The organism is Pseudomonas sp. RIT357, assembly GCF_000632245.1.
In the GTDB taxonomy this organism is placed as follows: domain Bacteria; phylum Pseudomonadota; class Gammaproteobacteria; order Pseudomonadales; family Pseudomonadaceae; genus Aquipseudomonas; species Aquipseudomonas sivasensis.
The window spans coordinates 1-57,671 of the sequence record NZ_JFYX01000047.1 but is presented as its reverse complement, the minus strand read 5'-3'; the positions used below and the strand labels follow the sequence as shown (position 1 = coordinate 57,671).

Here is a 57,671-nt window from a genome sequence, read left to right as displayed (position 1 = left end):
CGTCAACCGCACTCAGATGATCAGCGGCATCGCCTGGACCTGTGTGGAATGGGTTGCCGCCATCGCTACCGCGCCTTTTCCAGTGCTGAGCCTGAGCATCGGTCTGGCGCTGGCGTTCAAGGACGCCATGCTGGCTCTGCACGCTTACCACCAGGGCGACAACGCCCAGGCCCTGGAACACTTGATGGGTTACCTGCTCAACAGCGCCGGCGGGCTGTTCACCGACCTGCGCCCGGCCCTCGGCACCTTGCAACAGTTCGCCGTGCGCCAGGCCCCAAGGCGCCTCGTACAGAGCCCGACACTGCAGTTGATCAGCGCCGTGGAACCGGCGCCACTCAAGCCTGCGGGGATGCAATCGGTGCTGTTCAATGACGAATATCTCTGGGCTCATCAGACTCCGGACCCGATCGGACGCTATTTGCTCTATCGCCTCGACCCGGTCACCGGCAAGCTGGTCTCCACCACCCGCCTCGCCGCACCGGATGCCCAAGGTGTATGGCGCCGTACCGGTGTGACTGGCGGCGCGCCGAAGTATCAAAAAGTCCCGCAGGCCCCCGATGCGCTCAAGCACTACGAGATGCCCGCCCAGTACGCGGACAAACTGGAGCAGGTGCTCAACCCCGACCTCACGGCGCAACTGCGCCAACAGGGTGACTGGGTGTACCAAAACCCGCACGTCACCGTCGCTGCGGCGTCCCGGGAATTGCAGCCGGTGCGCGATGTGTATCAGCAACAAGTCAGCCAATTGACCCGCGACGCCGAGGACTTTTTCCGCCAGCAGCCGCCCGTCGCGCCCCGTGCCGAGGTACCTACCGTAACGCGGGAGACATCGTTGGCCACGCTCACCGATAACCCCGCATTTAGCCGCGCACCGAACCTGATCATTGGCGCCATCCCCGGCAGCGGTGTCGGCCAGCAGGTGCTTATCGAGAACATCGACGCGCTGCTCAACAAAGGCTTCAAGCGCCTGTACATCGAATACCTGCCCGGTGATGTGTTTCGCCTGAAACTGGACAAGCTCAACAGCGGCAAATCCTGGAAGCACATCGAGCGGCATCTGAAGCTCGTCGACAAGGCAATGGGCTTTGCCGACAACGCCGAATTCTCCTATGTGGCGCTGGTACGCAAGGCTTCGGCCAAAGGCATCAAGATCAAGGCACTGGACGCCTCGACCTGCTACGACCTGGATGATGCCCTCAACCTAGGCGACACCCCACCCACCACAACGCGCAGCACCGCGTTGCGCAACTTCTACTCGCACAAAGTCCTGCAAGGCGACAGCGACGCCCTGCCCGATGAGCGCTGGGTTGCCCTATTGGACCCCGCGCGCATGCGCGCGGCCGATCAAGTCCCGGGCCTGGCCGATCTGCACAAGGCGGTTGCTGTGCGCGTGGAGAATGTCGGCGCTGACCACGCCGTGGGTTTGCGCATCGACGCCAGCGACGCTTCCGCCGATTACACCCTGGCCGTGCGCGGGCCTGAACGAACCGTAGAATCCCCTGCCCCGTCGAGTGGTGCGGCAACGGTCACGCATTACAGCGACTACGATATCGCTGCCGACCTGCGCGAAAGCATCCAGACCCAGTCATACCAGTCCCACGGCCTGGACAGTCATTTCCTGCCGGCCCCCGAGCACCGCAAGGCGTTTTCGGTGTTCAAGAAAACGCGGGAGCGTCTGACCCAAGATGCACAGCAGTACTTCAGCCAGCACACCCTGCCGGCTCGCCCGGAACTGTCGCGACTCAGCGGGCAGACGCAGCCGGAACCGTTTCTGCGCGCTGTCAGCGAAAGCCGGCTGGCGGGGCTGGTCATCGGCGAGGCCCACAGCGCGCAGACGAGCAAGGCGTTCCTGATCAAACACATGAAGCAACTCAAGGCGCTCAAGTTCGACACGCTGTACGTCGAACATTTGCTCACCGACCTGCACCAGGCCGAGCTGGATGCCTTCCGCCAATCCAAACGCCTTTCGCCCGCGCTCAAGGACTACCTCAAACGCCAGGATGCCGGGCACATGCCGCTCTACAGTGGCGCCAACACCTACTTCGAAGTGATCCAGCAAGCCAACAAATATGGGTTGCGTGTACGCGCACTCGACTGCACCGCCAGTTACCACGTCAAGGGCGCCAACACAGAGGCGCGCAACCAGATGTTCAGCTACTTCGCGTCACGGGTGATCGACGCTGACCAGGCGGCGCACGGCCCACACAAATGGGTGGCGTTCATCGGCAGCGCCCACACCAACACCCACTTGCAAGTGCCCGGCCTGGCCGAGCTGCAAGGCGCCGCCAGCCTGCATATCCGCGACGCTGCGCCCAGCCTGGCGTCCCCCATCCACCCCGGCCGCTGGGAGACAGGTCTGGAAACCCGCTGGACGGCACTGCGCAGCGACTTCACGCTAAAGGTCGGCGTGGCTGGCATGCGTGAGCCTGCCGCATTCGTACCGCTGGACCGCACCCGGCTGAAAGTGTCCGGCCACTTCCTGGTCGAACACCCGTCAATGGCCGAAAGCAACCTGCTGCACAAATCCCGCAGCGGCGAAATCGTCTCGACCCCGATCCAGGTCGATGACCAGGGCCTGTTCTACATCGATCGCTGGGGCATGGCGCAGCAGCGCTTCCTCTACCAAACCACCTTGATCGACGCCGTACGCGCCCAGGTACAACTGACGCCCGCGCCGTAATCCAGGCAACAAAAAACCCGCTGACCAAACTGGCCCAGCGGGTTTCTTGTTTATGCCGTCAACGAATCAAAAATCCGCCAACAGCCATACCTCGTACGCCGGTGTCTCGTAGGGGTGGCTCAGCTTCAACGCAGCCACAACAGCCACGATCAGCGCATCCGCCACTACCAACTCGACCTTCCATTCTTCGACGACTTCGACCTGGCCAACCTGGCCGATAAACGGCTGACTGCCGTCCAACGCGCGGAATTGGCCCTGGCCCAGCACTTGCCAGGCGCAGTTGTCGTAGTCGCCAATGCGCCCGCCGCCGGCTGCAAAGACGGCGGTTTTCACCGTCTCCACATGGCTGTCGGGCACAAAGAAGGCAAGCTTGTACACGACCTTAGTTCACCCAAACGCGAGCGTTACGGAACATGCGCAGCCACGCACCGTCTTCGTTCCACTCTTCCGGGCGCCACGAGTTCTGCACAGCGCGGAATACACGCTCCGGGTGCGGCATCATGATGGTCACACGGCCGTCGCGGCTGGTGAGGCCGGTGATCCCGCGCGGCGAGCCGTTCGGGTTGGCAGGGTAGTTTTCGGTGACTTTGCCGTGGTTGTCGACGAAGCGCATGGCCACACAACCGGACAGGTCGGCTTCGAGCAAGGCTTCTTCGCTCGCGAACTCCGCATGGCCTTCGCCGTGGGCGATGGCGATCGGCATGCGCGAACCGGCCATGCCTTGCAGGAAGATCGAGTTGGATTCCTGCACCTGCACCATGGCCACACGGGCTTCGAACTGCTCGGAACGGTTACGCACAAAGTGCGGCCAGAACTCGCTGCCCGGGATCAGTTCGCTGAGGTTGGACATCATCTGGCAACCGTTGCACACACCCAGGGTGAAGCTGTCGTTGCGCTCGAAGAAGCCTTGGAACGCATCGCGGGCACGGCTGTTGAACAGGGCCGACTTGGCCCAGCCTTCACCGGCACCCAGCACGTCGCCGTAGGAGAAACCGCCGCAAGCGACCAGGCCTTTGAACTCGTTGAGGTCAACGCGACCGGCGAGGATATCGCTCATGTGCACGTCAATCGCATTGAAGCCGGCACGGTCGAACGCCGCCGCCATTTCCACCTGGCCGTTGACGCCCTGCTCACGCAGCACAGCAACTTGTGGGCGAATGCCTTTCTTGATGTAAGGCGCGGTGATGTCCTGGTTGACGTCGAAGCTGAGCTTGGTGCTCAGGCCCGGGTTGTCTTCTTCCAGGATCACGTCGAATTCCTGCTCGGCGCAATCGGCGTTGTCACGCAGGCGTTGGATCTGGTAGCTGGTCTCGGACCACTGGCGTTGCAGCAGACGGCGTTGACCGGCAAACACTGTATCGCCATTGAACGAGATATTGATTTCACCGTTGTTGATCGGCTGGCCAATCACCGCCACGCAGTCGTCCAGGCCAGCGGCGCTGAATTGAGCGAGTACGTCCGGGGTTGCGTCCTGGCGAACCTGGATCACGGCGCCCAACTCTTCGTTGAACAGGATGCCGTTGATCTCAGATGCATCCTCGGCAACGCTGTCGAGCACGATGTTCAGGCCGCAGTGACCGGCAAACGCCATCTCGACAACGCTGGTCAGCAGGCCGCCGTCGGAACGGTCGTGGTAAGCCAGCAGATGGCCGTCGGCGTTCAGGCCCTGGATCACGGCGAAGAAGGCTTTGAGGTCTTCAGCGTCGTCAACATCCGGCGCCACTTTGCCGAGCTTGCCGTGGGTTTGCGCGAGGATCGAGGCGCCCATGCGGTTCTGGCCACGGCCCAGGTCGATCAGGATCAGATCGGTGGTGCCTTTGTCCATGCGCAGTTGCGGGGTCAGGGTCTGGCGAACATCGGTAACCGGTGCAAAGCCGGTCACGATCAACGACAGCGGCGAGGTCACGCTCTTGTCGGTGCCGTCTTCGTTCCAACGGGTGGCCATGGACATCGAGTCCTTGCCCACTGGAATGGTGATGCCCAGTTCCGGGCACAGCTCCATGCCGACCGCTTTTACGGTGTCATACAGACGCGCATCTTCACCCGGGTGACCGGCAGCGGACATCCAGTTGGCCGACAGTTTGATATCAGACAGTTTGCCGATACGCGACGCAGCGATGTTGGTGAGGGTTTCACCAATGGCCATGCGGCCCGACGCCGGGGCGTCCAGCAGGGCCAGCGGCGTACGCTCGCCCATGGCCATGGCTTCACCGGTGTAGACGTCGAAGCTGGTGGCGGTGACGGCAACGTCGGCCACCGGCACCTGCCATGGGCCGACCATTTGGTCACGGGCTACGAGGCCGGTGATGCTGCGGTCGCCGATGGTGATCAGGAAGCTTTTGCTCGCCACGGCCGGGTGATGCAGCACGCGTTCGATGCTGTCGGCCAGTTCGAGTGTGCTTGGGTCGAAATCATCGCCCAGCTCGGCTTCACGCACCGCTGAACGGTGCATGCGCGGGGCTTTGCCCAGCAGCACTTCGAGGGGCATGTCCACCGGGCTGTTGCCGAAGTGGCTGTCAGTGACCGTCAGTTGCGGCTCGGCAGTGGCTTCGCCGACCACGGCAAACGGGCAGCGCTCGCGTTCGCAGATGGCCTGGAAGCGCGCGAAGTCTTCAGGGCCGACGGCCAGCACGTAACGCTCTTGGGATTCGTTGCTCCAGATTTCGTGCGGGGCCATGCCCGGCTCGTCGTTTGGAATGTTGCGCAGTTCGAAACGGCCACCACGGTCGCCATCGTTGACCAGTTCCGGGAAGGCGTTGGACAAACCACCAGCACCGACGTCATGGATGAAGCTGATCGGGTTCTTGTCACCCAACTGCCAGCAACGGTCGATGACTTCCTGGCAGCGACGCTCCATTTCCGGGTTTTCACGCTGTACGGAAGCAAAATCCAGATCAGCCGAGCTGGTGCCGGTTGCCATAGAGGAAGCAGCACCGCCGCCCAGGCCAATCAGCATCGCCGGGCCACCCAGCACGATCAGCTTGGAGCCGACCAGAATCTCGCCTTTCTTGACGTGTTCTTCACGGATGTTGCCCATGCCGCCGGCCAACATGATCGGCTTGTGGTAACCGCGCACTTCATCACCATGGGGCGTGGTGATGGACTGTTCGAAGGTACGGAAGTAGCCAGTCAGAGCCGGGCGACCGAACTCGTTGTTGAACGCGGCGCCGCCGAGCGGGCCTTCGATCATGATGTCGAGGGCGGTAACGATGCGCTCAGGCTTGCCGTACGGCAATTCCCACGGCTGTTCAAAGCCAGGGATCTGCAGGTTGGACACGGTGAAACCGGTCAGGCCGGCCTTTGGCTTGGCGCCACGTCCGGTAGCACCTTCGTCACGGATTTCACCGCCGGAACCGGTGGCTGCGCCAGGGAACGGGGCAATCGCGGTCGGGTGGTTGTGGGTTTCGACTTTCATCAGGATGTGCACCGGTTCCTGAACCGCGCCGTACTGGCGGGTCTCTGGATCCGGGAAGAAACGGCCGGCGACGGAGCCGACGATCACCGAGGCGTTGTCCTTATACGCCGACAGAACGCCTTCGCTGTGCATCACGTAGGTGTTCTTGATCATGCCGAACAGGCTTTTTTCCTGGCTCTGGCCGTCGATGTCCCAACTGGCGTTGAAAATCTTGTGACGGCAATGCTCGGAGTTGGCCTGGGCGAACATCATCAGTTCGATGTCGTGCGGGTTGCGCTTCAAGCCGTTGAAGGCGTTGACCAGGTAGTCGATCTCGTCTTCGGCCAGGGCCAGGCCCAGTTCGGTGTTGGCCTTCTCCAGGGCGGCGCGGCCACCGCCAAGCACGTCAATCGCGGTCAGCGGCTTGGGCTCGGCGTGGCTGAACAGACCGGCAGCCTGTTCGAGCTGGCTGACGATGATCTGGGTCATGCGGTCGTGCAGGCTGCTGGCGATCAGCTCGGCCTCGGCATCGCTGAACTGGCCGGCGACGTAGAAGGCGATACCGCGCTCCAGGCGCTGGATTTTTTCCAGGCCGCAGTTGCGGGCGATGTCGCTGGCCTTGCTCGACCAGGGCGAGATGGTGCCGAACCGTGGCAGAACCAGGAACAAGCGGCCGGTCGGCTCTTGAACGGGAACGCTTGGGCCGTACTTCAGAAGGCGTGCGAGCACTTGCTGTTCGTCGGCGGTCAATACGCCGGTAACGTCGGCGAAGTGAGCAAATTCAGCATACAGGCCTGTAACCGCTGGAACCTTCTGGCTCAGTTGTTCAAGGAGTTTGCTGTGGCGAAAGGCAGAAAGGGCAGGAGCGCCGCGCAGGATCAACATCTTCGGGACAGCCTCGGGAAGGGGTGTGCTTTGAGGCCGTGCATTCTAGCGTAAACCATCGCCAACGGCACCCGAAACGGCATCGCTGGCTGCTGCCGGACGTCAGTTGGCACGGTTTGCACACTATCGGGGCGTTATCCAAGGCATTGCGCGTAGTTATTTTAACCGTCACATTTGCCCGCCAAGCCACGTTTCTGCGGGCTGCAGCACAGTTTTGGCGGCGCTAGCAGACAAGTCCCCCGCTGTCGAGATATGGCGCCGTGGGCCGTTTGCGTATACTGCGCAGATGTTCTCACCAACTGCTTTGCGCCCGCGATGCGCCAAATGGCTCATCGCCACCGGACTCTTCCTGATGCTCAGCGCCTGTGTTGATAAACCCAGCACGCTTGAGCGAATCAAGGAGGATGGCGTATTGCGGGTCATTACCCGGAACAGCCCGGCCACGTATTTCCAGGACCGCAACGGTGAAACCGGTTTCGAATATGAACTGGTCAAGCGCTTTGCCGACGACCTGGGCGTGAAGCTGGAGATCGAGACCGCCGACAACCTCGACGACCTGTTCGGCCAACTGGGCAAGACCAATGGCCCGGTGCTCGCCGCCGCCGGCCTGGTCAGCAGCGAGCAGCGCCAGCAACAGGTGCGTTTCTCCCATCCTTACCTTGAAGTCACTCCGCAGGTCATCTACCGCAACGGCCAGTCACGGCCGACGAACGCGGCGGACTTAGTGGGCAAGAAGATCATGGTGCTCAAGGGCAGTACCCACGCCGAGCAATTGGCCGAGCTGAAAAAGCAAAACCCTGCAATCGAGTACGAAGAATCCGACGCGGTTGAGGTGGTCGACCTGCTGCGCATGGTGGACGAGGGGCAAATCGACCTGACCCTGGTGGACTCCAACGAAGTCGCGATGAACCAGGTGTACTTCCCCAACGTACGCGTGGCCTTCGACCTGGGCAACGCCAGCAACCAGAGCTGGGCCGTGGCCGCCGGCGAAGACAACAGCCTGCTCAACGAGATCAACAGCTACCTGGACAAGGTGGAAAAGAACGGCACCCTGCAACGTCTCAAAGACCGCTATTACGGGCACGTCGATGTGCTCGGTTATGTCGGCGCCTACACCTTCGCCCAGCATCTGCAGCAGCGCCTACCCAAATACGAGAAACACTTCCGGGCCTATGCCAAGGAAGAAAAGGTCGACTGGCGCCTGTTAGCGGCCATCGGCTACCAGGAATCACTGTGGCAACCGGCGGTCACCTCCAAGACCGGCGTGCGCGGCCTGATGATGCTGACACAGAACACCGCACAGGCCATGGGCGTGTCCAATCGCCTGGATCCCAAGCAGAGCATCATGGGCGGCGCCAAGTACCTGGCCAAAATCAAGGATGAGTTGGACGACAGCATCGCCGAGCCGGACCGCACCTGGTTTGCCCTCGCCGCCTATAACGTCGGCACCGGCCATCTGGACGACGCGCGCACCCTGGCGAAGAAAGAAGGCCTGAACCCGAACAAGTGGTTGGATGTGAAGAAAATGCTGCCGCGCCTGTCGCAGAAGCAGTGGTACAGCAAGACCCGCTACGGCTACGCCCGGGGCGGTGAGCCGGTGCACTTTGTGGCGAACATCCGGCGCTACTACGACATTCTGACGTGGGTGACGCAGCCGCAGCTGGAAGGCAACCAGGTGGTCGAAGGCAACCTGCATGTGCCAGGTGTGGACAAGACCAAGCCTGCGGAAGACAACCCTAAGCTCTAAACGCCACCAACCAGCGCGGGACAAGCCCGCTCACCACAAGCAAGTCAATTCCACCCCATTCAAACGGCTCACATTCGATCACCGTCGTCTTGTAGGCCAGTGATCAGGTGCACCACTCCTCCCGCCAACACCATCACACCCGGCACACCTGCCGCTTTCAACGCCGACTCATCCAACCGCCCCACATCCTGCAATTGCACCCTAACCCGCGTCAGCGCCACACGCTGTTGCGACGTGAGGTTATCCGCGCCACCCAACGCATTCAGCACGTCGGCCGACACTAGACTCTGCGTCGGCGCCTCGACCGTTTCGGCAATCAAATCCGGGGTCAGGGCTTTCCAGAACGCCTGCTTCAATTTATCCAACATGCTCAGTTCTCCAGCACAGATGAGGTTTCGACGGTCGCCGCGTGAAAGCCACGCAAGGCCTCGCGCACTTGGGCGGCCTCTTCCAGGCCCAGCACCTGACGGGCAATGCTCTGGCAGTCGACCAGGTCCAGCTCGCGCACGGTGGCTTTGATGGTCGGGATCAACGGCACGCTGACCGATAACTCATCCACCCCCAGCCCGATCAGCACCGGCACCGCCAGCGCTTCGGACGCCAACGCGCCGCATACGCCAACCCACTTGCCATGGGCATGGGCGGCCTTGACGGTGGTGGCGATCAAGCGCAATACCGCCGGGTGAAAGCTGTCCGCCTGGCTGGCCAGGCGTGGGTGGTCGCGATCCATGGCCAGGGTGTATTGGGTCAGGTCGTTGGTGCCGATGGAGAAGAAATCCACATGGGGCGCAAACACGTCAGCCATCAACGCCGCAGAGGGCACTTCGATCATGATCCCCAGCTTCGGCAACTCGGCCACCCCCAGCGCCAGCGCTTCCTCTTCGAGAATCCTGCGGGCCAGGTGCAGTTCCGACAGCAGGCTGACCATCGGCAACATGATATGCAGCCGCGCCAGGCCGGCGCTGGCGAGGATCGCGCGGAACTGTTCGCGCAACAGTTCCGGGCGCTCCAGGCACAGGCGAATGCCGCGCAAGCCCAGGAACGGGTTGGTCTCGGCCTCCATCGGCACGTAGGCCAGCGGTTTGTCGCCGCCCACGTCCAGCGTGCGCACAACCAGGTTGCGCTCAGCGCCCAGGGCGCGGGCGATGGCCGTGTAGGTGCTGGCCTGCTCCTCCGGGCTCGGCGCGCGGTTGCGGTCGAGGTACAGAAACTCCGAACGCAGCAAGCCGACCCCTTCACCGCCGAGAGTCAGCGACTGCTCCACCTCCTGCAATGAGGCGACGTTGGCCGTGACCTCAACGTGATGGCCGTCGCGCGTGATGGCGGGCAACGCAGCCTGTGCAACGTCGCGCTGCTGTCGCTGTGCCTGTTGTTGACGTGCGGCTTTCAACTGTTCGATCTCAGCCTGGTTCGGCTCCAAGTGCAGCTCACCCTTATCGGCATCCAGCAGGACGTGTTTGCCGTTGGCCAGCGCCAGTACTTGCACGGGCACACCACAGATCGCTGGCAAACCCAAAGCACGGGCGAGGATCGCCACATGGCTGGTCGCACCGCCGCCGACCGTGACAAACCCCAACACCTTGCCGGTGTCGAGGCTGGCGGTTTGTGACGGGGTCAGTTGCTCGGCGATCAAGATGGCGCGCTCGGGCAGATCCCAGGTGCGGTCCTCAATTTCCAGGATCAGTTTGAGTACGCGCTGGCCCACATCGGCCAGGTCCGCTGCACGCTCAGCGATCAGCGCATTGCCCAGCCCCTGGAACAACTTGACCGTGGCCGCCGTGGCGCTGTGCCAAGAAAATGCTGCGCTTTTGCCAGCGGCGAGCAGGCCATGGGCGTGTTCCAGCAGGGTCGGGTCTTCGAGCAATTCCTGATGAGCACGGAAAATCTCCGCCTGGGCACTGCCGACCGCCTTGGCTTGCAAGGTTTGCAGCGCTTCCGTAGCAGCCCGCAGCGCACGCGCCAGCGCGGCACGCTCGACCGCTTCGCCCGCGCCCTTTTCAGGGATATTCAGTTCAGGCTCAGCCACCTGCACCACATGACCACACGCCGAACCCGGCGATGCGCAAACACCTCGCAGCACAGTCGCAGACACCACCGACTCAACCACCGCCACCGTTGCCGCGACCGGCTCGCCGCACCCTTGCGCCAGCAATTCCACCAACGCCTTGATGGCCGCCTCAGCCTCTTCTCCCGCCGCACTCACCTGCAAGATATCGCCCTGCACGGTTTGCAGCGCCATGATCGCCACCAGGGATTTCGCGTTGGCGCTTTGGGTTTGCTTGTGCAGATAGATGCTCGCATTGAACCCCTTCGCCGCCTGGGCAAATACCGCCGCCGGGCGCGCGTGCAGGCCATTGGCGTTGGGCAGGCTCAGCGGTTTGGAGAACAGCGCATCACCCTCCTCCTCGCTTGCAGCTTCAATCGGCTCGCCTGGGGATACCTGCAACAGCGGCTGGCCGAGGTCGACAGCACCGTTTGCCAGCAGGGTGAACGGTTCGCCGCTGACCACGAGCATCAGGGTCAGCAAACTGCGGGCATTGAGCGCCACGTAGTCAGCGTCAAATTCGATCAGCGGCTCGCCGGCCTCCACCCGCTGGCCTTCTTCGACCAATCGGGTAAAACCCTTGCCCGCCAGGTTCACGGTATCCAGGCCGATATGCATCAGCACCTGCACGCCGTTGTCGTCGGTGATACTCACCGCGTGCCCCGTGTTCTGAATATTGCTGACCACCCCGGTCAACGGTGCGCACAAGGTCTGCGAGGTGGGATCGATGCACAGGCCGTCGCCGATCATGCGGCTGGCGAACACCGGGTCCGGCACCTGATCCAGCGCCAGCAGCACGCCGGATAAAGGCGCCAGCAATTCCAGGGGTTGAGTTGCGGTCATGACGTCACCTGCTGTTTGGTTCTGTAAAAATCATTGGGCAGAAGAGGGATCACTTCCACCAATACTCGACCTGCACACCAAAGTTCGATCCATGCCGCGCGGTGCCGTAGGACCCGGTGTCGGATAACGCCGAACCAGCCGCCAGTTCATTCGCCGCACGCTTGGCAGCTTCGTTCCAGGTGGCATAGGTGTAGTACAAGCGCACTTCGGGCCGTGCCCAGAAATCCGGACCTTTGGGCGACCATGTCGGGGCGAAGGTGAATTTGCTCAACTTGCGCGTACCGCCGCTGGCATCGACTTGATCATGGCCCAACTCGGTGACCAGTTTGAATTGGTCGCTGAGGGCATAGGCCGGGCGCACGCCGATGGACATCCAGGTCTGGTCCTGGCTGCCGGGGCGAATATCCTTCTGGTACACCGCCTCGATCTGCCCACCAAAGCGCGGGGTCACTTGCCAGTCGAAGAACTCCACGGCGCGATAACTTTTGCTGCTTTTATCCAGGAAGGTATTGCCGGTGTAGCCCAGGCCAGTGCCGGGGCCTTCGCCGTATTGCAGGGCGAATTTGTTCTTGCCGCCGAGGAAAGGTTTTTGCACGTGCTGCGCTGTCAGTGCCCAGCCGCTGTTGGTATCGCGACCGCCGGCTTTCTCGATATAGCTCAAGCCCAGCTCCAGCTCGCCGCCGGGGTTGGTCCTGAAGCCCGCGACGTTGAAGTCGTGACGGGTGGCGTATTCCTTCTGGTACAGGTTGTCCTTGCGCGAAATGGCGTAGCTGTATTTAAGGTCGCCGATCAGCACGTCCTCGATGCCGCCGCCGGTGGCGCTCTGGTTCCAGTAGTAGAAATCGGAGATATGGATGTCGTTACGTTTGTAGTAACGCCGACCGGCCCACACCGAACCGCCGTTGAGGGCGGGCAGGTTCGACCATTGCGCATACATCTGCGGCATGCGCGCCGAGCCGTTATTCTCGCCCTGGAATTTCAGCTCGCGGTCGTACTTGTTGTAGAGGGAAGCCATGGCATCGACGCTAAGCACCGAGCCATCGTCAAAGGTCAGCAGGTCCTGGCGCAGTTCCAGTTCGCCGTATTGCTCGCATTCATTACCCAAACGATATTTGGATTGCGCGCCCGGCAGTTGGAAACATTGCTGCGGGCCACTGCCGGTTGACGTCCCCGCGCCACTACGCAAATAGCCGGCGAATTCGAGGGCTTGAGCGCCGAGAGGCAGGCTCAGGCAGGATGCAACGAGGCCCAACTTTATTGTTGTTTTCATGAAGCACTCCGATATTTTTATTATGTTTTTTTGCAGCGCCCCCGCACTCCCATACGGGGGTTACAACGGGTCTTAGTCCTTGAGGTGCAGCACGAAGGATTCGTAAGGGCGCAGCACCACCGAAGACGTACGCCGCGGACAGTCGGGGTAATTGCTGATCAACAGACGCTGCTCGCTCGCCGCACTGATCACGCTCTCGGGCAGTTGGATGTCACAGGGCTGCCCGTAGAAATTGTTCAGCACCAGTAGGCGTTCGCCGTGGCCCTCGCGCAGGTAAGCCCAGACTTGGGGATGGTCTTGCAGCAGTTCGCAGTAAACGCCCTCTTGAATCAGCGGTTCGTGACGACGCAAGGCGATCAGCGCACGGTAGTGATGCAGCACCGAGTCCGGGTCATCACGCTGGCTGTCGACGTTGATCTGCGCCGCATTGGCCGCAACGCCGATCCACGGCTCGCCACTGCTGAAACCGGCGTTGGCCTGCGTGTTCCAGTGCATCGGTGTGCGTCCGTTATCGCGGGATTTCTGCATGATCGCCGCCATGCTCGACGCCTCGGATTCACCGGCATCGCGTTTGAGGCGATAGATATTGAGGGTCTCCACATCGCGGTACTGTTCGATCGCGTCGAAACCCGGATTGGTCATGCCCAACTCTTCGCCCTGGTAAACGAACGGTGTGCCCTGGAGGAAGTGCAGCGCCGTGGCGAGCATCTTCGCCGAGACCACGCGGTGTTCACCGTCATCCCCAAAGCGCGAGACCACTCGCGGCTGGTCGTGGTTACACCAGAACAATGCATTCCAACCGCCACCGGCCTGCATGCCCAGTTGCCAGTCAGACAAGATCCGCTTGAGTTGCAGGAAATCGAAGTCGGCCTTTACCCACTTCTGCAGGTTGGGGTAATCCACTTTCAGGTGATGAAAGTTGAAGGTCATCGACAGTTCTTTCGACTCAGGCCGAGAGTAACGAATGCAGTGTTCCAGGCTGGTGGACGACATTTCGCCGACGTTGATCAGGTCATGGCCTTCGAAGACTTCGCGGTGCATCTCTTGCAGGTATTCGTGCACGTTGGGGCCGTCGGTGTAGAAGCGGCGGCCGTCGCTGGTGTCTTCGGGGAAGTCGGCAGGCTTGGAGATCAGGTTGATCACGTCCAGCCGGAAACCGCCTACGCCTTTGTCGCGCCAGAAGCGCATCAGCTTGAACACTTCGGCACGGACCTTGGGGTTGTCCCAGTTGAGGTCGGCCTGGGTGTGGTCAAACAGGTGCAGGAAGTACTGGCCGGTCTGCGCTTCGTATTCCCAGGCCGAGCCGCCGAACTTGGATTCCCAGTTGTTCGGCTGGTCACGCCAGATGTAGAAGTCGCGGTACGGGTTGTCGAGGCTGCTGCGCGCTTGTTGGAACCACTCGTGCTCGATGGAGGTGTGGTTGACCACGATGTCGAGCATCAACTTGATTCCGCGCTTGGCCGCTTCGCTGATGAGCAGGTCGCAGTCGGCCATGGTCCCGTAGCTGGGGTCGATGGCGTAGTAGTCGCTGATGTCGTAGCCGTTGTCCCGTTGCGGCGAGCGCAGGAACGGCGTGATCCACAGGCAATCCACGCCCAGCCATTGGAGGTAATCGAGTTTGTCCACGATGCCCAGCAGGTCACCGGTGGCGTTACCCGCGTGGCTGTGGAAGCTTTTGGGGTAGATCTGGTAGATCACCGAGTGTTGCCAGGTTTGCATGCTGGGTTCCTTCAGTTGAATTGTGTGCCGGCCTCTTGGGCCCTATCGCCGGCACAGGGGAGCGCGGTCAAATGTGGGAGGGGGCTTGCCCCCGATAGCGGTCGATCAGGCGACGCGATAACCCGGCCGAACAATCTTCATGCTCAACGCACAGGTCAGAACAAACGGCACCACCATCGCGACCACCATCCCAATCACAAACATCGGAATGGCACTCGGCACGATCGAAATAAACCCAGGCAAGCCACCCACCCCGATGGCCGACGCCTGCACCTTGTTCATCGACAGGAAAATGCTGCCCAGCGCCGAGCCGAGCAATGCCGCATAGAACGGAAACTTGAAGCGCAGGTTCACCCCGAACATCGCCGGCTCAGTGATACCGAAGTACGCGGAAATCGCCGAGGTCGAGGCCATGCTTTTGTCCCGCGCATTACGGGTCATGTAGAACACCGCGAGCGCGGCGCTGCCCTGGGCCAGGTTGGACATCACGATCATCGGCCAGATAAAGGTGCCGCCTTGGGTGGAAATCAGTTGCAGGTCCACGGCGAGGAACATGTGGTGCATGCCGGTGATCACCAACGGTGCATACAGCAGGCCGAAAATCGCCCCGCCGAGCATGGGCGCCAGGTCAAACAGGGTGACCACGCCTTCGGTGATCAGGATGCCGAGGTGACGGGTCACCGGGCCGATGATCGCCAACGCCAGCACGCCGGTAACGACGATGGTGGTGATCGGCACGACCAGCAGTTGAATGGCATTGGGCACGCGAGCACGCAGCCATTTCTCGATGACGCTCATCACATACGCCGCCATCAGGATCGGCAGGATCTGCCCCTGGTAGCCGACTTTTTCGATCTTGAACCAGCCGAAAATATCGAAATACGGCAGGCTCTGGCCGTCGAGCCCCGCCACCGCCTTGCCGTAATTCCAGGCGTTGAGCAGGTCCGGGTGCACCAGCATCAGCCCGAGCACGATGCCGAGGATTTCACTGCCGCCAAACCGCTTCGCCGCCGACCAGCCCACCAGCGCCGGCAGGAACACGAACGAGGTGTTGGCCATCAGGTTGATCAGGCTCCAGAGGCCATCCAGGTTCGGATACGCCTCCAGCAACGTCTTGCCCTCGATGAACATACCCTTGGCGCCCATCAGGTTGTTCACACCCATCAGCAGGCCGGCGATGATCAGCGCCGGCAGGATCGGCATGAACACATCGGAAAACACCCGCACCAGACGCTGCATGGCGTTGGTCTTGTCGGCGCCCTTCTTCTTTACGTCGGCGATGGTGGCAGCGGCGAGGCCGGTCTGTTCGCGCAGGGCGGCGTAGACCTTTTCCACTTCGCCGGGGCCGATGACCACTTGGAACAGACCACCGGTGAAGAACGAGCCTTTGACCAGATCGACCTGGTTCAGCGCGCTGTTATTGACCAGGCTTGGGTCCTTGAGCGCCAGGCGCAGGCGGGTCACGCAGTGGGCAGCTTGCTCAAGGTTTTCGCGCCCCCCGAGGTTGTCGAGAATCTCGCGGGCGATCGTTGAATAGTCGTGGCTCATGCTTGGTTTCCACTTTGATTTTTTTATTTGAGGGCAGTCATTGGCAGCACGCCGAAGCCAAAAGTACTCGTCTGTACGAGTTAAAGCAACAACTCGTACAGACGAGTTTAAAAATATTGGCTTACCGCTTTCCAAGGCCCAATGGACAAACCCCACCGCTGCCACTAAGGTTCCTGCCTTGAACGCACCGTTCACCTACAGAAAGCCGGGCACAGAGCAGCCATCACATGAGCAAATACAACCAGATCTATACGGATCTGCTTGCCAGCATCACCACTGAACGCCTGCAACGCGGTACGCGCCTTCCTTCCGAAACCGAATTGATGGACAGCTACCAGGCCAGCCGTGGCACCGTGCGTCGCGCCATCGAGCAGCTGCAGGAACGCGGCTTTGCGCAAAAAATCCATGGCAAAGGCACCTTCGTCCTGTCGCCCAACCCGATCGAATTTCAACTGGGTGGCATCGTCAGCTTCCACGAAACCCACGCCGACCTGGGCGATGACGTACACACCGAAGTGGTCGAGTTCACGCAGTTCCCGCTGGAAGGCTCATTGCAGCAACACATCGAAGCCGAACCCGGCAGCCTGATCACCCGCATCAAACGCGTGCGGCGTATCGGTGGTAAACGGGTGATTCTCGACATCAACCACTTTGTCGCCGACCTGATCCCTGGCCTGGACCAAGCAATTGCCGAGCAGTCGATCTACGCGTTTATCGAGCAGACCTTGCAGCTGCAGATCAGCTACGCCCAACGCACCATCGAAGCCCTGCCCCGCAGTAAAGACGACCAGACACACCTAGACCTCGACGGCCAAAGCCACGTGATCGTAGTGAGCAACCAGACGTTTTTGCAGGATGGGCGGCAGTTCGAGTACACCGAGTCGCGGCATACGTTGGATAAGTTTTACTTTTCGGATATTGCGCGGCGCTGAGCCGAGAACGGAAAGCACAGTGAATATTCCGAACGCGTGGCGTGAACAGTTCCCGCAGGCCCTGATTGAGCAACAGGCCATCGGTGAATCGCGGGCTGACGTGTTTCGCCTGAGCCAGGGCTGTGGTGCAGACCTGTTCCTGAAGGCCGAGCCCCAGGCAGCGTTCGGTGAGCTTGCGGATGAAGTCGAGCGCCTTCGGTGGCTCCAGCAGGTTAATTTGCCGGCGCCCATCGTGCTGGCTCAGCTGACAGAAAACCATCACCACTGGGTGCTGATGACCGCCCTTCCGGGACAGGACCTGGCCAGCGCCAACACGCTGTCTGCCACGCAAACCATCGACATACTGGCAACGGCCCTGCGTACCTTGCACCAGATACCCCTCGCGCAATGCCCCTTCGATCACCCTCTAAAGCAACGCATCGGGCTCGCGCGGGAGCGCGTTCGTGCCGGGCTGGTCGATGAGACAGACTTCGACGACGAACGACTCGGACGCAGCGCGGAAGATGTGCTGGCCGAACTCTTGTCGACTCAGCCAAACACCCATGATCTGGTAGTGGCCCATGGTGACGCCTGCCTGCCAAATTTCATGGCGCAAGGCGGCCGTTTCAGTGGGTTCATCGACTGCGGGCGCCTGGGTATCAGCGACCGATACCAAGACTTGGCGCTCGCGGCACGCAGCATCGGGCGTAACCTTGGGCCGGAATGGGTAAAGCCATTTTTCGAGCGTTACGGTATTGAGCCTGATGAGCAGCGCATGAGGTTTTACTGCTTGCTGGATGAATTCTTCTAACTCGCTTGAAGCCCTGCTGGGGTCGCAATCATTTGGAACGGTGATAGTTATAAAGGTCGCGAAGTTTGCACCCGCTTAGCCACACCGCCAGCAACACAGTCCTCAGCACCAGACACACAGCCCACAGCCACATCAGCAATTGCGCCAGCGCAAGAGCCTCTGGGAATTTCAGGGAGGTCAGAATTACGATGAGCATTACACCGTAGGCGGACTTTCGTAAGTTGAATATCAACAACAACCCTGCCGGCAAGACCCAGACTAGGTAAGCAAGGATGTCCATGGCAGTGAATATCAGCATCTTCTGGCCGAGTGAACTACCCACCCCCACGTATTTCACAATGAACGGCAGGTAAAGCGCGAAGTGAAGCGTTGTACTCAACACCAGGCCCACCAGCATTAGCAACGCGAAGCTTTTGAGCCAAATCCGTATTTTCATAAATGTTCCATCCTTGATTTGGCGGAGCAGAAAATGCCCTGCATCTACTGGCTTAGCCCCCCACTGGAAGACTGTGATACAGCGTTAGTATCGTTGATGAAGTAACTGTCTTAGCGATGCACAAAGCGGCCAGAACTTGCCAGCACCAAAAAACCAAAAGCCCGCAATTACGCGGGCTCCAGGGTATTTCTTGCTAGATCGTGCCGGACAATGCCGGGCGTCCCATCATTCCCACTCAATCGTCGCCGGCGGCTTGCTCGACACGTCATACGTCACGCGCGAGATGCCTTCGATCTCATTGATGATACGGCCGCTGACAGTCTCCAGCAGTTCGTACGGCAGGTGGGCCCAGCGGGCGGTCATGAAGTCGATGGTTTCTACGGCACGCAGGGCAACGACCCAGGCGTAACGACGGCCATCGCCGACAACGCCAACCGATTTCACCGGCTGGAACACTACGAACGCCTGACTGACCTTGTGGTACCAGTCGGCCTTGCGCAGTTCTTCGATGAAGATGTGGTCGGCACGACGCAGCAGGTCGGCGTATTCCTTCTTCACTTCACCAAGGATACGCACGCCCAGGCCCGGGCCTGGGAATGGGTGGCGGTAGACCATGTCGTACGGCAGGCCCAGTTCCAGGCCCAGACGGCGGACTTCGTCCTTGAACAATTCGCGCAGTGGTTCTACCAGCTTGAGGTTCATTTCCTCAGGCAGGCCACCCACGTTGTGGTGGGACTTGATCACGTGGGCCTTGCCGCTCTTGGCGCCGGCCGACTCGATCACGTCAGGGTAGATGGTGCCTTGGGCGAGGTACTTGATGTTGTCCAGTTTGTTGGACTGGGCATCGAATACGTCGATGAAGGTACGACCGATGATCTTGCGCTTCTTCTCCGGGTCGGACTCGCCGGCCAGGTTGTTGAGGAACTGGTCTTCAGCGTTGGCGCGGATCACCTTGACGCCCATGTTCTCGGCGAACATGGCCATCACTTGCTCACCTTCGTGCAGGCGCAGCAGGCCGTTGTCGACGAACACGCAGGTCAGTTGGTCGCCGATGGCTTTGTGCAGCAGCGCAGCAACCACAGAGGAGTCAACGCCGCCGGACAGGCCGAGCAGCACGTTGTCGGTACCAACCTGGGCACGCACGTTGGCGATGGCGTCTTCAGCGATTTTCGACGGGGTCCACAGGGCTTCACACTCGCAGATGTCGAGGATGAAGCGCGACAGGATGCGGCCGCCTTGCTTGGTGTGGGTCACTTCCGGGTGGAACTGCACGCCGTAGTAACGACGCTCGTCGCTGAACATGCCGGCGATCGGGCAGCTTGGGGTGCTGGCCAGGATGTGGAAGTCTTCCGGCATCTTGGTGACCTTGTCACCGTGGCTCATCCACACGTCGAGGCCGAACAGGCCATCGGCGTCAACGTGGTCTTCGATGCCGTCCAGCAGGCGGCTTTTGCCGACCACATCTACACGGGCATAACCGAATTCACGCAGCTCGGAACCTTCAACCTTGCCGCCCAGTTGCTCGGCCATGGTCTGCATGCCGTAGCAGATACCGAAGACCGGCACGCCCAGGTCGAATACGGCTTGAGGGCAGCGCGGGCTGTTGGCTTCGTGCACGGACTCGGGGCCACCGGCGAGGATGACGCCTTTCGGTGCGAATTCGCGAATCGCTTCGTCATCCATGTCGAACGGGTGCAGTTCGCAATACACGCCGATTTCACGCACGCGGCGGGCGATCAGTTGGGTGTACTGGGAACCGAAGTCGAGGATCAGGATGCGGTGGGCGTGAATGTCGAGGGCCATGAAGTCAGTCTCGTCTAATGAATCAGAAACAACTCGGGGCTGAAGAACAGCCCCGGTTACTTAACATTTTGCTGGAAGCCTCAACCTACGCGGTAGTTTGGCGCTTCCTTGGTGATCTGCACGTCGTGGACATGGGATTCAGCCATGCCGGCGCCGGTGATCCGTACGAACTCTGGCTTGGTGCGCATTTCTTCGATGTCGGCGCTGCCGGTGTAGCCCATCGAAGAACGCAGGCCGCCCATCAGTTGATGGATGATGGCGCTCAGGGTGCCTTTGTAAGGAACACGGCCTTCGATGCCTTCCGGAACGAGCTTCTCGGCGCCTGCCGAGGAGTCCTGGAAGTAACGGTCGGACGAGCCTTGAGCCTGGGACATGGCGCCCAGCGAACCCATGCCACGGTAAGCCTTGTACGAACGGCCCTGGAACAGTTCGATCTCACCCGGTGCTTCTTCGGTACCGGCGAACATCGAGCCCATCATCACGCAGGAGGCACCGGCTACGATGGCCTTGGACAGGTCACCGGAGAAACGGATGCCGCCGTCAGCGATCAACGGAACGCCGGTGCCTTCAAGGGCAGCGGCAACGTTGGCGATGGCGCTGATTTGCGGCACGCCCACACCAGCGACGATACGCGTGGTGCAGATCGAGCCAGGGCCGATACCGACCTTGACTGCGTCAGCGCCGGCTTCGGCCAGGGCCTTGGCCGCTGCGCCGGTGGCGATGTTGCCGCCGATGACCTGCACGTCAGGGAAGTTCTGTTTGACCCAACGTACGCGGTCGATCACGCCTTTGGAGTGACCGTGAGCGGTATCGACCACCACCACGTCCACACCCGCGGCTACCAGGGCTGCAACGCGGTCACCGGTGTCTTTGCCGGTACCGACGGCAGCACCCACGCGCAGACGACCTTGGTCATCCTTGCTGGCCAGCGGGTAAGCCTTGGCTTTTTCGATGTCGTTGACGGTCATCATGCCTTTGAGGGCGAATTTGTCGTCGACGATCAGCACGCGCTCGATGCGGTGCTTGTGCAGCAGTTCGCGCACGTCGTTCTTGTCGGCGCCTTCCTTGACAGTCACGAGGCGCTCTTTAGGCGTCATCACTTCGCGGACGGTGACTTCAAGACGGTTTTCGAAACGCACGTCACGGGAAGTGACGATGCCGACCAGGTCGCCATCGTGCAGCACAGGAACACCGGAGATGTTGTGCAGACGAGTGAGGTCGAACAGATCACGCACGGTGGCGTCGGCTTCGATGGTGATTGGATCTTTCACCACACCGGCTTCGTAACGCTTGACCTTGCGCACTTCGGCAGCTTGCTGCTCGATGGTCATGTTCTTGTGGATGATCCCGATACCGCCTTCCTGCGCCATGGCAATGGCCAGGCGGGCTTCGGTAACGGTGTCCATCGCAGCGGAAACCAGGGGAATATTCAGCTCGATGCCACGGGTTAGGCGGGTCTTGAGACTGACTTCGTTAGGAAGCACCTCGGAATAACCGGGCACTAGGAGAATGTCGTCGAATGTCAGAGCTTCTTGGCTGATACGCAGCATCGCGGGGGCTCCCGAGCGGGAAAATGGAAGCGCGCCATTATATACATGCACCCTGTCGGGCTCAATGTAAAACTCTGACAAACTTGGTAATACTGATAGATGGATTAAAGTTCGACCTTAACCCAACTGATCTTTTGGTCCAGCCAATCGGCGAATTCGTCGATGAAGCTTTGCTTGAACCCCGCCTCTGCCCAGTTATTGAAGATGAATCCCAGGTTGGAAAACCCGCATTCCTGCAGGAACAGAAACCCATTGATGTCATCTTCATGCCCACACAGCGGGCAGGTGAAGTTGTCGGTGTGGCCGGGCATCCAGTCTTCCAGGCTTTCAAACAGCGCCTCGCCGACCTCCTTGCGACATTCCGGGCAGCCGGCTTCTTCGAGAAAGCCCTTGGCCGGGGTGTAGATGCAGCGTTTGTAGATGATCTCCAGGCCATTGACCGGCTCGTTGAACGGCAGCGCTTCGGGGTGCCGGACCACGGCGCGGGCACCGTCGGCCAGGGCGTAGGCCATGCGGTTGCCGGTGCGCCCGCAAGTGGTGAGTTCTTCCTTGATGATGTTCTTGCGCACCAGCCAACGCACGATCGCCCGCGCGCGGGGCTCGTGGACGGGCAAGGTGGAGATTTTCGGGACAAGGATGCTTTGGGAGTTCATGAGAGTCCTGCGGTGTGGCTTCTGGCGTCATCGCGGGCAAGCCCGGCTCCCATATTGGAATGCGCTCAACTGTGGGAGCCGGGCTTGCCCGCGATGACGCCCGGGAGGCTGGCAGCTTAATCCCTGAAGAAATCCGGTCAAGTGCTCAGATACCGTCCAATCAAGGCAATGCCACTGGCCAGCACCAGCCACGTCACTAACCGCACAAACGCCTCACGCGACATACGCATCGTCAACCTACGCCCAAACCACAGCCCAAGGCCCATCGCTGGCAGTAGGCACAGCGCCAACAGCAACAATGGCAGATCCGCATACACCCCGGCGATCAGGAACAGGCTCAGGCGCACCACGGTACTGCAACTGATCAGCGCACTTTGAGTCGCCCGCGCCGCGTCCTTGGATAATCGGCTGTTCAGATAGATCGCATATAAAAAGCCGCCACTGCCGAACAGCGCGCCAAACAGGCCGCCGACGGTGCCCATGGGAATCGACCAGCCTTTGCCGAGCTGCGTGGGACGGGCTTTTACTGCCAAGGTGTAGACGGCATAGGCGCTGATAAACAGCCCCATCAACAGCAGCAACAAGTCCGAATGCAGATTGAGCAAAAACACCACGCCCAGTGTGCAACCAATGGCCATACACGGCAGCAGCCGCAGCAATTCCGACGTATTCACATCCCGCCGCGTTTGCAACAGGCCGCCAAAGGCCGCGACAAAATCCAGCAGCACCAGCAACGGAATGATCTTCGACAGCGGCATAAACAGAATCAGGATAGGCCCCGCCACCAGCGCCGTCCCGAAGCCGGCAATACCAAACACGATGTACGCCACGACGACACCCAGGCCGATCACCAGCCAATCCACACCGCTAAACGACCACTGGTTCATCAGCTCAAGCGGGCTCATGGAGTCTTCCTTGAAAGAGATAACCATCACTTTAGCCATCGGCGAGGGTTGCGACTAATATCTTCAAAGCCCTCCACCCATCTCGAAAAGGCATGACGCGTGATTTCCACTCGCCAACTGCGCTACTTCGTTGAAATCGCCGACAGCGGCAGCTTCAGCGCCGCCGCCGAACGTCTGTTTGTGGCGCAATCGGCTCTAAGCCGACAGATCAAGGAGCTGGAAAAACAGCTGCAAACGCCATTGTTCGAACGCACCGCGCGTCAGCCACGCCTGACCGCCGCCGGTGAAGCGTTCTACCCGAGGGCACGCAATTTGCTGAGCGAGCTACTCAAGGCCAGTGAAACCGCGACCCAGGTCGGTAACGGCCAGCTCGGCACCCTGCGGCTGAGCCATTCGAGCACCGTGCCGATGAGCGGCGTTTTGTTGCAATGCATCAACACGTGGTTGGAGCGTTGCCCCGGCGTATCAATGGACATCGTCAAACTGTCATCCGAGGCGCAACTGGAGGAAATCGCCGACGGTAGGCTGGATATCGGACTGCTACGGTTGCCGGTGTTGCGCCAGCGTGAAGGGGTACGTGTGGAGCCCTTATATAAAGAACAATTGCTGCTTGCTGTGCCGCCGAATCACCGTTTGGCACGTAGCAACGAGCCCGTCGACCTGGAACAGCTCAAAGATGAAGCGTTTATCTCGATCCCCCACCCACAGCGTGGCGGCCTGAGTTATCTGGCGGCCGAGCTCTGCATGCGCGCCGGATTTTTCCCTAAGGCTGCGCGGGTCATGTCACGAAAGACCACCCAGCTACAGTTGATCCAGGCCGGCTTTGGTATTGCCTTATTACCAAAATCCATGCAGGACATTGCTCCCGCCAATGTGCACTTTCTACCGCTGGCCGATCCGGATTGCCTGAGCACCGTGGCTCTGGCCTGCCCACCGACGCCGAGCCGGTTGGTTGAGCAGTTCTGTCAAACCTTGCACGAATGCCTATAAACTGCCGCCCATGATTAAAGACCCCTTTGCCCGCCTGGGCCTGGACCGTGAAGTCCTGACTGTCAGCCAACTCAACGGCCGTGCGCGGGTGTTGCTGGAAGACGTGTTCACCAATATCTGGGTCGAAGGCGAGATCTCGAACCTCGCCCGCCCAGCCTCCGGCCATGTGTATTTCACCCTCAAGGACAGCGGCGCCCAAGTACGTTGTGCGTTGTTTCGCAACAATGCCGCACGGGTGCGCCAGGCGCTGAAAGATGGCCTGGCGGTGAAGGTGCGCGGCAAGGTCTCGCTGTTCGAGGGCCGTGGCGACTACCAACTGATCCTCGACACCGTGGAGCCCGCCGGTGATGGTGCGCTGCGTTTGGCCTTCGATGCCTTGAAGGAAAAGCTCAGCGCCGAAGGCTTGTTCAGTGCCGAGCGTAAGGTCCCACTGCCGGCCCATCCTCGACGCATTGGCATTATCAGTTCGCCCACCGGCGCAGTGATCCGCGACATCATCAGCGTGTTCCGCCGCCGTGCGCCGAACATCGAGCTGACCTTGATCCCGACCGCCGTGCAAGGCCGCGAGGCGATCCCGCAGATTGTCCGCGCGCTGAAACTGGCCGATGCGCGAGGCTTTGACGCACTGATTCTGGCCCGTGGCGGCGGCTCCCTGGAAGACCTCTGGTGCTTCAACGAAGAAGCCGTAGCCCGCGCGGTGGACGCTTGCGTGACCCCCATTGTCAGCGCCGTCGGACATGAAACCGATGTGTCCATCAGCGACTTCGTGGCGGACGTACGCGCCCCTACCCCATCCGCCGCCGCCGAATTGCTGGCACCGGACGCCAGCCATCTGGTGCGTCAGGTGGAAAATCTGCATCGCCGCCTGGTCATGTTGATGCGCAACCGCCTGACCCACGACCGCCTGCGCCTGGAAGGCATGGCCCGTCGCCTGCGCCATCCCGGCGAACGTCTGCGCCAGCAGGCCCAGCGCCTGGATGATCTGGATATGCGCCTGCGCCGTGCGTTTGAACGCAGCCTCAATACCCGTCGCGAGCGCCTGATCCGCCTGGAAACCCGCCTCACCGGCCAGCACCCCGGCCGTCAACTGGCGCTATTGCGCCAGCGCCTGAACAGCCTCGCCGAACGCTTGCCCCGCGCCATGCGCGAAGGCCTGAAGGCCCGTCGCCTGCAACTGCAAAGCCAGGTGCAGACATTGCAGGTGGTCAGCCCGCTGGCGACCCTGGGCCGTGGTTACAGCATCCTGCTGGATGAGCGCGGCCATGCCATTCGCAACGCGGCGCAAACCCACACCGGCCAGCGTCTCACCGCGCGTCTCGGTGAAGGCCAATTGCAAGTGCGCGTGGAAGACAACCACCTGACACCCGTCACCCTTTCGTTATTGGATTGATTGATGCCTCGTCTCTTTAGTTTGTTGATGCTGCTGTGCCTTACCTTTAATGCCCACGCCGATAGCTATATCAGCCGTACCTTGAACAAACCGGTGCCGGGTGGTGTGGCCGTGGTCGACCTGGGCCCTTCGGCGGCAGCGCCGAAAGCGACCTATCAAGGCAAGCCGGTGCTGGTGGTCAAGGAACAGGACAATTGGCTGGCGATTGTCGGTATCCCGCTGAGCGTCAAGCCGGGTAACGAGCGCATCAGCAGCGGCGGGCGCAGCCTGCCGTTTATCGTCGGCTATAAGAAATACCCGGAACAGCGCATCACCCTGAAAAACAAAAGCCAGGTCAACCCCGACCCGGCTCAACTGAAGCGCATCGAAGGCGAACTGGCCGTACAGCTCAAGGCCTACCGCAGCTTCAGCCCCAACCTGCCGAGTAACCTGGTGCTGGATAAACCGGTAAACGGGCCCCTGTCGAGCAAGTTCGGCGTGCGCCGTTTCTTCAACGGCGAAGAGCGTAACCCGCATTCGGGCCTGGATTTCGCCGTGCCGGCCGGTACGCCGATCAAGACGCCGGCGAACGGCAAGGTGATTCTGGTCGGTAACTACTTCTTCAACGGCAACACCGTATTCGTCGACCACGGCCAGGGCTTTATCAGCATGTTCTGTCATATGTCGAAGATAGACGTGAAGGTCGGCCAGCAACTGGTGCGTGGGACAGTGGTGGGCAAGGTCGGCGCGACCGGCCGCGCCACCGGCCCACATATGCACTGGAACGTCAGCCTCAACGATGCGCGGGTGGACCCTGCGATCTTTATCGGCGCGTTCCAGCCCTGAATGACTCGATTGCGTGCGCCGCAAAGCGCGCGCAATTAAATTCAGAAACCACCGAATTTTCAGGCATAAAATCTCGCCTCCTACGTAAATAGCAGAACTTCTCTCAATTTTTCTCGACTGCTTGCCATCTTTCACCCCGGCGGTTAGGGTTGAGCTTATGAAAACCTCTCACACCCTCATTCAGCTCCGCCAGCACCGCAGCCTGTGCCTCGTCAGCGCACGACTGCCAGGCTGAATCGATCTGCCTCGTCTCTACGCTTTATCCCCAAAAACAGTTCCACGGCAGGCCGCCTTTTCTCGGCCCCTACAACAAAGGATTTCCCGATGAGCATGCTCAAAGACCCGTCTTCGAAGTACCGCGCGTTTCCGACCATCGATATCCCGGACCGCACTTGGCCATCGAAGACCATCACCACCGCGCCGATCTGGTGCAGCTCCGACCTGCGTGATGGCAACCAGTCGTTGATCGAGCCGATGGACGCAGTGAAAAAACTGCGCTTCTGGAAGACCCTGGTAGCCGTCGGCGTGAAGGAAATCGAGGCATCGTTCCCTGCCGCGTCGCAAACCGACTTCGACTTCGTGCGCACCCTGATCGAAGACAATCACATACCCGAGGACACCACCATCCAGGTGCTGACCCAGGGCCGTGAAGACTTGATCGCACGCACCTTCGAATCCCTGCGCGGCGCCAAGAAAGCCATCGTGCACTTGTACAACGCCACCTCGCCGTCGTTCCGCCGCATCGTGTTCAACCAGGACAAGGACGGCATCAAGGCCATCGCAGTCAATGCGGCCAAGCTGTTCGTCAAATACGCTGCCCAGCAGCCGGAAACCCAGTGGACCTTCGAGTATTCCCCAGAGACCTTCAGTGCCACTGAACTGGAGTTCGCCAAGGAAGTGTGTGACGCGGTGATCGAGGTGTGGAACCCGACGCCTGAGCACAAGATGATCCTCAACCTGCCAGCCACCGTGGAGTGCGCCACGCCTAACATCTATGCCGATCAGATCGAGTGGTTCGGCCGCCATATCAACCGCCGTGACAGCGTGATCATCAGCCTGCACACCCACAACGACCGTGGTACCGGCGTGGCCGCTACCGAGCTGGGCCTGATGGCCGGCGCCGACCGTGTCGAAGGCTGCCTGTTCGGCAACGGCGAGCGTACCGGTAACGTCGACCTCGTCACCGTGGCGTTGAACATGTACACCCAGGGCCTGGACCCGCAGCTGGACTTCTCCGACATCGACGGTGTGCGCAAAGTCGTCGAGGAGTGCAACCAGATCCAGGTACACCCCCGTCATCCGTACGTCGGCGATCTGGTGCACACCGCGTTCTCCGGTTCCCACCAGGACGCGATCCGCAAAGGCTTCTCCCAACAGAAAGATGATGCCCTGTGGGAAGTGCCGTACTTGCCGATCGACCCGGCTGACATCGGTCGCAGCTACGAGGCGGTGATCCGCGTTAATAGCCAGTCGGGCAAAGGCGGCATCGCCTACCTGCTGGAACAGGAATACGACATCAGCTTGCCACGCCGCATGCAGATCGAATTCAGCCAGGTAGTCCAGGCCGAAACCGACCGCGTGGGCCTGGAGATGACCGCACCACAGATCTACGCCTTGCTGCAGCGTGAATACCTGCAAGCCAACACTCCGTACGCGCTGGTCAGCCATCGCCTGCAGGAAGAGAACGGCAACAGTTTTGTCGAAGTGGAAGTCTCGGGCAAGGGCCAGGGCGAAACCAACCTGCATTGGAAAGGCAAAGGCAACGGCGCGCTGGAAGCCCTGGTGGCTGGTTTGCCGATTGGCGTGGAGATCATGGACTACAACGAACATGCGATCGGTGCGGGTACCAACGCCAAGGCAGCCGCCTATATCGAACTGCGTGTGAACGGTGAACGTCCAGTGCATGGCGTGGGCATTGATGAAAACATCACAACGGCGAGCTTCAAGGCGCTGTTCAGTGCGCTGAACCGATCGCTGAGCCAGCAGGAAGCCAAAGCGGCGTAACCTTCGCCGTCATACATAAGGCCCCTGGGTGAGAACCCAGGGGCCTTTTTATTGAGTTTCAGATTTAGGTTGCCTGTCAGGGACGCATCGGGGGCAAGCCCCCTCCCACATTTTGAATGTATTCACAAAGCAAAGTGTGGGAGGAGACTTGCCCCCCCCGATAGCGGTCTGTCAGACAAACTGAAAGCTATCGGCATCCAGATTAGCCGGAAACCGCGTGCGATACGCAGCCAGTTCAGCCGCGTCCAGGCACACCTGGAACACCCCGTCCGCCTCCCCTGCACTCAGCAGGCTCTCGCCCTGGAAATCCAGCACTTGGCTATCGCCAGTGTAGGCAAAGCCCTTGCCGTCGGTGCCTACTCGATTGACCGCCGCTACGTAGCACAGGTTCTCGATAGCCCGCGCCGGCAACAACCGGTTCCAATGCTGGCGCCGCGCGCCCGGCCAATTGGCGGTGTACAGCAGCAAGTCAGTGTCCTGGGGATCCCGACTCCACACCGGAAAGCGCAGGTCGTAGCAAATCAGCGGCCGAACACGCCAACCTTTCAACTCGAACTGCACCTGGCGCTCGCCGGGTGTGTAGTGATTGTGTTCACCGGCCATACGAAACAAATGACGCTTGTCGTAGTGCAACACCTCGCCATCCGGCCGCGCCCATAACAGGCGGTTGCGGTGGCTGCCATCAGCGGCCTGGATGATCACGCTACCGGTGATCACCGCGTTGTACTTCGCAGCCTGGGCCTGGAGCCAATGATGGGTCGGGCCGTTTTCCGGCTCGGCGAGGGTTTGCGAGTCCATGGAGAAACCGGTGGTGAACATCTCCGGGAGCACGATGAGGTCGGCGCCGCGGGCCTGCTCCAGCAGCCCGTCGAAATGTTCGAGGTTGGCCTGGCGGTCGTGCCAGGCCAGGGTGGTCTGGACCAGGGCGATATTCAGATTCGGCAGTGCACTCAGATCACGCATAGTTTTTCAGCTGCCTGCTGCAGCGTTTCCTCGCGTTTGGCAAAGCACAGGCGCACCAGGCGCTGGCCTTGGGGTGGGGTCTGGTAGAACACCGAGACCGGGATAGTCGCCACACCGTGTTCACGGGTCATCCACAGGGACATGGCGACGTCATCCAGGTCCGGGCGTATTTGTGAGTAATCCACCAATTGGAAGTAGGTTCCGGTCACCCGGGTAAAGCTGAAGCGCGACGGCGCCAGCAGGTCGCAGAACAGATCGCGTTTGGCCTGATAGAACGCAGGCAGTTCGTCGACGTGCTCCGGGTGTTCGGCCATGAAATCGGCCAAGGCGAACTGCAACGGGGTTACGCCACAGAAGTTGACGTATTGATGCACCTTGCGCAATTCAGCCGTCAGGGCCGGTGGCGCGACCACGTAGCCGGTTTTCCAGCCAGTGACGTGGTAGGTCTTGCCAAAGGAGCTGACCACGAACGCACGCAGGTACAGCTCTTTATGGGCCAGCACGCTCACGTGGGGCACGCCGTCGAATACCAGGTGTTCGTAGACCTCATCGCTGACCAGGTAGATATCGCGGTCGCGGATCAGTTCGGCCAACTGGTCCAGCTCGGCGCGGCTGATCAGCGCGCCAGTCGGGTTGTGCGGGGTGTTGAGGATGATCATGCGCGTGCGTGGCGACAGCGCGGCCTTGATCTTCTCAAAGTCCAATGCAAAGCCTTGCAGGCTCAGTTGCACATGGACACAGCGTCCCCCGGCCAGTTCGACCGAGGGCTCATAGCTGTCGTAGCAGGGATCGAACACGATGACTTCATCGCCACTGCGGATCACCGCCTGGATCGCGCAGAAGATCGCAGCCGTGGCACCGGGGGTGATGGTCACTTCACTGTCCGGGTTGACCGTGGCGCCATAGCTGCGAGCGATCTTGCCCGCCACCTGTTGACGCAGCGCCGGAAGGCCGGTCATCGGGGAGTATTGGTTATGCCCGCTGGCAACATGTTTGCCCACGGCATCGAGTAAAGCCTGGGGGCCGTTGAAGTCGGGAAACCCCTGGGAGAGGTTGAGCGCACCGGTTTCGGCAGCCAATTGCGACATAGTGGTGAAAATAGTGGTGCCGACATTCGGTAACTTGCTGTTGATCATTCGGTGAGTCCCTGCTGAACACCTGTCGCTGCAATGGCGCGGTAAGGGTCGAGGATAGCCCATGCGGTTGTCAGAAAAAAAGCCGGCACGCGCCATTGATAGCCATGACCAGTATCGGCCTTCTACCGCGTCCTCTGCGACGAACGGACTGTCTCAGTGTGCATAACAGGTATTTCTAACAGTTACCTCAACGAAGAAAAAAGCGCCTAACTAATCAGGCTTACCCCATCAGCGAGGCAACCCATGTCAACCACTCTCCTCCACAAAACCGGTGAACTGGATCCGTCGTTTGGTGAACGCGGAGTCTTGCCGCTCAACATCGAAGATGGAGCGATTTTCAGGGCATATGGATTGAACAGCATTGACGACAAGTTACTGGTTTCCGCCAGTGTTCTGAAGGATATGAACACTTACACCCAAGGCCACTTCGTCTATTTCAACCTGCAAGCAGATGGGCAGCCCAATCAAGGTTTCGGTAAAAATGGAATCGTGACCGGGCTCTTTGAACCATCGGATCAGCAATGGCCCTCAAATGGCCTGAAAGTGCTCACGGCGGATCACCAGTCCTACTTGCTGTGCGGAGCCCTGACGCACAACTCAAGCACTCCCGTACCCGCAGTAGCTAAAAGCCAACTAACCGGAGCACCCGTCCTTCAGTTCGGTAAAAACGGCCTATCGGTACTGAATCTGCCAATCACCTACGAACAAGGCCCCAACCAAGCGCCAGGCGTGGACGCGGCCCTTCAAAGTACCGGGAAGATAATCACCCTGCACTTGTACACAGGCGAACCCGGACACTGGGGAGCTCTGATAGCCCGTATAAATGCCGACGGCCAAACCGACCTCGCCTTCAATAGTGGCCGTGGCTATATCGACACCCTTAAGGCGGGCGAGAACACGGCTTTAGCAGGCCTCGCCATTCAAGCGGACGACAAGATTCTCGCTTACGGCCACAGCGTCCATGTCAGGGGTATCAAGACGGGAATCGTCCACCGTTACACCTCGGAAGGTGCGGTAGATACAACCTTCGCGATCAGCGGCGAGTACCGAACCCAGGATCATCAATACCTTGATCTCGTTGCCACCCATGAAAAGATCCTTGCGTGCGGCTCTGCTGCGCAAGGAGCACTGCTTATCTCACTAGACCCCGACGGCGTGCCGGATCCCGGCTTCAACAATGGCCTACCGGTAATCACGGCAAACGTGACCCGTTGGCACAAGTTGCTGGTGGACGCTGGCAAAATCGTAGCGGTCGGCACCCTTGAAGAGGTATTGAACAAAACGGCCGTGATGGCGCGCTTCAATAGCAATGGCGAGATCGATACAAGCTTCGGGCCTAACGGCACCGGCATCGTTGAGCTGGACTTCAACCAGCAGTTCAGCGAGCCCATTGGGCTGGTCATGGACCAACAAAAACGATTGCTCGTATTGATGTCCTTATCAGGCCTCACGCTTGAACCAACCTTCCTGCTGGCGTGTTATTTTTCCGAATCGCAGGCGTAAAAAAGGCGCCACCGGCGCCTTTTTAAAGCTTGAATCAGCGCTTGTCGCGGCGCTTCTTGTCGGCCTTCTTGTGGTGAGTCATCAAACGACGCTTCTTGTTCACCTGACGGTCAGTCAGTGTGTTCTTGTTGCCTTCGTATGGGTTCTCGCCCCCCTTAAACTCGATACGGATCGGCGTACCGACCAGTTTCAAGACACGGCGGTAGGTGTTTTCCAAGTAACGCACGTAGGACTTAGGCACCTTCTCGATCTGGTTACCGTGGATCACGATAATCGGCGGGTTGGCACCACCCAAGTGGGCGTAACGCAGTTTGATCCGGCGGTTGTTGACCATCGGCGGTGCATGCTCGCCCACCGCATCTTCCAGGATCTGGGTGAGACGATTGGTCGGCCAGCGGGTGACTGCGGACTTGAAAGAATTCTGTACGGAAGCGTACAGGTTACCCACGCCAGTACCGTGCAATGCCGAGATAAAGTGAATATCGGCGAACTCGACGAAGAACAGGCGGCGCTGCAGCTCGATCTTGACGAAATCGCGCTCGCTCGGCGTCATGCCGTCCCACTTGTTGATCGCGATGACCAATGCCCGGCCCGCTTCCAGGGCAAAGCCCAGCAAGTTGAGGTCGTGGTCCACCACGCCTTCGCGGGCGTCCATCACGAAGATCACCACGTTGGCGTCTTTGATCGCTTGCAGGGTTTTCACCACGGAAAACTTTTCAACTTCCTCGTGGATCTTGCCGCGCTTGCGCACACCGGCTGTGTCGATCAGCGTGTACTTCTCGTCGTTGCGCTCGAACGGGATGTAGATACTGTCGCGGGTGGTGCCAGGCTGGTCGTACACGATTACCCGGTCTTCACCGAGCATACGATTGACCAGGGTCGACTTGCCGACGTTAGGACGGCCGATGATGGCGATCTTGATACCGTCTTTTTCACTAGGGCCAGGAATGCGCTTGGCTTCCTCACCTTCGGCAACGATCTCTTCTTCGCCTTCTTCTTCCTCAGCATCATCCTTCGGGAAGTCGCGCAGAGCGATTTCCAGCATCTGCGTGATGCCGCGGCCGTGGGCACCGGCAACCGGGATCGCGTCGCCCAGGCCCATCGGGCTGAATTCAGCACGGGCCGCCTCAGGATCGATGTTATCGATCTTGTTCGCGACCAAATAGGAACGCTTGTTACGCTTGCGCAGGTGCTCGCCGATCATCTGGTCGGCAGCGGTGTAGCCAGCGCGGGCGTCCACCAGGAACAACACGACATCGGCTTCTTCAATGGCCAGCAGCGACTGCTCGGCCATTTTTTCGTCCATGCCATGCTCATCACCGGAGATACCACCGGTGTCGACAATAATGTAGGAGCGCCCTTGCCACTTTGCCTCACCGTATTGGCGATCACGGGTCAGACCGGACAAGTCGCCGACAATAGCGTCGCGAGTCCTGGTCAGGCGGTTGAACAAGGTGGACTTGCCGACGTTAGGTCGGCCCACCAGGGCGATTACGGGAACCATGCGGCTCTCCACTTCGTTATTTCAGAAAATACAAAAGCCGCTGCAGGGCAGCGGCTGGTGCTCGGGGCAGCATCGTCAGATGCCGCATGCCCCGCCGAAACGGGGCCGCCTGGGTGTTACCCCAAGCATAGTTCTTACTTGATGGTCAGGGCTTCCAGCTTGCCGCTGTTGCCATACACATAAAGCATGTTACCCACCACCAGCGGACGCGCGCGCAGGCCGTCGCTGTCGATACGCTCACGACCTACGAAGCGACCATCCACCTGGCTCAGCAGATGCAAGTAGCCTTCGAAATCGCCGACCGCTACGTAGCTGGAGAACACTTCCGGTGCCGACAGTTGACGGCGAGCCAGGGAGTCGTTGCTCCACAACGCGGTGGTGGAACGCTCGTCGACACTTTCAACAGTGCCGGATGCCAGGCTGACGTAGACGCTGCCAAACCCTTGGGAGACACCGGCGTAGCTGGAAGCATCACGCTGCCAGTTAACGCGGCCGCTCTGCAGGTCCAGCGCCGCAACACGGCCCTGATAGGTGGCGACGTAGAGGGTTTCACCCGACAGCAGCAAGCCACCGTCGATGTCCACTACACGATCCAGCTCGGAACGACCTTGCGGGATTGCCACACGGGTTTCCCAGGCCGGCACGCCGTTCTGGGTGTCCAGGGCGACCACTTTACCGGTCGACAGGCCTGCAACGGCCAGATTGTTGGTTACAACCGGACCACTGGTACCACGCAGGGTCAACACCGCAGGAGTACTGTCGTACAACCAGCGCTGGTTGCCGGTAGCGGCATCCAGACCGATTACACGGTCATCCTGGGTCTGCACCACAACGATGTCGCCGTTGGTGGCAGGAGGTGCGAGGACTTCACTGGTCACGCGAGCGCGCCATTTCTCTTCACCGGTGCTGGAATCGAGGGCAACCACTTCGCCTTTCAGCGTGCCGACCATCACCAGGCCATAACCAACGCCTACGGCGCCGGACACAGGCAATTCGAGGTCAGTCTTCCATTTCACATCGCCGTTCATGCGATCCATGGAGATCACTACGCCGGTCACGTCAGCAGCCACAATGTTGTCACCGTCGATTGCCGGAACCAACATGTTGTAGGTCTCGCCCTGGCCGTCACCGATGGAGCGGCTCCATTGCTTTTGCAGGACTACTTCTTCCTTGAAGCTGGTCAGCTCGGCCGGAGGCAGTTCTTTTTTACTGTTGCTGCTGCAACCCGCGGCCAGAACGGCCAGAGCCAGCAATGCTGCATGTTTCCAACGGATCACGTCACGCATCCCCTTTGGCCAAGTCGTCGAGCTTGATTTGTAAGCCACCGACCGCCGCTTCATCAGACAGCGCCGCCTTGGCTTTCTTGTACGCAGCATTGGCTTCATCGGTACGACCCAATTGGACCAACAGGTCGCCCTTGAGCTCTTCGCGAGTGGCAACAAATGCCTTGTCCGCATCACCGTCGAGCAGTTTGAGTGCTTCGTCAGCTTTGTTCTGTGCCGCCAATACCTGGGCCAGGCGCTGACGTGCGATTTCACCCAGGGTCGGGTTGGTCGGCTTGTCGGCGATAGCCTTCAGTTCTGCAGCGGCGTCATCCAGCTTGCCGGTATCGACCGCGACCTTCGCGACGAACAGGCTGCCGTATTGGGCGTAGGTGCTACCGCCGAATTCGTTCTTCAGCTTGCCGGCCAGGTCCGCCACTTGCGCAGGGTCGGGCTTGCCGTCCGGCGTCAGGGTGGTTTCCAGCAATTGCTGATAGAGGATAGAGGCGCCCTGGGACTGGTTGGCCTGATATTTTGTCCAGGCTTGCCAGCCGAACACCACCACTAAAGCCAGCAGACCGCCAGTAACCAGGGGCTTGCCGTTACGCTGCCACCAGTCCTTGAACTCGGCCAACTGCTCATCATCAGTACTCGACACCCCAATACTCCTTAATCGCTAAATTCGGCTGTTCGACAGCTTCAACCCTGCACGACGCAGGTGGCCAAGTGCGCAGCGAGCGCATCAAAGGCAATGTTCTGTTGCTCGCCCTGGCCACGCAGGGGTTTGAAACCTATCACTTGCTGGGCCAACTCGTCATCGCCGAGGATCAGTGCATACAGTGCACCGCTCTTGTCGGCCTTCTTGAACTGACTCTTGAAGCTGCCCGCGCCGGCATTGATCTGAAGGCGCAGGTTCGGCAACTGGTCGCGCACGCTCTCGCTCAAGGCCAGGGCCGCCAGTTCGGCTGCCTCACCAAAGGCGCACAGGTACACATCCACCTGGCGGGAGATTTCTGCGGGGATTTGTTCCAGAGTTTCCAACAGCAGGATCAGCCGTTCGATGCCCATGGCAAAACCCACGCCGGTGGTCGGCTTGCCGCCCATCTGCTCGACCAAGCCGTCGTAACGGCCACCCGCGCACACAGTGCCTTGGGCGCCTAGTTTGTCAGTGACCCATTCGAACACGGTTTTGCTGTAGTAATCGAGACCACGCACCAACTTAGGGTTGATTACGTAGGGAATGCCGGCCGCATCCAGGCGAGCCTTGAGGCCCTCGAAGTGCACGCGGGATTCGTCATCCAGGTAGTCGGCCATTTTCGGCGCATCGACCAGTACGGCTTGCGTGTCGGCGTTCTTGGTGTCCAGCACGCGCAACGGGTTGGTTTTCAGACGGCGCTGGCTGTCTTCGTCCAACTTGTCCAGATGCGCAGACAGGTACTCGACCAGTGCGACGCGGTAGCGGCCACGGGATTCGCTGGTGCCCAGACTGTTGAGTTCAAGCTTGACCGCATCACGAATGCCAAGCATGCCCCACAAGCGCCACGTCATCACGATCAGCTCGGCATCGATGTCCGGACCGTCGAGGTTGAATACTTCCAGGCCGATCTGGTGGAACTGACGATAGCGGCCTTTTTGCGGACGCTCGTGGCGAAACATCGGACCGATGTACCATAGTTTTTGCGGCTGGCCGCCACCGGTGAGGCCGTGCTCAAGCACAGCGCGCACGCACGCGGCAGTGCCTTCCGGACGCAGAGTCAGGGAGTCGCCGTTACGGTCTTCAAAGGTGTACATCTCTTTTTCGACGATATCGGTCACTTCACCGATGGAGCGCTTGAACAGCTCGGTGAACTCGACGATCGGCATGCGGATCTGCTTGTAACCGTAGTTATCCAGCAGACGCGCGACAGTATTCTCGAAGTAGCGCCACAGGGGCGTCTGCTCCGGCAGGATGTCGTTCATGCCACGAATGGCTTGCAGAGACTTGCTCACATCAAATCCTTAAATTCGTTCAATCAGCCGCGAGCGATCAGCGCTGCGTCAGCGGCGACCTTTTCGGCCGCTTTCTCGCGGATCAGCTTTTCCAGCTCATCCACAAGATTGTCATTCGTTAACTTCTGCGACGGCTTGCCGTCGATGTAAATCAGGTTGGGTGTACCGCCGGTCAAGCCCACATGCGCTTCCTTGGCTTCACCCGGCCCGTTGACCACGCAACCGATCACCGCAACATCCAGCGGTACCAGCAGGTCTTCAAGGCGCAACTCCAAATCGTTCATGGTTTTCACCACGTCGAAGTTCTGCCGCGAGCAGCTCGGGCAGGCAATGAAGTTGATGCCACGGGAACGTAAACGCAGGGATTTGAGAATGTCGTAACCGACTTTCACTTCCTCTACAGGGTCTGCCGCCAACGAGATGCGGATAGTATCGCCAATCCCTTCGGCGAGCAGCATACCGAGACCTACCGCAGATTTCACTGTGCCTGAGCGCAAACCGCCAGCCTCGGTGATACCCAAGTGCAATGGCTGCACGATTTCCTTCGCAAGCAGCCGGTAAGCTTCAACCGCCATGAACACGTCGGAGGCTTTTACGCTGACTTTGAAGTCTTGGAAATTCAGGCGTTCAAGGTGCTCAACGTGGCGCAATGCCGACTCAACCAGCGCCGCCGGAGTGGGCTCGCCGTATTTCTTTTGCAGGTCTTTTTCCAGAGAACCTGCGTTGACGCCGATGCGGATCGGGATCCCACGATCACGGGCAGCATCCACCACCGCGCGCACACGGTCTTCACGACCGATGTTGCCTGGGTTGATACGCAGGCAATCGACACCCAGTTCAGCCACGCGCAACGCGATCTTGTAGTCGAAGTGAATGTCTGCAACCAACGGCACCTTGACCAACTGTTTGATGCGGCCGAAGGCTTCCGCAGCGTCCATGTCCGGCACGGAAACCCGCACTATGTCCACGCCAGCGGCTTCCAAACGGTTGATCTGGGCCACAGTGGCGGCTACATCATTGGTGTCGCTGTTGGTCATACTTTGTACTGCGATGGGGGCGTCGCCGCCCACCGGCACCGAGCCGACCCAGATCTTGCGCGATACGCGACGTTTGATTGGAGATTCGCCGTGCATGACTATTGTCCCAACTTGAGGCGAGCAGTCTCGCCACTGGTGAACGGCGCCACGTCCACAGGCTGACCGTTGTAGGCCACTTGCGCGCCACGGGCGAAGCCCAGACGCAGCGTCAGAGGAGGCTTACCGCCTTGATCAAGAGTATCTCCCTTACGCTTAAGACCGCTAAACAGCACTTTACCGTTGCCATCGGTGACTTGCGTCCAGCAGTCAGCAATGTAGGTCACTTGTACGCGCCCGTCACCGGCGATCAATGCTGGAGTGGTAGGTGGCGAAATAGCTGGCGTAGCCGAGGCTGCTGGAGCGGGGGGCGCGGACGCGGGTGCTGCCGGCGTATGAGCCTGGGCGGTGGGCGCTGCCGGAGTCGCTGGCGTTACAGGAGCAGGCACAGCGGCGGTTGTCGCAGGAGCGGTTTCCGGTGCCGGTTGCTCGGTCGCGAGCGGCGCTTCAGACGTGGCCTGCCCCTCGGCAACAGCCTGGTCTTCCGGTTCATCCAACGGATGGATCTGAGTGGTGCCATCGGCGCTTTCGACTTCGACGTGCTCCATCGCGCTGCTGGTCAGGTCTTTACTGCGCTGAGAGGCTTGGTCTTGCCACCAGACAAACCCGCCACCGATCACCGCAACAAGCAGCAACAGGCTAACAATTCGCAAAATGGTGTGGGAAACGCGCACTGGCTCTTCGATACGACCCAGGCCATGAACACTGCTGCCCTGGGAATCGGTGCCGGTGAATTGGTCGAACTCCTGAACCAGAACGGTCTGGTCGATACCCAGCAATTTGGCGTATGCGCGGATATAGCCTCGGGCGAAGGTGTGCCCAGGCAGCTTATCGAACGCGCCAGCTTCCAGATTGCCCAAGGACGTGGTGGTCAAATTGAGCTTGAGGGCCACTTCCGCCAGCGACCAACCATTGCTTTCGCGGGCCTGACGCAAGGTTTCGCCTGGGTTTACGCGATTAGCTGCTACAACTTCCGGGTGCGCCGCTTTCATCATTGCTCCGACAGGTATTGCTGATATTCCGGCGTACCGGGATAGAGTCGTTCGAGTTGCTGGCCAAAATGTGCGGCCGTGTCGCGTTCTTCATGAACTGTCGCCAGGCGCACACCGAGCAATAGACTACGTGCATTTTGCCCGCTGAGCAGGCTAAAACGCTCGTAATAGTCACGTGCCGGCACATAATGCCTGTCTTCGTAAGACAACTCAGCCATTTCGAGCAATGCCCGCGGCTGGCGACTGTTCAGGTGCAGGGCTTTTTCCAATTGCTGGCGAGCACTGTCGCGCTGGCCGAGACGCATTGAGGTCACCCCAAGGTTCTCGAAGACCCGCGAACGCTCTGGATAAAGGGTGTCGGCAGAAGCTTGCTGGAAATAACGGGAAGCCTGGTCATAACGTTTCTGTTCGAACAGGAAGCTGCCGTAATTGTTCAGCAGCCGAGGGTCGGCAGGACGGGAGGCCAAAGCCTTTCTGAAATACTGATCGGCAAGTTCAGGCTCGGCCTGGGCTTGGAACACCAAGGCCAATGCAGCGTTGGCGTCGGCATCGTTGTTGTCCAGTTCAAGGGCCTTTTTCAAAGGCACCTTGGCCTGCTCGCTCATGCCCTGCTGCAGGTAACCCAACCCCAGTTGCACATAGGCAACTCGCGCCTCATCACGACCTTTACCGGTTTGCAAAGGGCTCTCATGGCCCGATGAAACACAACCGGCCGCGAGGCCGGTAACAAGCAGAAGCAGCGCAAGGCGCAAGGGCATAGAGATCCTCTCTCAGATTCGATTCACAGCGATTTGCGGCATGTCGTCGGCGGCATTCAGTTCACGCACGGCGATATAACGTTCGCTGCGACGGGTGCGATCCAGCACCTGTCCTACCAATTGGCCGCAGGCGGCGTCGATGTCTTCACCACGAGTGGTGCGTACGGTGACGTTGTAGCCTGCCTGGTGCAGTTGATCCTGGAAACGACGAATGGCGTTGTTGCTCGGCCGCTCGTAGCCAGAATGGGGAAACGGGTTAAACGGGATCAGGTTGATCTTGCACGGGGTGTTCTTGAGCAACTCGATCATCTCGATCGCGTGTTCGACCTTGTCGTTGATGTCCTTGAGCATGGTGTACTCAATGGTCAGCACGCGTTTCTCACCCAAAGTCGCCATGTAACGCTGGCAAGATTCGAGCAGCATCTTAAGCGGATACTTCTTGTTGATCGGCACCAATTGGTTACGCAATGCGTCATTAGGTGCGTGCAGCGACAACGCCAGGGATACGTCGATGTGCTTGGCCAGCTCATCAATCATCGGTACCACACCGGAGGTCGACAGGGTCACACGGCGTTTGGAGATGCCGTAGCCCAGGTCGTCCATCATCAGATGCATGGCCGCAATCACGTTGTCGAAGTTCAGCAGCGGCTCACCCATGCCCATCATCACCACGTTGGTGATGGCACGGTCGACGGTCGCCGGGACGCTGCCAAAGGATTTGTTGGCAATCCACACCTGGCCGATGACTTCGGCGGCAGTGAGGTTGCTATTGAAGCCTTGCTTGCCGGTGGAGCAGAAACTGCAATCCAGGGCACAGCCTGCCTGGGACGAAACGCACAAGGTGCCACGTTTGCCCTGGGGAATGTACACGGTCTCGACGCAGCTGCCGGACGCCACGCGCACCACCCATTTACGGGTGCCGTCGGTGGAAATGTCCTCGCTGACAACTTCGGGACCACGGACCTCAGCAATGGCCTTGAGCTTGTCGCGCAGGGCCTTGCTGACGTTCGTCATGGCGTCGAAATCGTCGACACCAAAGTGGTGAATCCATTTCATTACCTGACCGGCACGGAAGCGCTTCTCCCCGATTGAGTCGAAGAATTTCTCCATTTCCGGCTGAGTCAGACCCAGCAGGTTGGTTTTAACAGTCGATGTAGTCATGGATTCACCCTCACTCTTTAAGCCAATGCTTAGCGAGCGGTTACTTCAGTAGCAGCGAAAAAGTACGAGATTTCGCGAGCAGCGGCAGCTTCGGAGTCCGAGCCGTGTACAGCATTGGCGTCGATGGATTCAGCGAAGTCAGCACGGATAGTGCCGGCAGCAGCTTCTTTAGGGTTGGTAGCGCCCATCAGCTCACGGTTCAGAGCGATAGCGTTTTCCCCTTCCAGAACCTGAACAACAACAGGACCGGAGATCATGAAGGCAACCAGGTCGCCGAAGAAGCCACGAGCGCTGTGCTCAGCGTAGAAGCCTTCAGCTTCAGCCTTGGACAGTTGCTTGAGTTTCGAAGCTACAACCTTCAGGCCGGCTTTTTCGAAACGAGTGGTGATCTCGCCGATGACGTTTTTTGCAACAGCGTCAGGCTTGATGATGGAGAAAGTACGTTGAACAGCCATGGTGTAACTCCAGAAACGGTAATTTACGAAAAATTAAACCCGCGAATTATACGCGGGTTATTGGGTATTGCCTAACTGCGTAAAAGGCGGCTCAGTCTGCTTCTTCGATCCACAGGCCCTGAATCGCCTCCAGAACCTTTTCGCCACCCCGATCCGGGATGTCATCGAATTCCGGCAGCGCCATTACGAGATCACGCAGTTTGACGAAGTTCACGGTAAGAGGATTGACCTCAGGATGAGCTTCAGCAAGTTGTATAGCGATTTCTTGTACATCAACCCATTTCAGGCTCATGACAGTTCCTTGAATCAATGCGGCGCTTCGGCCGCATGGTTGAGCGAATATTTCGGAATTTCGACAGTGATGTCCTCAGTTCCCACCTTTGCCTGACAGCTTAGACGCGATTGCGCTTCCAAGCCCCAGGCACGATCGAGAAAGTCCTCTTCCAGCTCGTCGGCTTCTTCAAGCGAATTGAAACCCTCGCGAATGATGCAGTGACAAGTGGTACAGGCGCACACGCCACCACAAGCGCTTTCGATTTCGATGTGGTTGTCATGGGCAACTTCGAGGATGGACTTGCCGGTCTCAGCCTCCACAACCATACCGTCCGGACAATGCTCGGCGTGTGGCAGAAAAATGACCTGCGGCATTAATTATTCCTCGATTTCATTCAGGTTGCGTCCCGCCAGGGCGGCTTTTACCGTCTGGTCCATACGGCGGGCGGCAAAGGCATCGGTCACTTGCGACAAGCGCTTGGTCTGTTGCTCGATAGCATAACCATCAGTGCCTTTCATCAGTTCGGCCAATTCATGCATCTGCAGGTCGATGACCATGCGCTCTTCGGCATCCAGCAGGCGTTCGCCGTCAGCCTCAAGGGCGCCCTGCACCGCTTCAAGCAGGCGCTGCGCATCCACTTGCTGTTCGCGCAGCACACGGGCGACCTTGTCGTCACCGGCGTACTGGAACGAGTCCTTGAGCATCTTGGCGATTTCGCCGTCGGTGAGGCCGTAGGAAGGCTTCACCTGGATGCTGGCTTCAACACCCGACCCCAGCTCACGGGCCGCGACACTAAGCAGGCCGTCGGCGTCGACTTGGAAGGTCACACGAATTTTCGCAGCACCGGCTACCATCGCAGGGATACCACGCAATTCGAAACGCGCCAGGGAGCGGCAGTCACTGATCAGCTCGCGCTCGCCTTGCAGCACATGAATCATCATGGCCGTCTGGCCGTCTTTATAAGTGGTGAAGTCCTGGGCGCGGGCGACGGGGATGGTGGTGTTGCGCGGAATCACCTTCTCCATCAAGCCGCCCATGGTCTCCAGCCCCAGCGACAACGGAATCACGTCGAGGAGCAGCAGTTCGCCACCATCGCGCTTGTTGCCGGCCAAGGTGTCTGCCTGGATCGCTGCGCCGATGGCGACTACTTGATCGGGGTCGATTTCGGTCAGTGGCTCGCGACCAAAAGCCTCGGCAACTGCCCCACGAACACGCGGCACACGGGTCGAACCACCCACCATGACCACGGCACCGACGTCTTCCAACTCGATACCGGAATCACGTACGGCGCGACGGCACGCCTTGAGGCTGCGGGCGACCATTGGCTCGATCAACGCATCGAAGGCTTCGCGCGTCAGCGGTGCCGACCAGTTGCCGTAAGACACGTCAATAGAGGCAGCATCAGTCAGCGCTTCTTTAGCGGCACAAGCAGTTTGCAGCAAGTTGCGCTGTGCGCCTGGATCCAAGTCCGCGGACAAGCCGGCACTGCTGATAATCCAGCCTGCGATCGCGTGGTCGAAGTCATCGCCGCCCAGCGCGCTGTCGCCACCAGTAGCCAGCACCTCAAACACACCGCCGGTCAGGCGCAGGATCGAAATATCAAAAGTGCCGCCGCCCAGGTCATAAATGGCAACCAGACCTTCGGCGTGCTGGTCCAGACCGTAGGCCACAGCAGCAGCAGTCGGCTCGTTGAGCAGGCGCAGCACGTTGAGGCCGGCAAGCTTCGCCGCATCCTTGGTGGCTTGACGCTGTGCGTCGTCGAAATAAGCTGGAACCGTGATCACTGCACCGACCAATTCGCCGCCCAAGGTCGTTTCTGCACGCTGGCGCAGCACCTTGAGGATATCAGCCGACACTTCCACCGGGCTTTTCGGCCCCTGGACAGTATCGATGAAAGGCATGTGGGATTCGCCGCCGACAAAGCGATACGGCAGTTGGTCGCCGAGCTGCTTGACGTCGGACAAGCCACGCCCCATCAAGCGCTTGACAGACAGCACAGTGTTCAAAGGATCGCTAGATGCCGCCAACTTGGCAGACTCACCGACCTCGGTGCGATCAGCGTGATAGCGCACGGCCGAGGGCAGGATGACCTGCCCATCAGCGTCCGGCAGCGGTTCGGACAGGCCACTGCGCAGGGCAGCGACCAGGGAATTGGTGGTGCCCAGGTCAATCCCGACCGCCAGGCGACGCTGGTGCGGTTGAGGGCTTTGGCCGGGTTCGGCGATTTGCAGTAATGCCATGGTAATCAGGTCTTATCTGTCTATCAGGCGTGCATCACGGGCAGCACTGGGTTAATCGTCGAGGCGCTCTTCTAGCTGGCGCACTTCGTAGGTGAGCTTGTCGAGGAACTGCATACGTCGCATCAGGCGTTCAGCCTGTTCACGTTGCGCTGCATCATCCCAACAGGCTGCGAAGCTTTCGTTGAGCTCATCCTGGGCCACTTTCAGACGGCGCTTGAAGACGGCGACACCGGCCACATCGGCCTCGTCGTGTAGGTCTTCGAGCTCTTCGCGCCACTGCATTTGCTGCATCAGGAAGTCGGGATCGTGAACCGTGACTTCAATCGGCAACTCGCCGCCGTTCATGGCGAGCAGGTAACGCGCGCGCTTTGGCGGACTCTTCAGTGTCTGATAGGCCTCGTTGAGGCTGGCCGACTGCTGCAGGGCCAGGCGTTGCTCACGCTCGGAAGCGTCAGCGAAGCGGTCCGGATGCACCCCACGCGCCAACTCTCGGTAGCGCGTGGCAAGCTGCTCAAGGTCCAGCCGAAAGCTCGGCTGCAGCTCGAATAAAGCGAAATGACAAGGAGTACCCACGAATAGCCTCAGATGTTGAAGCTTTCGCCGCAGCCACACTCACCGCGTACGTTGGGGTTGTTGAACTTGAAGCCCTCGTTCAACCCTTCCTTGACGAAATCGAGTTCGGTGCCGTCCAGGTAGGTCAGGCTTTTAGGATCGATGATCACTTTCTCGCCGTGACTTTCGAACACCTGGTCTTCCTCAACCACCTCGTCGACAAACTCCAGCACGTAGGCAAGGCCGGAACAGCCCGTGGTGCGAACACCCAGACGAATCCCCTCACCTTTACCGCGCCCATTCAGGGAGCGGCGAATGTGCTGCGCAGCCGCTTCTGTCATGCTGATAGCCATCGTTGACTCCTTACTCGTCGCCAAATGCTTAGATCAAGCCTTTCTTCTGCTTGTAGTCGCGAACGGCCGCCTTGATGGCGTCTTCTGCGAGTACGGAGCAGTGGATTTTCACTGGCGGCAGGGCCAGTTCTTCGGCCAACTGGGTGTTGCTGATAGTCACAGCCTCATCCAGAGTCTTGCCTTTCATCCATTCGGTTGCCAGAGAACTGGAGGCGATGGCCGAACCGCAACCGTAAGTCTTGAACTTGGCGTCTTCGATGACGCCAGCTTCGTTGACTTTGATCTGCAGGCGCATCACATCGCCGCACGCCGGAGCGCCGACCATGCCGGTGCCGACATCAGGATCTTCCGCGTTCATCTTGCCGACGTTGCGCGGGTTTTCGTAGTGGTCAATGACCTTTTCGCTGTAAGCCATGGTACTGAATCCTCACTCATCAGGGCCGCTCTGGAACCCTGTAAAAACGCCTGCGTTTTCCGCCACGTTCCTACAGAGCTTGGGTGGCGGCTTCTATAGTTAGTGTGCCGCCCACTCGATCTTGGAAATATCGACACCGTCTTTGTACATGTCCCACAGCGGCGACAGAACGCGCAGCTTGTTGACGGCTTCGCAGACTTTCTGCGCGGCGTAGTCGACTTGTTCTTCGGTGGTGAAGCGGCCGAACGTAAAGCGGATCGAGCTATGTGCCAGTTCGTCGTTGCGGCCCAGGGCGCGCAGTACGTACGAAGGCTCAAGAGAGGCCGAGGTGCAGGCCGAACCGGACGAAACCGCCAGGTCCTTGAGCGCCATGATCAGCGACTCGCCTTCGACGTAGTTGAAGCTCAAATTCAAGTTATGCGGTACGCGGGCGGTCATGCTGCCGTTTATGTACAGCTCTTCAAGGTTCTCGACCTGCTTGTAGAAGCGATCGCTCAGGGCCTTGATGCGCACGTTTTCGGCAGCCATGTCTTCCTTGGCTACACGGAAGGCTTCGCCCATGCCTACGATTTGGTGGGTCGCCAGGGTGCCAGAACGCATGCCGCGTTCGTGACCGCCGCCGTGCATGGTGGCCTCGATGCGCACGCGTGGCTTACGGCTCACGTACAGCGCGCCGATACCTTTAGGCCCGTAAGTCTTGTGGGCCGAGAACGACATCAGGTCAACTTTCAGCTTGGACAGGTCGATATCAACCTTGCCGGTGGACTGAGCAGCGTCGACGTGCAACAGAATGCCCTTGGAGCGAGTCAGCTCGCCGATGGCCGAGATGTCGTTGATGGTGCCGATTTCGTTGTTTACGTGGATCACGGAAACCAAGATTGTGTCTTCACGCAGCGCGGCTTCAATCATGGCCGGGGTGACGATACCGTCGGTGGTCGGCTCAAGGTAGGTAACTTCGAAACCTTCACGCTCCAGTTGACGCATGGTGTCGAGGACAGCCTTGTGCTCAATCTTGGTGGTGATCAGGTGCTTGCCTTTGGTCGCGTAGAAATGCGCCGCGCCCTTGATTGCCAGGTTGTCGGACTCAGTGGCGCCGGAAGTCCAGACGATTTCGCGCGGGTCGGCATTAACAAGGTCGGCGACTTGGCGACGAGCATTCTCGACCGCTTCCTCGGCTTTCCAGCCGAATACATGGGAACGGGAGGCCGGGTTGCCGAAGTTTCCATCGACCAGCAGGCACTCGCTCATCTTTTGCGCGACACGCGGATCAACCGGGGTGGTCGCTGAGTAATCAAGGTAAATCGGCAATTTCATGGACTTTCTCCTAAATCAGGCTGGCTGGCGTGCCGTTAGCTCTTCGGCTGTCACTCGACGGCGGACGCTTCAATCTTGTCCAGACGCGGCGCCTTAGTGTTGCAACGGCGCTGGTCCTGACGCTGGGCTACTTCTTGTACCTCACGGCGAGTCACAAGATCAGCCAAGCTGATACCACTCAAAAACTCATGGATCTGCAGACTCAAGTCACACCACAAATGGTGCGTCAGGCAGGTGTCGCCTGCATGGCAGTCACCCAGGCCCTGGCATTTGGTCGCGTCAACGGATTCGTTGACCGCATCGATCACCTGGGCCACCTGAATGCCCTGCATATCGCGGGACAACTGATAGCCGCCACCTGGCCCACGCACGCTGGAGACCAGATTGCTACGGCGCAATTTGGCGAACAGCTGCTCAAGATAGGACAGGGAAATGCCTTGGCGCTCGGAGATATCGGCCAGGGACACCGGCCCAGTTTGCGCGTGCAGAGCCAGGTCGAGCATGGCAGTCACCGCGTATCGGCCTTTTGTAGTCAGTCTCATGGACAATTACCAAGGTGTTTCAGAATGTGGGCAAGTATGCGATTCCCGAGTATTTAAGTCAACTATAAGACCTAGTACTTTAGTCAGGATTACCCGTAAAAAGGGCGCGCGAATCATAGCAGGATGGGGTGGGGACGAACAGCGGGAACAGGGCCTAGCGGCTACTCCGAGACCAATGGAGGTCAAGGTGTAGGAGGCAACCGCTCCCAATAGCAGCGGACCAGCCCACTTAGTGAACGACTAACAAACCGCTATCGAGAGCAAGCCCCCTCCCACAGGTGACTTTCAGTGCCTGGAAGACCTCAACCAGTCTTCGTCGCAGCTTCGTCCTTGATCTCGGCGAAGTCCTCTTCGCGCAGCTCAGGAAGTTCTTTCGCACAGTAACTGCTGCCCAGCTCCTTCAGCGCGCCGCACATACCGTCCAGCTTCCCGTCCACCGCCTGCAAGTGGTCAAGCAACTGGCCGATGGCGCGCGCGACCGGATCAGGCATGTCTTCACTGACTCCATAGGCATCAAAGCCGATCTTCTCGGCCATTGCCTTGCGCTTTGCTTCCTGCTCATCGCCAACTTCCGGCTTGACGATGATTCGGCCCGGAATACCCACCACGGTTGCGCCAGGCGGTACAGCCTTGGTCACGACCGCATTGGAGCCAACCTTAGCGCCAGCACCTACGGTGAATGGCCCTAGCACCTTGGCGCCGGCCCCTACCACCACGCCATCGCCCAACGTTGGGTGGCGCTTGCCTTTGTTCCAGCTAGTGCCGCCCAACGTCACACCTTGATAGAGCGTGACATCGTCGCCAATCTCAGCAGTTTCACCGATGACGATACCCATACCATGATCGATAAAAAAACGGCGCCCAACCTTGGCCCCCGGATGAATCTCGATACCCGTCAACCAGCGGCCGAAGTTCGACACCAGTCGCGCCAGCCATTTCCAGCCCATGCCCCACAAGGCGCCGGACAGCCGATGAATCCAGATCGCGTGCATACCCGGATAGCAGGTCAGCACTTCAAAGGCGTTGCGGGCCGCCGGGTCACGGTGGAAAACACTCTGGATATCTTCTCGCAAACGCTCGAACATTTTTAATCCTTCCGCTTAAGAAGCTCGCCACGGGCCGCTTTTTGGGTTTCCGTGAGGATGCCACGCAATATATTCATTTCCGCCCGGCTTACCGAGCTGCGCCCGTACAACCGACGCAGGCGCGCCATCAAGTGCCGCGGCTTGTCAGGGTCAAGGAATTCGATAGCCACCAGGGTTTGCTCCAGGTGCTCATAGAACCGCTCCAGCTCATCCATGGTGGCCAGCTCGCCACTTTTGGTCGACGCAACCTCTTCCTTTTCCATTTTGCTTGGCTGACCGGCAGCTGCCAGCCACGCCATGCGCACTTCGTAAGTCAGCACCTGCACCGCAGCCCCGAGGTTCAGTGAACTGAATTCAGGGTCCGATGGAATGTGCACATGGTAGTGACATCGCTGCAGCTCCTCATTGGTGAGGCCGGAGTCTTCACGACCAAACACTAAGGCGATTTCAGCGCCACCAGCAGCCTCTTCCACCACTTTGCCGCCGCATTCACGGGGATCCAGCAAAGGCCAGGGGATACGACGATCACGGGCGCTGGTGCCGAGCACCAGATTGCAGCCGACCAAAGCATCCTCCAGGGTGGCGACGATCTGGGCTTTTTCAAGGATGTCATTGGCACCGGATGCACGGGCATCGGCCTCGTGATGCGGGAACACACGCGGTTCGACCAGCACCAGGCGCGTCAGCCCCATGTTTTTCATGGCACGCGCCACCCCACCGATATTGCCTGGATGACTGGTATTGACCAAGACGACACGAATGTTTTGCAGCAAGGGAGGCGCTCTCGGACACGGGAAAGGGGAGCAAATCTTACAGAACAGCCTAAGGTTATGCCATGAAAGCTAACGTCGTCCTTCACCTGAAGAAAGTTTCTGCTAGAATGCTCGGCTTTCTTTAACAACCTTAGGTGACACATCCATGCAGCCCATGCTGAATATCGCGCTGCGCGCCGCCCGCAGCGCCAGTGAATTGATTTTCCGCTCCATCGAGCGCCTGGATACCATCAAGGTCGACGAAAAAGACGCCAAGGATTATGTATCCGAGGTAGACCGCGCCGCCGAACAGAAAATCATCGACGCACTGCGCAAGGCTTACCCTACCCACGGCATCCTGGGTGAGGAAACCGGCCTGCATAAAGGTAGCGGCGAAGGCGAAGACTACCTGTGGATCATCGACCCACTGGATGGCACCACCAACTTCCTGCGCGGCATCCCCCACTTCGCAGTAAGCATCGCCTGCAAATACCGTGGCCGCCTGGAACATGCCGTCGTCCTCGACCCGGTTCGCCAGGAAGAATTCACCGCCAGCCGTGGCCGTGGCGCCCAGCTGAACGGTCGCCGCCTGCGAGTCAGCGGCCGTACCAGTCTCGACGGCGCCCTGCTGGGTACCGGCTTCCCCTTCCGCGATGACCAGATGGACAACCTGGAAAACTACCTGGGCATGTTCCGCGCCCTGGTTGGCCAGACCGCAGGTATCCGTCGCGCTGGCGCAGCGAGCTTGGACCTGGCCTATGTTGCTGCCGGTCGTTTTGATGCGTTCTGGGAGTCAGGCCTGTCCGAGTGGGACATGGCTGCAGGCGCTCTGCTGATCCAGGAAGCCGGTGGCTTGGTGAGCGACTTCACCGGTGGTCACGACTTCCTGGAAAAAGGCCACGTCGTTGCTGGCAACACCAAATGCTTCAAGGCAGTGCTGACGGCTATACAGCCACACCTGCCAGCCTCGCTGAAGCGTTAAGCTAGCGAGCATAAAAAAAGCACCCTTCGGGGTGCTTTTTTATGCCTGCGATTTGGTGCGAACTTGAATACCAGCAACGCTACCAATCAATGTGAAAGGGATGTTGCCTCCGATGACAGCAGCTCAGTTACAGACTCATTAACCGATGCGCCCACATCAAAAGCAAGCCCCCTCTCACACCTTCAACTATGACAAGCCTCAAATTATTGCTGGTTTTGACCCAACACTAAACGACCTTCTTTATCGACCGGAATCTGGCCACCCGGATCACGATCCATCCGCACCGAGCCTTCCTTACCATCCAAGGTGTAACGCACGTCATAGCCGACTACCTTGTCGCTGATGTCGTTGACGGTGTTACAACGCGTTTGTGTGGTGGTGTAGGTATCGCGATTCTGCATACCCTCTTGAACCTTGTTACCGGCATAACCACCACCGACCGCACCGGCTACCGTCGCTAGCTTCTTACCGTTACCGCCACCGATCTGATTACCTAGCAAACCACCCGCCAATGCACCCACAACGGTACCTGCGATCTGGTGTTGATCCTGCACCGGTCGCTGCCGAGTAACTGCGACGTCCTTACAGACTTCGCGAGGGGTCTTGATCTGGGTTTTTACCGGCTGCACCGCCAGCACTTGCGCATACTCAGGGCCGCTTTTTACCAGGCTGTAGGTGGCGACAGCACCCCCGGCAGTTACACCGACAGCACCCAATACCGCACCAACCAGTAACGACTTGTTCACGTTGAACCTCCTGACCATCACAAACGGACCGAAAGATCCGCGCTATACCCAGCCTTGGAGCAAAAAAAAAGGCACGAGTTCAATACTCGTGCCTTTCTTGTAACAGCAGATCAACAAGCGCTCATTAAGGGCGGTCGTCGACCTCCTTGCCAGTCGCGGCTGGAGGGATCAAGTCTTCGCTGTTGAGGTTCAACCAGATCAGCACCACGTTGGCGATGTAGATCGACGAGTAAGTACCCGCCAGAACGCCGATAAACAGCGCCAGGGAGAAGCCCCACAAGTTGTCACCGCCGAAGATCATCAGCGCAGCAATCGCCAGCAAAGTGGAGATTGATGTCGCCATGGTACGCAGCAGGGTCTGAGTGGTGGAGATGTTGATGTTCTCGATCAACGTCGCCTTGCGCAATACGCGGAAGTTCTCACGAACCCGGTCGAATACCACGATTGTGTCGTTGAGCGAGTAACCAATAATCGCCAGCACAGCCGCCAGTACGGTCAGATCGAAGGTTATCTGGAAGTACGCGAGAATACCTACGGTCACGATCACGTCGTGGATCAGCGACACAATCGCGCCGACACCGAACTTCCACTGAAAGCGGAAAGCCAGGTAAATCATGATGCCGACGAGTGCCATCAGCATGCCAAGGCCGCCTTGGTCGCGCAGCTCTTCACCTACTTGCGGGCCGACAAACTCGACGCGCTTGACCGACGCGGGATTGTCGCCGCCAACCTTTTGCAAGGCTTCGGCTACTTGGTGACCCAGTTGCGGATCTTCGCCTGGCATGCGCACCAGCAGGTCGGTGGTCGCACCAAAGCTCTGCACCACGGCCTCGTGATAACCGGCCTTTACCAGCTCGTTGCGCACTAAGGTAACGTCGGCCGGCTTCTCGTAGGTCAGCTCAATGAGCGTACCCCCGGTGAAATCCAAACCGTAGTTCAGGCCCTTATGGAACCAGCTGAACAACGCCAGAACGGTAAGGAGCACAGTGACGCCGAACGCAATGTTGCGAACGCCCATGAAGTTGATTGTACGTAACATGGCAGCCCCTTAAATCCACAACTTCTTGAAGTCACGCCCGCCAAAGATCAGGTTGACCATTGCGCGGGTCACCATGATGGCCGTGAACATCGAGGTAAAGATACCGAGGGACATGGTCACCGCAAAACCTTTGACAGGGCCGGTGCCCATGGCAAAGAGAATCCCGCCAACCAGCAATGTGGTCAGGTTGGAGTCGAGAATCGCGGTAAATGCCCGGCCGAAGCCTTCGTTGATTGCGCGCTGCACAGTCATGCCTGCGGCGATCTCTTCACGTATCCGCGAGAAGATCAGCACGTTGGCATCTACCGCCATACCCATGGTGAGTACGATACCGGCGATACCCGGCAAGGTCAGCGTAGCGCCCAGCAGCGACATCAAGGCCAGCAGCATCACCATGTTGCCCGCCAGGGCTACGGTAGCGATGATGCCGAAGAAGCGGTAGATGGCGATGATGAACAGCGACACGAACAACATGCCCCACAGTGCAGCATCCACGCCTTTGGTGATGTTGTCCGCACCCAGGCTCGGGCCGATGGTGCGCTCTTCAGCGAAGTACATCGGCGCCGCCAGGCCACCAGCACGCAGCAGCAGTGCCAGCTCCGAGGATTCACCCTGGCCGTTCAGGCCAGTGATACGGAACTGAGCACCCAGCGGCGACTGGATGGTCGCCAGGCTGATGATCTTCTTCTCTTCCTTGAAGGTCTGCACCGGCACGTCTTTCTCGACGCCGTTGACGATCTGCTTGGTGTAGGTAGTAACAGGACGCTGCTCGATGAAGATCACCGCCATGCTGCGACCGACGTTGCTGCGCGTGGCGCGGCTCATCAGTTCGCCGCCGTGACCATCCAGGCGAATGTTAACTTCAGGTGTGCCGTGCTCGCCGAACCCGGCCTTGGCGTCGGTTACCTGATCACCCGTGATGATCAAACCACGCTCGATTTGCGCAGGCGGACGATTGCCTTCACGGAATTCGAACTCCTCGGAAGTCGCGCGGGAAGCGCCTGGCTCAGCTGCGAGACGGAATTCCAGGTTGGCAGTTTTACCCAGGATACGCTTGGCTTCAGCGGTGTCCTGCACGCCTGGCAGCTCAACCACAATGCGGTTGGCGCCCTGGCGCTGAACGATCGGCTCGGCCACGCCCAGCTCGTTGACGCGGTTACGTACCGTGGTCAAGTTCTGCTTGATGGAATACTCGCGGATTTCGGCGATCTTGGCCGGGCTCATTGCAAGACGCAGCACGGCCTGACCGTTCAGGTCAGCCGGTACGATGTCAAAATCGTTGAAGTTCTTGCGGATCAGCGCACGGGCCTGTTCGCGGGAAGCTTCGTCTGAGAAGCCCAACTGGATGGCGCCGTTGAGCTGCGGCAGGCTGCGATAACGCAACTTTTCTTTGCGCAGCAGGCTCTTCACATCGCCCTCATAGACTTTCAGGCGTGCGTCGAGGGCTTTGTCCATGTCGACTTCCAGCAGGAAGTGCACACCGCCGGACAAGTCCAGACCCAACTTCATCGGGTGCGCGCCAATGCTGCGCAGCCATTGCGGCGTGGTCTGTGCCAGGTTCAGCGCAACGACGTAGTCGTCACCCATGGCCTTGCGCACGACGTCTTTGGCCGGCAATTGGTCTTCTTGCTTGGTCAGGCGCAACAAGCCGCCTTTCGCACCAGCCGCCAATGTTGCCGCTTTAACTTGGATACCCGCGTCGTTAAGAGCCTTGCTCGCGCGTTCCAGGTCAGCCTGATTGACCTGCAACGAAGTGCTGGCGCCAGTGATCTGGATCGCCGGATCATCAGGATAGAGATTGGGAGCGGAATAAATAAAACCGATCGCCAGCACCGCCAGGATCAGTACGTATTTCCACAGAGGGTATTTGTTCAGCATCACGCCGCCCGCTTATAACGCGGGGCGCCTTGCGCGCCCCGTCGATTGGTAAAGGTTGTTACTTAGATCGCTTTGAGCGTGCCTTTTGGCAGCGTGGCGGCGATGGCGCCCTTCTGGAACTTCATTTCTACAGTGTCGGAGACTTCCAGAACCACGAAAGCGTCGGAAACCTTGGTGATTTTGCCGGCGATACCGCCAGTGGTCACAACTTCGTCACCTTTCTGCAGGCTGCCCAGCAGGTTTTTCTGCTCTTTGGCACGCTTGGCCTGTGGACGCCAGATCATGAGGTAGAAGATGACCAGGAAGCCGACCAGGAAAATCCACTCGAAACCACCGCCCATAGGGCCGGCAGCAGCAGGCGCAGCGGCGTCAGCCATGGCGTTAGAGATAAAAAAGCTCATTTAGCACTCCAGTTGCAAATAGTGAATCTTAGGGTCGGAAAACTCAGTCCAAGGGCGGCACAGGGAGCCCGCGCTTGGCATAGAAGGCATCGACGAAGGCGGCCAATGTACCCTGTTGAATAGCCTCGCGCAAACCAGCCATCAGGACTTGGTAGTGACGCAAATTGTGGATGGTATTCAACATGCTACCCAGCATTTCCCCGCATTTGTCCAGATGGTGCAGATAAGCACGGGAGAAGTTCTGGCAGGTGTAGCAATCACAGGTGGGATCCAGCGGCGAATCATCATGGCGATGGAACGCGTTACGGATCTTCAGCACGCCTGTATCGATAAACAGATGCCCATTGCGGGCATTACGGGTTGGCATCACGCAATCGAACATGTCCACACCGCGGCGCACACCCTCTACGAGATCTTCCGGTTTGCCAACGCCCATAAGGTAACGAGGTTTGTCAGCGGGCATCAGGCCTGGCAAGTAGTCCAGCACCTTGATCATCTCGTGTTTGGGTTCGCCTACCGACAAACCGCCGATGGCCAGGCCATCGAACCCGATTTTGTCGAGGCCTTCAAGCGAGCGTTTACGCAAGCTTTCATGCATACCGCCCTGGACGATACCGAACAGCGCAGCGGTGTTATCACCGTGGGCGTTCTTCGACCGCTGAGCCCAACGTAGCGACAACTCCATGGAGATTCTCGCGACATCTTCATCGGCCGGGTAAGGCGTGCACTCGTCGAAAATCATCACGATGTCCGAACCCAGGTCACGCTGTACCTGCATCGACTCTTCCGGCCCCATGAATACTTTAGAACCATCCACCGGCGAGGCGAACGTTACGCCCTCTTCCTTGATCTTGCGCATGGCGCCCAGGCTGAACACCTGAAAACCACCGGAGTCGGTGAGGATTGGGCCTTGCCACTTCATGAAATCGTGCAGGTCGCCGTGCTTCTTGATCACTTCCGTGCCCGGACGCAGCCACAGGTGGAAGGTGTTACCAAGAATGATCTCGGCACCGGTGGCGACGATGTCACGGGGCAGCATGCCCTTTACGGTGCCGTAGGTGCCAACCGGCATGAACGCCGGCGTCTCTACCGTACCGCGAGGGAAAGTAAGGCGACCGCGACGGGCTTTGCCGTCGGTGGCCAATAATTCAAACGACATACGACTCATAAGGTTTCCTCTGGGCCGCGTGGCGCCGGGTTACGGGTGATAAACATCGCATCACCGTAGCTGAAAAAACGGTACCCATTATTGATGGCCGCTTGATAAGCCGCCATGGTTTCCGGGTAACCGGCAAATGCCGACACCAGCATCAAGAGCGTGGATTCCGGCAGATGGAAATTGGTGACCAGGCAATCGACGACGTGGAACGGCCGGCCTGGGAAGATAAATATATCGGTGTCGCCACTGAACGGTTTGAGCACACCATCACGCGCCGCGCTCTCCAAGGAGCGCACGCTGGTGGTACCCACTGCGACTACACGCCCGCCACGAGCCTTGCACGCAGCTACCGCATCGACAACTTCCTGGCTGACTTCCAGCCACTCGCTGTGCATATGGTGGTCTTCGATGTTATCCACACGCACCGGCTGAAAGGTGCCGGCCCCCACGTGCAGGGTCACATAAGCCGTCTCGACGCCCTTGGCCGCAATCGCATCCAGCAGCGGCTGGTCGAAATGCAGTCCGGCCGTTGGCGCGGCAACCGCGCCTAGGCGCTGGGAGTACACCGTCTGATAGCGCTCGCGGTCCGAGACTTCATCAGGGCGGTCGATATAGGGAGGCAGCGGCATATGGCCGACGCGCTCCAGCAGAGGCAGAACCTCTTCGGCGAACTTGAGCTCGAACAATGCATCATGGCGCGCCACCATCTCCGCTTCGCCGCCGCCTTCGATCAGAATGCTCGAACCCGGCTTCGGTGATTTGCTGGAGCGCACATGGGCTAGCACGCGATAGCTGTCCAGCACGCGCTCCACCAGAATTTCCAGCTTGCCGCCGGAGGCTTTTTGGCCAAACAACCGCGCAGGGATTACGCGGGTGTTGTTGAACACCATTAAGTCGCCTGGTTTTAAATGCTTAAGCAAATCAGTGAATTGACGGTGTGCGAGGGCACCGCTGACCCCTTCCAGGGTAAGCAGTCGGCTGGCGCGACGCTCGGCCAAAGGGTGGCGTGCGATCAGCGAATCAGGGAGTTCAAAAGTAAAGTCAGAAACGCGCATGATGGGGTTCGTCTAGCAGGGCCGGGAAGTTTAGCGGAAATAGTGAAAATAGACCATGAAACGTGATTGACCAACGGTAATCTCATCTCTATACTTCGCCGCCATTGAGCCCTGATGGCGGAATTGGTAGACGCGGCGGATTCAAAATCCGTTTTCGAAAGGAGTGGGAGTTCGAGTCTCCCTCGGGGCACCATCTTAAAAAAAGACCTTGAATTTCAAGGTCTTTTTTTTCGTCTGTGGAAAAGCGAAGTCACGTCGCCAGAGGCCGGCAAAGGTGCCCAGAAGGCGAGAACAGACAAAACCAGCCCACAAGATAGTTACAAGCCTTAAAGATCGTTGAGCGCGCTCACGCCCCGCCCCAGAAGCCTTGTGATGACATCGAAAGCCCACTCTCGCTCACCTCCCATCACGCATAAGCCAACGCGCGAATCTCGAATTACGATATCGGCCTTATCGATTGGACGAATTTGGGCTACTCCGAGGCGTCGGCAACACCCAGGCCCAACCATTGAGAGATTTCTAGCTTAGGTAGAAGGCAATATCCGTTAGGAATCCTGGCAAATGTTCCGCATTAGGCAGTGCGCGTATCCGTAAGCGTCTGCCGAACTCAACTTGCATAAGCTTGAGATTCATTATGGAGGGCTTCGCAGAGAGCTGTAGGCAGGTTTCGAGTGCAATCAACTGTTGGTTGAGGCTCGTCTCAGCACACTCGGCCTGCCGCCCTACCCAAAGGAGATGAGATGAAGGACCAATCCGCCCCTATCCTGATTGTTATCCTTGACGTTCAAGATGCGATTGATCGTCCGAACTGGGACGGCAAAAATAATCCTAACTATTTGCCGGTCAACCCGCGCCTTCTCAATCAGTGTGAATCGCCCCGGATTCTCTAGACACCTTGCAAGCTCATTGCGTAACGATTTTCAAACTCTACCGATGGTAGCTGATTGTTGAAACCATGGCGGCGTTTTACGTTGTTTCATACGTACGAATGTAGGTGATGTCAGTGACCCAAACGCTGTTGGATTCCACGACATCGAACTGGTGCTTCAACAAACTGGGTGGTGCGACCGTTGGCTTCCCCCCGCACTTTCCGGGGCGGCGTCGATAACCTGTCTGAGAACGCATACCTTAAAGATGCATCAGCCTAGCCACACAATCACCACCACAATCCTCACAGACCTAGCGCAGATCATCATGGATTTTGCGATAGCCGTAAACGCCGCCGCTCTCCAGCCAGGAATGCTTGATCAAACCCAGCAGTCGCTGGTCGTCTTTGGCGCGTATAGATTGCGGCTCAGACCGCCACGCTGTAATAACCACCGGGATGCACTATCAGCGTCAGGCAAAGCCGTCGAATCGAGTAGTCGCCCGTGCGCTGTTTGATAAAGGCGCACTTTTTGGCGAAGTATCCAAACACCTCAGACTTGGGTACCAATATAGCGCCCGATTGAAGTGTTCAAAATCATTAGGCCAGTTCAGGCCCGCCGCCCATGAGGATATTCGAGAGCTCGCCCTGATCCGCCCTCGCACTTTCCGCCCGCCCAAAACAAAACCCCATCTGCTTTCGCAAATGGGGTTTCGGAATTTAATCTTGACGATGACCTACTCTCACATGGGGAA

50 protein-coding genes, 1 tRNA gene and 1 pseudogene (1 of these 52 running past the window's edge) are annotated in these 57,671 nt (G+C 59.2%); 12 read left to right on the top strand and 40 right to left on the bottom strand.

Translation table 11 applies throughout. The annotated features are described in order from the left end of the window. Positions 1-2,680, top strand: the 3' portion of a protein-coding gene (locus BW43_RS03985) for a membrane-targeted effector domain-containing toxin (protein WP_032890756.1). It extends 2,999 nt beyond the left edge of the window; only the last 2,680 of its 5,679 coding nucleotides appear in the window; the start codon falls outside the window, past its left edge; the stop codon is at positions 2,678-2,680. A gap of 66 nt (positions 2,681-2,746) precedes the next feature. On the opposite strand, the gene BW43_RS03990 is transcribed toward BW43_RS03985, so the two are convergent. Together BW43_RS03990 and purL are read right to left on the bottom strand one after the other, a co-directional pair. After that, a complete protein-coding gene (locus BW43_RS03990; protein ID WP_032890754.1) occupies positions 2,747-3,058 on the bottom strand; it encodes an NGG1p interacting factor 3 protein, NIF3 in 312 nt (103 codons plus the stop codon). 4 nt (positions 3,059-3,062) lie between these two features. Then, positions 3,063-6,959: a phosphoribosylformylglycinamidine synthase gene (gene purL, locus BW43_RS03995; RefSeq protein ID WP_032890752.1), complete on the bottom strand. Its 3,897-nt coding sequence runs from the start codon at positions 6,957-6,959 to the stop codon at positions 3,063-3,065. A 286-nt stretch (positions 6,960-7,245) separates the two neighbouring features. Between purL and mltF the strand changes: the two genes are divergently transcribed. Continuing rightward, the gene (mltF, locus tag BW43_RS04000; protein ID WP_032890750.1) at positions 7,246-8,706 is read left to right on the top strand and encodes a membrane-bound lytic murein transglycosylase MltF; all 1,461 of its coding nucleotides are present in this window, start codon (positions 7,246-7,248) and stop codon (positions 8,704-8,706) included. Positions 8,707-8,774: 68 nt separating this feature from the next. Here mltF and BW43_RS04005 read toward each other — a convergent pair whose 3' ends face one another. The 5 genes from BW43_RS04005 to treP all read right to left on the bottom strand — a co-directional run bounded on the left by BW43_RS04005 (position 8,775) and on the right by treP (position 16,130). Next, positions 8,775-9,074, bottom strand: a complete 300-nt coding sequence (locus BW43_RS04005; protein ID WP_032890748.1) for a PTS transporter subunit EIIB — start codon at positions 9,072-9,074, stop codon at positions 8,775-8,777. Between the two features lie 2 nt (positions 9,075-9,076). After that, the gene (ptsP, locus tag BW43_RS04010) at positions 9,077-11,593 is read right to left on the bottom strand and encodes a phosphoenolpyruvate--protein phosphotransferase (RefSeq protein ID WP_032890746.1); all 2,517 of its coding nucleotides are present in this window, start codon (positions 11,591-11,593) and stop codon (positions 9,077-9,079) included. Between the two features lie 49 nt (positions 11,594-11,642). Then, positions 11,643-12,863: a carbohydrate porin gene (locus tag BW43_RS04015; protein ID WP_032890744.1), complete on the bottom strand. Its 1,221-nt coding sequence runs from the start codon at positions 12,861-12,863 to the stop codon at positions 11,643-11,645. A gap of 72 nt (positions 12,864-12,935) precedes the next feature. Continuing rightward, positions 12,936-14,582, bottom strand: a complete 1,647-nt coding sequence (treC, locus tag BW43_RS04020; RefSeq protein WP_032890742.1) for an alpha,alpha-phosphotrehalase — start codon at positions 14,580-14,582, stop codon at positions 12,936-12,938. Positions 14,583-14,687: 105 nt separating this feature from the next. Then, complete coding sequence (treP, locus tag BW43_RS04025; protein WP_032890740.1) at positions 14,688-16,130, bottom strand: PTS system trehalose-specific EIIBC component; 1,443 nt, start codon at positions 16,128-16,130, stop codon at positions 14,688-14,690. A 227-nt stretch (positions 16,131-16,357) separates the two neighbouring features. Between treP and treR the strand changes: the two genes are divergently transcribed. Both treR and BW43_RS04035 read left to right on the top strand, forming a co-directional pair. Beyond that, complete coding sequence (treR, locus tag BW43_RS04030; protein ID WP_032890738.1) at positions 16,358-17,062, top strand: trehalose operon repressor; 705 nt, start codon at positions 16,358-16,360, stop codon at positions 17,060-17,062. Between the two features lie 19 nt (positions 17,063-17,081). Next, entirely contained in the window at positions 17,082-17,852 is a 771-nt protein-coding gene (locus BW43_RS04035) for an APH(3')-II family aminoglycoside O-phosphotransferase (RefSeq protein ID WP_032890736.1), read from the top strand. A gap of 28 nt (positions 17,853-17,880) precedes the next feature. Here BW43_RS04035 and BW43_RS04040 read toward each other — a convergent pair whose 3' ends face one another. The 5 genes from BW43_RS04040 to BW43_RS04060 all read right to left on the bottom strand — a co-directional run bounded on the left by BW43_RS04040 (position 17,881) and on the right by BW43_RS04060 (position 23,199). Then, the gene (locus BW43_RS04040; RefSeq protein WP_032890734.1) at positions 17,881-18,288 is read right to left on the bottom strand and encodes a hypothetical protein; all 408 of its coding nucleotides are present in this window, start codon (positions 18,286-18,288) and stop codon (positions 17,881-17,883) included. A 225-nt stretch (positions 18,289-18,513) separates the two neighbouring features. Next, a complete protein-coding gene (gene guaA / locus BW43_RS04045) occupies positions 18,514-20,091 on the bottom strand; it encodes a glutamine-hydrolyzing GMP synthase (protein ID WP_032890732.1) in 1,578 nt (525 codons plus the stop codon). Between the two features lie 80 nt (positions 20,092-20,171). Continuing rightward, on the bottom strand, positions 20,172-21,641 hold the full coding sequence (gene guaB, locus BW43_RS04050; RefSeq protein ID WP_003209646.1) for an IMP dehydrogenase: 1,470 nt from the start codon (positions 21,639-21,641) through the stop codon (positions 20,172-20,174). 104 nt (positions 21,642-21,745) lie between these two features. Further along, positions 21,746-22,294 carry a hypothetical protein gene (locus tag BW43_RS04055; RefSeq protein WP_032890730.1) on the bottom strand — a complete coding sequence of 183 codons (549 nt, stop codon included), beginning with the start codon at positions 22,292-22,294 and terminating at the stop codon, positions 21,746-21,748. A gap of 137 nt (positions 22,295-22,431) precedes the next feature. Next, positions 22,432-23,199 (bottom strand): sulfite exporter TauE/SafE family protein, encoded by a 768-nt coding sequence (locus BW43_RS04060; RefSeq protein WP_032890728.1) that lies wholly within the window; start codon positions 23,197-23,199, stop codon positions 22,432-22,434. Between the two features lie 99 nt (positions 23,200-23,298). On the opposite strand from BW43_RS04060, the gene BW43_RS04065 reads away from it, so the two are divergent. The 4 genes from BW43_RS04065 to leuA all read left to right on the top strand — a co-directional run bounded on the left by BW43_RS04065 (position 23,299) and on the right by leuA (position 28,408). Next, positions 23,299-24,189, top strand: a complete 891-nt coding sequence (locus BW43_RS04065; protein WP_032890726.1) for a LysR family transcriptional regulator — start codon at positions 23,299-23,301, stop codon at positions 24,187-24,189. Between the two features lie 10 nt (positions 24,190-24,199). Continuing rightward, positions 24,200-25,579 carry an exodeoxyribonuclease VII large subunit gene (gene xseA, locus BW43_RS04070; protein WP_032890724.1) on the top strand — a complete coding sequence of 460 codons (1,380 nt, stop codon included), beginning with the start codon at positions 24,200-24,202 and terminating at the stop codon, positions 25,577-25,579. A gap of 3 nt (positions 25,580-25,582) precedes the next feature. Further along, positions 25,583-26,404, top strand: coding sequence for a M23 family metallopeptidase (locus BW43_RS04075; RefSeq protein ID WP_032890722.1), 822 nt, complete (start codon positions 25,583-25,585; stop codon positions 26,402-26,404). A gap of 324 nt (positions 26,405-26,728) precedes the next feature. Further along, positions 26,729-28,408, top strand: a complete 1,680-nt coding sequence (gene leuA, locus BW43_RS04080) for a 2-isopropylmalate synthase (protein WP_017530007.1) — start codon at positions 26,729-26,731, stop codon at positions 28,406-28,408. A gap of 171 nt (positions 28,409-28,579) precedes the next feature. On the opposite strand, the gene BW43_RS04085 is transcribed toward leuA, so the two are convergent. After that, on the bottom strand, positions 28,580-29,371 hold the full coding sequence (locus tag BW43_RS04085; protein ID WP_032891081.1) for an amidohydrolase: 792 nt from the start codon (positions 29,369-29,371) through the stop codon (positions 28,580-28,582). After that, on the bottom strand, positions 29,359-30,507 hold the full coding sequence (locus BW43_RS04090) for a pyridoxal phosphate-dependent aminotransferase (RefSeq protein WP_032890720.1): 1,149 nt from the start codon (positions 30,505-30,507) through the stop codon (positions 29,359-29,361). Before BW43_RS04090 ends, BW43_RS04085 begins: the two co-directional genes overlap by 13 nt. 243 nt (positions 30,508-30,750) lie before the next feature. Between BW43_RS04090 and BW43_RS04095 the strand changes: the two genes are divergently transcribed. Beyond that, positions 30,751-32,010 carry a hypothetical protein gene (locus tag BW43_RS04095; protein WP_032890718.1) on the top strand — a complete coding sequence of 420 codons (1,260 nt, stop codon included), beginning with the start codon at positions 30,751-30,753 and terminating at the stop codon, positions 32,008-32,010. A gap of 34 nt (positions 32,011-32,044) precedes the next feature. Here BW43_RS04095 and der read toward each other — a convergent pair whose 3' ends face one another. The 19 genes from der to trmJ all read right to left on the bottom strand — a co-directional run bounded on the left by der (position 32,045) and on the right by trmJ (position 48,812). Continuing rightward, on the bottom strand, positions 32,045-33,514 hold the full coding sequence (gene der / locus BW43_RS04100; protein WP_032890716.1) for a ribosome biogenesis GTPase Der: 1,470 nt from the start codon (positions 33,512-33,514) through the stop codon (positions 32,045-32,047). Between the two features lie 134 nt (positions 33,515-33,648). Beyond that, positions 33,649-34,800, bottom strand: coding sequence for an outer membrane protein assembly factor BamB (bamB, locus tag BW43_RS04105; protein ID WP_032890714.1), 1,152 nt, complete (start codon positions 34,798-34,800; stop codon positions 33,649-33,651). Further along, on the bottom strand, positions 34,793-35,434 hold the full coding sequence (locus BW43_RS04110) for a YfgM family protein (RefSeq protein WP_032890712.1): 642 nt from the start codon (positions 35,432-35,434) through the stop codon (positions 34,793-34,795). The genes bamB and BW43_RS04110 overlap by 8 nt, the downstream gene beginning before the upstream one ends. 41 nt (positions 35,435-35,475) lie before the next feature. Continuing rightward, the gene (gene hisS / locus BW43_RS04115) at positions 35,476-36,765 is read right to left on the bottom strand and encodes a histidine--tRNA ligase (RefSeq protein ID WP_032890710.1); all 1,290 of its coding nucleotides are present in this window, start codon (positions 36,763-36,765) and stop codon (positions 35,476-35,478) included. Positions 36,766-36,788: 23 nt separating this feature from the next. Beyond that, a complete protein-coding gene (gene ispG / locus BW43_RS04120) occupies positions 36,789-37,898 on the bottom strand; it encodes a flavodoxin-dependent (E)-4-hydroxy-3-methylbut-2-enyl-diphosphate synthase (protein ID WP_003175952.1) in 1,110 nt (369 codons plus the stop codon). Between the two features lie 2 nt (positions 37,899-37,900). Beyond that, on the bottom strand, positions 37,901-38,890 hold the full coding sequence (locus BW43_RS04125) for a RodZ family helix-turn-helix domain-containing protein (RefSeq protein WP_032890708.1): 990 nt from the start codon (positions 38,888-38,890) through the stop codon (positions 37,901-37,903). Further along, entirely contained in the window at positions 38,890-39,648 is a 759-nt protein-coding gene (gene pilW / locus BW43_RS04130) for a type IV pilus biogenesis/stability protein PilW (RefSeq protein WP_032890706.1), read from the bottom strand. The genes BW43_RS04125 and pilW overlap by 1 nt, the downstream gene beginning before the upstream one ends. A 12-nt stretch (positions 39,649-39,660) precedes the next feature. Next, positions 39,661-40,809 carry a 23S rRNA (adenine(2503)-C(2))-methyltransferase RlmN gene (rlmN, locus tag BW43_RS04135; protein ID WP_032890704.1) on the bottom strand — a complete coding sequence of 383 codons (1,149 nt, stop codon included), beginning with the start codon at positions 40,807-40,809 and terminating at the stop codon, positions 39,661-39,663. A gap of 29 nt (positions 40,810-40,838) precedes the next feature. Continuing rightward, the gene (gene ndk / locus BW43_RS04140; RefSeq protein ID WP_003175956.1) at positions 40,839-41,264 is read right to left on the bottom strand and encodes a nucleoside-diphosphate kinase; all 426 of its coding nucleotides are present in this window, start codon (positions 41,262-41,264) and stop codon (positions 40,839-40,841) included. 91 nt (positions 41,265-41,355) lie between these two features. Beyond that, positions 41,356-41,556 carry a Fe-S cluster assembly protein IscX gene (gene iscX, locus BW43_RS04145; RefSeq protein ID WP_032890702.1) on the bottom strand — a complete coding sequence of 67 codons (201 nt, stop codon included), beginning with the start codon at positions 41,554-41,556 and terminating at the stop codon, positions 41,356-41,358. Between the two features lie 14 nt (positions 41,557-41,570). Then, entirely contained in the window at positions 41,571-41,912 is a 342-nt protein-coding gene (gene fdx, locus BW43_RS04150) for an ISC system 2Fe-2S type ferredoxin (protein ID WP_032890689.1), read from the bottom strand. A gap of 3 nt (positions 41,913-41,915) precedes the next feature. Beyond that, on the bottom strand, positions 41,916-43,778 hold the full coding sequence (gene hscA, locus BW43_RS04155; RefSeq protein WP_032890687.1) for a Fe-S protein assembly chaperone HscA: 1,863 nt from the start codon (positions 43,776-43,778) through the stop codon (positions 41,916-41,918). 51 nt (positions 43,779-43,829) lie between these two features. Then, a complete protein-coding gene (hscB, locus tag BW43_RS04160) occupies positions 43,830-44,351 on the bottom strand; it encodes a co-chaperone HscB (protein ID WP_032890686.1) in 522 nt (173 codons plus the stop codon). Positions 44,352-44,359: 8 nt separating this feature from the next. After that, entirely contained in the window at positions 44,360-44,683 is a 324-nt protein-coding gene (gene iscA, locus BW43_RS04165; protein WP_003209680.1) for an iron-sulfur cluster assembly protein IscA, read from the bottom strand. A 28-nt stretch (positions 44,684-44,711) separates the two neighbouring features. Beyond that, a complete protein-coding gene (gene iscU, locus BW43_RS04170) occupies positions 44,712-45,098 on the bottom strand; it encodes a Fe-S cluster assembly scaffold IscU (RefSeq protein ID WP_003209682.1) in 387 nt (128 codons plus the stop codon). A gap of 99 nt (positions 45,099-45,197) precedes the next feature. Beyond that, a complete protein-coding gene (locus tag BW43_RS04175; protein ID WP_032890684.1) occupies positions 45,198-46,412 on the bottom strand; it encodes an IscS subfamily cysteine desulfurase in 1,215 nt (404 codons plus the stop codon). 50 nt (positions 46,413-46,462) lie between these two features. Then, on the bottom strand, positions 46,463-46,954 hold the full coding sequence (gene iscR / locus BW43_RS04180) for a Fe-S cluster assembly transcriptional regulator IscR (protein ID WP_003194020.1): 492 nt from the start codon (positions 46,952-46,954) through the stop codon (positions 46,463-46,465). Positions 46,955-47,256: 302 nt separating this feature from the next. Continuing rightward, positions 47,257-48,039 (bottom strand): serine O-acetyltransferase, encoded by a 783-nt coding sequence (gene cysE / locus BW43_RS04185; protein WP_032890682.1) that lies wholly within the window; start codon positions 48,037-48,039, stop codon positions 47,257-47,259. Positions 48,040-48,041: 2 nt separating this feature from the next. Then, positions 48,042-48,812, bottom strand: a complete 771-nt coding sequence (gene trmJ, locus BW43_RS04190) for a tRNA (cytosine(32)/uridine(32)-2'-O)-methyltransferase TrmJ (RefSeq protein ID WP_032890680.1) — start codon at positions 48,810-48,812, stop codon at positions 48,042-48,044. Positions 48,813-48,957: 145 nt separating this feature from the next. Between trmJ and suhB the strand changes: the two genes are divergently transcribed. Then, positions 48,958-49,773, top strand: a complete 816-nt coding sequence (gene suhB, locus BW43_RS04195) for an inositol-phosphate phosphatase (RefSeq protein ID WP_003175971.1) — start codon at positions 48,958-48,960, stop codon at positions 49,771-49,773. Between the two features lie 203 nt (positions 49,774-49,976). Here the strand turns inward: suhB and BW43_RS04200 are convergent, their stop codons facing one another. The 6 genes from BW43_RS04200 to queA form a co-directional block, all read right to left on the bottom strand. After that, positions 49,977-50,519, bottom strand: a complete 543-nt coding sequence (locus tag BW43_RS04200) for a glycine zipper 2TM domain-containing protein (RefSeq protein ID WP_032890678.1) — start codon at positions 50,517-50,519, stop codon at positions 49,977-49,979. Between the two features lie 124 nt (positions 50,520-50,643). After that, a complete protein-coding gene (secF, locus tag BW43_RS04205; RefSeq protein ID WP_032890676.1) occupies positions 50,644-51,558 on the bottom strand; it encodes a protein translocase subunit SecF in 915 nt (304 codons plus the stop codon). A 9-nt stretch (positions 51,559-51,567) separates the two neighbouring features. Then, positions 51,568-53,436, bottom strand: a complete 1,869-nt coding sequence (gene secD / locus BW43_RS04210) for a protein translocase subunit SecD (RefSeq protein ID WP_032890673.1) — start codon at positions 53,434-53,436, stop codon at positions 51,568-51,570. 62 nt (positions 53,437-53,498) lie between these two features. Beyond that, on the bottom strand, positions 53,499-53,837 hold the full coding sequence (yajC, locus tag BW43_RS04215; protein ID WP_003175975.1) for a preprotein translocase subunit YajC: 339 nt from the start codon (positions 53,835-53,837) through the stop codon (positions 53,499-53,501). 43 nt (positions 53,838-53,880) lie between these two features. Continuing rightward, a complete protein-coding gene (gene tgt / locus BW43_RS04220; protein WP_003175976.1) occupies positions 53,881-54,996 on the bottom strand; it encodes a tRNA guanosine(34) transglycosylase Tgt in 1,116 nt (371 codons plus the stop codon). Positions 54,997-55,001: 5 nt separating this feature from the next. Then, positions 55,002-56,051 carry a tRNA preQ1(34) S-adenosylmethionine ribosyltransferase-isomerase QueA gene (queA, locus tag BW43_RS04225; RefSeq protein WP_032890671.1) on the bottom strand — a complete coding sequence of 350 codons (1,050 nt, stop codon included), beginning with the start codon at positions 56,049-56,051 and terminating at the stop codon, positions 55,002-55,004. A gap of 108 nt (positions 56,052-56,159) precedes the next feature. Between queA and BW43_RS04230 the strand changes: the two genes are divergently transcribed. Next, positions 56,160-56,244, top strand: a tRNA-Leu gene (locus tag BW43_RS04230). A 547-nt stretch (positions 56,245-56,791) separates the two neighbouring features. Next, complete coding sequence (locus BW43_RS28575; RefSeq protein ID WP_233896898.1) at positions 56,792-56,941, top strand: hypothetical protein; 150 nt, start codon at positions 56,792-56,794, stop codon at positions 56,939-56,941. Between the two features lie 85 nt (positions 56,942-57,026). Here BW43_RS28575 and BW43_RS28570 read toward each other — a convergent pair. Next, positions 57,027-57,447, bottom strand: a pseudogene (locus BW43_RS28570) (IS3 family transposase); the annotation flags it as partial. Positions 57,448-57,671: the final 224 nt, after the last annotated feature.

Bases quoted from the DNA above. Each gene is read 5' to 3' on its own strand.
- leuA (WP_017530007.1), top strand. From the start codon at position 26,729: ATGAGCATGCTCAAAGACCCGTCTTCGAAGTACCGCGCGTTTCCGACC.
- xseA (WP_032890724.1), top strand. From the start codon at position 24,200: ATGATTAAAGACCCCTTTGCCCGCCTGGGCCTGGACCGTGAAGTCCTG.
- treP (WP_032890740.1), bottom strand. From the start codon at position 16,130: ATGAGCCACGACTATTCAACGATCGCCCGCGAGATTCTCGACAACCTC.
- ndk (WP_003175956.1), bottom strand. From the start codon at position 41,264: ATGGCTGTTCAACGTACTTTCTCCATCATCAAGCCTGACGCTGTTGCA.
- pilW (WP_032890706.1), bottom strand. From the start codon at position 39,648: ATGCCCTTGCGCCTTGCGCTGCTTCTGCTTGTTACCGGCCTCGCGGCC.
- mltF (WP_032890750.1), top strand. From the start codon at position 7,246: ATGTTCTCACCAACTGCTTTGCGCCCGCGATGCGCCAAATGGCTCATC.
- fdx (WP_032890689.1), bottom strand. From the start codon at position 41,912: ATGCCGCAGGTCATTTTTCTGCCACACGCCGAGCATTGTCCGGACGGT.
- bamB (WP_032890714.1), bottom strand. From the start codon at position 34,800: ATGCGTGACGTGATCCGTTGGAAACATGCAGCATTGCTGGCTCTGGCC.
- iscU (WP_003209682.1), bottom strand. From the start codon at position 45,098: ATGGCTTACAGCGAAAAGGTCATTGACCACTACGAAAACCCGCGCAAC.
- secD (WP_032890673.1), bottom strand. From the start codon at position 53,436: ATGCTGAACAAATACCCTCTGTGGAAATACGTACTGATCCTGGCGGTG.
- BW43_RS04055 (WP_032890730.1), bottom strand. From the start codon at position 22,294: ATGAACTCCCAAAGCATCCTTGTCCCGAAAATCTCCACCTTGCCCGTC.
- iscX (WP_032890702.1), bottom strand. From the start codon at position 41,556: ATGAGCCTGAAATGGGTTGATGTACAAGAAATCGCTATACAACTTGCT.
- yajC (WP_003175975.1), bottom strand. From the start codon at position 53,837: ATGAGCTTTTTTATCTCTAACGCCATGGCTGACGCCGCTGCGCCTGCT.
- tgt (WP_003175976.1), bottom strand. From the start codon at position 54,996: ATGTCGTTTGAATTATTGGCCACCGACGGCAAAGCCCGTCGCGGTCGC.
- BW43_RS04175 (WP_032890684.1), bottom strand. From the start codon at position 46,412: ATGAAATTGCCGATTTACCTTGATTACTCAGCGACCACCCCGGTTGAT.
- BW43_RS04095 (WP_032890718.1), top strand. From the start codon at position 30,751: ATGTCAACCACTCTCCTCCACAAAACCGGTGAACTGGATCCGTCGTTT.
- secF (WP_032890676.1), bottom strand. From the start codon at position 51,558: ATGTTACGTACAATCAACTTCATGGGCGTTCGCAACATTGCGTTCGGC.
- hscA (WP_032890687.1), bottom strand. From the start codon at position 43,778: ATGGCATTACTGCAAATCGCCGAACCCGGCCAAAGCCCTCAACCGCAC.
- BW43_RS04040 (WP_032890734.1), bottom strand. From the start codon at position 18,288: ATGAAAATACGGATTTGGCTCAAAAGCTTCGCGTTGCTAATGCTGGTG.
- ispG (WP_003175952.1), bottom strand. From the start codon at position 37,898: ATGCACGGCGAATCTCCAATCAAACGTCGCGTATCGCGCAAGATCTGG.
- treC (WP_032890742.1), bottom strand. From the start codon at position 14,582: ATGCAAACCTGGCAACACTCGGTGATCTACCAGATCTACCCCAAAAGC.
- BW43_RS04090 (WP_032890720.1), bottom strand. From the start codon at position 30,507: ATGATCAACAGCAAGTTACCGAATGTCGGCACCACTATTTTCACCACT.
- BW43_RS04075 (WP_032890722.1), top strand. From the start codon at position 25,583: ATGCCTCGTCTCTTTAGTTTGTTGATGCTGCTGTGCCTTACCTTTAAT.
- BW43_RS04060 (WP_032890728.1), bottom strand. From the start codon at position 23,199: ATGAGCCCGCTTGAGCTGATGAACCAGTGGTCGTTTAGCGGTGTGGAT.
- suhB (WP_003175971.1), top strand. From the start codon at position 48,958: ATGCAGCCCATGCTGAATATCGCGCTGCGCGCCGCCCGCAGCGCCAGT.
- rlmN (WP_032890704.1), bottom strand. From the start codon at position 40,809: ATGACTACATCGACTGTTAAAACCAACCTGCTGGGTCTGACTCAGCCG.
- BW43_RS04125 (WP_032890708.1), bottom strand. From the start codon at position 38,890: ATGAAAGCGGCGCACCCGGAAGTTGTAGCAGCTAATCGCGTAAACCCA.
- BW43_RS04015 (WP_032890744.1), bottom strand. From the start codon at position 12,863: ATGAAAACAACAATAAAGTTGGGCCTCGTTGCATCCTGCCTGAGCCTG.
- BW43_RS04005 (WP_032890748.1), bottom strand. From the start codon at position 9,074: ATGTTGGATAAATTGAAGCAGGCGTTCTGGAAAGCCCTGACCCCGGAT.
- cysE (WP_032890682.1), bottom strand. From the start codon at position 48,039: ATGTTCGAGCGTTTGCGAGAAGATATCCAGAGTGTTTTCCACCGTGAC.
- iscA (WP_003209680.1), bottom strand. From the start codon at position 44,683: ATGGCTATCAGCATGACAGAAGCGGCTGCGCAGCACATTCGCCGCTCC.
- guaB (WP_003209646.1), bottom strand. From the start codon at position 21,641: ATGCTGCGTATCAGCCAAGAAGCTCTGACATTCGACGACATTCTCCTA.
- iscR (WP_003194020.1), bottom strand. From the start codon at position 46,954: ATGAGACTGACTACAAAAGGCCGATACGCGGTGACTGCCATGCTCGAC.
- BW43_RS28575 (WP_233896898.1), top strand. From the start codon at position 56,792: ATGAAGGACCAATCCGCCCCTATCCTGATTGTTATCCTTGACGTTCAA.
- der (WP_032890716.1), bottom strand. From the start codon at position 33,514: ATGGTTCCCGTAATCGCCCTGGTGGGCCGACCTAACGTCGGCAAGTCC.
- ptsP (WP_032890746.1), bottom strand. From the start codon at position 11,593: ATGACCGCAACTCAACCCCTGGAATTGCTGGCGCCTTTATCCGGCGTG.
- queA (WP_032890671.1), bottom strand. From the start codon at position 56,051: ATGCGCGTTTCTGACTTTACTTTTGAACTCCCTGATTCGCTGATCGCA.
- purL (WP_032890752.1), bottom strand. From the start codon at position 6,959: ATGTTGATCCTGCGCGGCGCTCCTGCCCTTTCTGCCTTTCGCCACAGC.
- treR (WP_032890738.1), top strand. From the start codon at position 16,358: ATGAGCAAATACAACCAGATCTATACGGATCTGCTTGCCAGCATCACC.
- guaA (WP_032890732.1), bottom strand. From the start codon at position 20,091: ATGGCCCTCGACATTCACGCCCACCGCATCCTGATCCTCGACTTCGGT.
- BW43_RS04085 (WP_032891081.1), bottom strand. From the start codon at position 29,371: ATGCGTGATCTGAGTGCACTGCCGAATCTGAATATCGCCCTGGTCCAG.